The following is a 57,671-nucleotide window of genomic DNA, read 5'->3' on the forward strand; positions in this document are numbered from 1 at the left end:
AATCAAGCTTGTTTCTGGAAGGCTAAGAATAAAAAGTTTTAGGAGCTAATTCCAGCTGTCCACTGTATCTTTTGTGGCGAACCCCGCCACAAAAGGATGCCGTTCCCATCTGGGCTAGGGCATCAGGAATTTTATTTTCAATTTTTCATTAATTTAGACATTATGAAACAAGAAGAACTACAAGCCATAGCCTCTCAATTAAAACATCCATCGGGAGAAAAAGGAATCGAAATGGCCAATATGATGAACGAAACGAACATCAATATGACCAAACATTCGATTCTGAATCTCAATATTTCAAACGAAAACAGAATTCTGGAATTAGGCCACGGAAACGCGGGCCACGTAGAATTTCTGTTTGAACAAGCTGAAAAGCTAAAATACTACGGACTGGAAATGTCGGAACTGATGTTTCAGGAAGCGCGCCAGATCAACCGAAATTTTGTTTCTCAAAAACAAGCTTTCTTTTCACTTTATGACGGAAATACAATTCCGTTTGAAGATGGATTATTTGATAAAATATTTACAGTAAATACAATTTATTTCTGGCAGAAGCCTGAAGAATTGCTTTCAGAAATCTACAGAGTTTTAAAACCAGGCGGTAATTTCTGTCTGACATTTGCACAGGAAGATTTCATGAAACAGCTTCCATTTACTCAATTCGAATTTGAGCTTTATGACACTGAAAAAGCACAAAAACTAATTAAAAAAACAGCTTTTAAAATTGTTTACATTGAAAGTCAGACAGAACAAGTAAAGAGCAAAACAGGCGAACTTGCTGACAGGGTTTTTACTACGATTGTTCTGGAGAAATAATATTTTTAGCCACAGATTATACAAATTAAAAGGATTTTTTCTTTTGCCACTAATTTCACAAATTTCCACTATTAATTTGTTCATTTTAAAATCTGTGTAAATCACTTTATCCCGATAGCTATCGGGAGTGGCTAAAAAAAATAATCTTAACAGTTTTTTGAGTACTTTCATTCCTTATTATTAACCCTTCTGAATTATAATTCTCTACATTATGGAAGTTAAGAAAATCAATTTTTTGCAGAGTTACAGCAGTATTTTATGGCTTCTTGGCGGTATTATAATCGGAAGTATTTTCGGGTTAGTATTTGGAGAAGATGTTTTGATTATAAAACCGCTTGGCGATATATTTCTGAATTTACTCTTCACGGCCATTATTCCACTGATTTTTTTCACAATTGGTTCTTCGGTAGCAAATCTGGAAAGAACAGAAAAGCTTGGAAAACTCTTTGTTATAATGGTGTTGGTTTTTCTCGCTACCATTTTGATTTCGGCCATTGTGATGATTTGCGCTGTTTATCTTTTTCCGATTCATGAAGATATTGCTATTGCAAAAGTTCCGTTTGAAGAAGTAACATCGGGATCAGCAGGAGACCAAATTGCAAAACTGCTTACAGCAAATGATTTCTTCGAATTATTGTCTCGAAAAAGTATGCTGGCCTTAATTATTTTCTCTTTTTTAGTGGGTTTTGCCACATTGCAATCAGGAGAAAAAGGAAAGGCTTTCAAGAGTTTTCTAGATTCAGGAAACGAGGTCATGAAGCAGCTTTTGAACATCATCATGAAATTTGCACCAATTGGTTTAGGAGCTTATTTTGCCTATCAGGTTGGTGTTTTTGGCCCGCAATTGTTGGGAGTTTATGCAAAACCGATGGCAGTTTATTATGCAGCTTGTGTCTTCTATTTCTTTGTGTTTTTCAGTTTATATGCACTTGTTGCTGGCGGAAAAAGAGCTTTTAAAGTTTTTTGGAGCAACAATATAATGCCTTCTTTAACAGCAGTAGGAACTTGTAGCAGTATCGCAACTATTCCTGCCAATTTAGCTGCAGCAGAAAAAATGGGAATTCCAGCACATGTGCGCAATTTAGTAATTCCGCTTGGAGCACCTTTGCATAAAGACGGTTCGAGTATGTCATCTATCTTAAAAATAACTTTTTTGTTTGCCATGTTTGGTAAAGACTTTTCAGATCCGATGACAATTCTTTTGGCACTCGGAATTACAGTTATTGTTTCGATTGTAGAAGGAGGAATCCCAAACGGAGGTTATATTGGAGAAATTTTAGCCATAACAGTTTATGGTTTTCCTATGGAACAGGCTCTTCCAGTTGCCATGATTCTGGGAACTTTGGTTGATCCAATTGCTACTTTATTAAATGCTAACGGAGATGTAATCTGCTCGATGATGGTTTCTAGATTCTCCGAAAAGACAAAGTGGTAGCAGTTCCTTAAAACACTCAAATTTTTATTAATCTTTCTCATCCGCGCAATCTGCGCGACATAACTAATACAACAAACTTATGAATTCAAAATTACAGCATGATCTCAATAATTTTGAGAATATCTTAGAAAAAACAAAACAGCAAGGGATTGATTTTCTGAATAATATTGAAAATATTCCAACATCCAATACCTATTCAATCGATCCTAAAACCGTGCTAAACGAATTAGGGTTAGGATCTATTGAAGCTTTAAAGGAATTTAATGAGAGACTGGCTCCATTGATGGTTTCTTCGTCTGGGCCAAGATATTGGGGATTTGTAACAGGCGGTTCAACACCGGCATCTATTGTTGGAGATTGGCTGGCATCGGTTTATGATCAAAATACACAATCTGTAACATCGCAGGGCGGAAATTCAGCATTAATAGAATTTGAAACTATTAATTTATTATTACAATTATTAGAGCTTCCTGATTCATTTTTAGGCGGATTTGTTACTGGTGCTACAATGTCTAATTTCACAAGTTTAGCAGTTGCAAGGCAATGGTTTGGAAAACAGTCTGGAAAAGATTTTGCTAAAAATGGAATTTCAGAACCAATCAATATTTTAACAGCAACACCGCATTCTTCTTCTGTAAAATGTTTATCACTTTTAGGAATTGGAAGCCAGAATTATACAGTTGTAAAAACAATCGAAGGAAACCGTGAGGCTTTGGATATTGGTGATTTAGAAGAAAAAATCAAAGCTTTAAACGGAAAACCTTTTATTCTGATTTCGAGTGCGGGAACTGTAAATACAGCTGATTTTGATGATTTTGAAGCCATTGCAGCACTAAAAGAAAAATACAATTTCTGGTGGCATATTGATGGTGCTTTTGGTGGATTTGCTGCCGTTTCAGAAAAATACAAGCATTATGTAAAAGGCTGGGATGGCGCAGACAGTATTACCATTGACTGCCATAAATGGCTAAATGTGCCTTATGAAAGTGCTTTTTATTTAATTAAAAAAGACCACATTAATCTTCAGATTGAAACCTTTCAGAATTCAAATGCGCCCTATTTAGGCAATCCGTTGGAGAATTTTAATTATTTGAATGTGCTTCCTGAAAATTCACGTCGTTTGCGTGCGCTGCCAGCTTGGTTTTCGCTTAAAGCGTATGGGAAAGAAGGGTTCAGAGATATTATTGAAGATAGTACAGCACTGGCTTTACATTTTGGAAATGCTTTGATAGAAAATGATTTTGAACTTTTAGCGCCAATTCGTCTTAATAATGTCTGTTTTACTTTAAAAGGAGAACACAATCAGGAAAAAGTAAGCCAGTTTTTATCTGCTTTGAATGATACAGGAAAAGTGTTTATGACACCAACAGTTTATCAAAACAAAAAGGGCATTCGCGCTTCTTTTGTAAATTGGAGAACTACAGAAGATGATGTGAAACTTGTAATTGAGGAAATGAGAGAAGTGCTTTCAGAATTATAATCTTTATAAAAGTAGAAGAGCCTGTTTGAAGGAACAGGCTCTTAACTAACACAAAAAAAAACAAAAAACAAGGTATTTAAAGAACGAAATTTATATGCGGTATGTAAATGCAATTGTTGCTATAGAAGAAGTATGCATGACTTATAGTGGCATTTAAAATTTGATTTGCCAAATATAGTATTATTTATAACAAGTCTAAATAAAAATAATAATTATTTTTTTTGAAAAACCTTTATTTTTCTGATTTGTAGAAAAAAGACAATAAAAAAAGCGGTTTGTTTTTTATAAAACAAACCGCTTTTCTAACTGAAAACCGTGACTGTGACTGAAAACTTACTTAGTAATTTCTCTAAAAACAGCTTCCAGATTTTTATTTTTCTGATTCAATTGTAAAGTTTTTAATCCATTTTCGTTGGCAAAATCAAAAATAGTAGGGCGCATATCTTTGTCTGTAACAAAAGTCAGCTCCCATGTCATGTCATGGGTATTTACGTACGAAGAAATATTTTCTAGTTTAGCCAAAAGCTGTTCTTCAACTTTGTAATCAAACTCTACTTCAATAACTTGCTCTTTGTCGGCAGTTACCAAATGGTCTAATTTATTGTCTGCAACAATTTGTCCTTTATCTATAATTATGACACGATCGCAAATTGCTTCGACTTCCTGCATAATGTGTGTGGATAAAAAAACTGTTTTATTTTTTCCCGCATTTTTGATCACATTACGAATTTCCATTAACTGATTCGGATCCAGACCTGTAGTTGGTTCATCCAAAATTAAAACTTCTGGATCGTGAAGCAAAGCATTTGCCAATCCAACGCGTTGGCGGTATCCTTTAGAAAGCTGTCCAATCTTTTTATGGCTTTCTGGTGTCAGTCCTGTCAGTTGAATAACTTCTTCGATTCTTGATTTTGGCACGTTGTAAACATCAGCATTAAATGCCAAATACTCACGAACATACAAATCCAAATACAGTGGATTATGCTCTGGCAAGTACCCAATAGATCGTTGCACCTCTTTTGCGTTTGTCATGACATCGTGACCATTTACAAGGGCTGAGCCACTATCAGCAAGTAAATAAGTGGTCAAAATTTTCATCAACGTAGATTTTCCAGCTCCATTTGGACCAAGAAATCCTACGATTTCTCCTTTCTCAATTTTAAAAGAAATTTCATTTAAAGCTTTTTGCGCTCCGTAACTTTTTGATATGCTGTTTACTTCTATCGACATGACTTTTTATTTGCTACAAAAGTAAACAGAAATAGTCTCGATTACTAAAATTTTATCTTTTAAAGTAATTATAAAAAAATTGGGTAGCCCAGCATTCACGGCATCGTTATTGTTAAGGGAATGCTAAAATTAAAATAAAACCCAAATTATGAAAAAAATGTTAGTGATGGCTGCTTTAGCTATCTGCAGTTTTGCAAACGCACAAAAAGGAACAGTATTAGTAGGTGGTAACATCTCTTATTCTTCTGAAACAAGAGATTTCGGTAATGCTGAAAGAAAATCAAACGAATTTGCTTTTTCTCCAAAAGTAGGTTACCAATTTCACGAAAACTGGACAGTTGGAGGTGAGTTTACAGTTGCTTCTTCAAAAGATGATCAAGGTGTAAATGAATACAAAACAAACAGTTCTAAATTTGGTGCATTTGTACGTTACACAATGCCATTAAGCCAAACTTTCTCAGTATTCGCAGATTTAGGAGCTGGTTTCCAAAATCAAACTGAAAAAGATTACATTGGATCAAACTACACAAAATATAAAGCAGATGGAATGTACATTGGTGTAACTCCAGCTCTTTTCATTAACATGAAAAATGGTTTTGGTCTTAACTTCAGCATTGGCGGTTTAGGTTACGAAACATTAAATTATGACAACAACGGTCCAGATGTAAGCAGATTTAATTTCAATTTTGGTAAAACAGCAAGCATTGGAATTTCTAAAAACTTCTAATCTTTAGTTTTTATATTCAATTTCAGAAAGCGCTCAATTGGAGCGCTTTTTTTTTTAATTCTTCTTTTGTAAAAAGACATTTAAGAGTAAAACAAACTAAACTCGCCTTCCTATTAAACTCTCGGCAAAATCTCTTAATAATTTTTTCTTATCTTCTTCTATATTGATTTTGTCTAAAATTTTAGAAGCTTTATCAGTGTACTTCTTGATTGATTCTTGTGTTGCTTTTGGCACTCCAGATTTCAGAAACAAATCGGTTATGGTTTTAATTTTATTGGTATTGTCTTCGAGGCGAACAGCGTACAAATCTTTTAATAATTCTTTTTCGCTTTCACTTGTAATTTCAAGAGCTTTAAAGTATAAATAGGTTTTTTTATTCGAAATGATATCGCCTCCTAGTCGTCTTCCAAAAGTGAGAGTGTCGCCAAAAAGATCCAAATAATCGTCTTGCAGCTGAAATGCTAAGCCTATATTAAGTCCAAATTCATAAATTAAATCGCAGTTTTCTTGCGATGTTTGAGCAATTAGGGCACCAATTTTCATTGATGTCGCTATAAGGGCTCCCGTTTTGTACTCAATCATTTTTAGATATTCTGAAACGGTAACATTTTGGCGGGTTTCAAAATCAACATCCCAAATTTGTCCTTCGCATACTTCCAATCCCATTTTACTGACTGCTTTAATTAAATCCATACAAAGGTTTGGTTCATAATTTTGCAGATAGTCATAAGTTAGAATAATCATTGCATCTCCAGCAAGAATAGCAATGTTAGTATTCCATTTTTTGTGCACGGTAGCTTTTCCTCTTCTAATAGGATCTTCGTCTATAATATCGTCATGAATTAATGAGGAATTATGAAAAACTTCAATTGCCAAAGCAGCAGGCAGTGCCAATTTATAATCTGCTCCAAAAATTTCTGTAGTTAGAAGAGTAAGCGTTGGTCGTAATCGTTTTCCTCCCAAAGCCATCATATACGATATAGGATCGTATAGATTTTTAGGTTCTTTATCTATAATTTGGGTTTCTAAATAATTAATAAAAAAATCTGTGTATTGAGCTATTGAATACATAAAATTAAAATTATTAATTGTAAATAGCTAAAATACAGAATTTTACATCTGTTTTTTTTAAGACAGAAGAAAAGTTTTATGAATTAACACAAAGCGTGTCAAAAAAATGAAACAACTTAATGTTTGAAAAGCTTGTTAATTGCCTAAAAAGAAATGCCAACAGAATGAAGCCGAACCGAATCATAACTAATATTCGGCCTCATTTGCTGGCATAAAAACAAAAACTATTTAAAAAGAATTAAGTCACAGGATTTTCTACAGCTGTTCGCATTTCTTGAGCTGCGGCAACCATTTCAATCAGCGCTTTTTTGGTTTCGTCCCAATGGCGGGTTTTTAAACCGCAATCTGGATTTACCCACAACTGGTCAATTGGAATAACTGCTGAAGCTTTTTCTAGTAATCGAACCATTTCTGCGCTTGATGGAACACGAGGAGAATGAATATCATAAACTCCAGGTCCAATTTCGTTTGGATATTTAAAGTCTGCGAAAGCGTCTAAAAGTTCCATTTGCGAACGTGAACATTCAATAGTAATAACGTCTGCATCCATATCGGCGATATTCTGAATAATGTCGTTGAATTCGCTGTAACACATGTGCGTATGAATCTGAGTGTCATCGTTTACTCCACTTGCAGAAATTCTGAAAGCACGAACTGCCCAATCTAAATATTTTGCCCATTCTTCTTTTCTTAACGGAAGACCTTCGCGAATTGCCGGTTCATCAATTTGAATGATTTTGATTCCTGCTTTTTCTAAATCCACAACTTCATCACGAATAGCCAAAGCGATTTGAGTACAAGTTTCAGAACGAGGCTGATCGTTTCGTACAAACGACCATTGCAGAATCGTTACAGGCCCAGTAAGCATTCCTTTTACCCATTTAGGTGTTAAAGATTGTGCATATTGCGACCATTTTACAGTCATTGGATTCGGACGAGAAACATCGCCGTAAATAACAGGCGGTTTCACGCAACGGCTTCCGTAACTCTGAACCCAGCCATTTTTCGTAAAAGTAAATCCTGATAATTGTTCTCCAAAATATTCCACCATATCGTTGCGTTCAAACTCGCCATGAACTAAAACATCGATTCCGGTTTCTTCTTGAAAACGAATGGTTGCTTCGGTTTCTTTTTCGATTAAATCATTGTATTCCTGAGCCGTTAATTCGCCTTTTTTGAATTTCGCTCTCCAGCTTCTCACTTCTGCCGTTTGAGGAAAAGATCCAATTGTGGTTGTTGGAAATAATGGCAATTTTAAAGCTTCAATTTGGCTTTTTCTTCTTGATGCGAAAGTGCTTTTACGTTTGTCGTCTGAAGCTGTAATTCCGGCAACACGCGCTTTAACTTCATTATTATGAATTAATTTCGAAGTTTTACGATTCTCGTTTGCCAAAACATTTTCTTTGTAATCAGCAGAGTTTTCAGTGTTTACTTCATTAGAGGCAAATTGTTTTAAAAGAACAATTTCGCTGATTTTCTGTTTAGCAAAAGCCAGCCATTGTTTAATTTCTGGAGTTAAAGTCTGATCATTTGTCTCTAAATCCAAATCGCACGGACTATGGATTAATGAGCAAGAAGGAGCAATTAAAACTCTATCATTTCCTAACGCGTCAGTTGCCTTTTTGATTAATTCCAGAGATTTTTTGAAATCATTTTTCCAGATATTTCTTCCATCAACAACTCCAAGAGAAAGATTTACGGTTGAAGCCAATTTTCCTGATTCTAAAATGTCATCTAATTGAAGCGGACAGCGAACTAAATCCAAATGTAAAGTGTCAACAGGAAGTGCTAAAGCTGTTTCTAGATTTTCGCCAAAACAGTCAAAATAGTTAGCTAAAACAATTTTTAGTTTAGGAAAACGAGTATTGATTTCGTTATACACTTTCGTGAAAACGCCTCTTTCTTTATCAGTTAAATTTAATGCCAAGAAAGGCTCGTCCAATTGAATGTATTCGGCATTTTCGACTTGCAATTTTTCTAAAATTTCAAAATAAACAGGCAATAAAGCATCAATAAGGTCAATTCTGTTAAAGCCTTCTTCTTTTTCTTTTCCTAATAATAAATAAGAAACGGGCCCGATTAAAACGGGTTTTGTTTTGATTCCTGCAGCATTTGCTTCTTTAAATTCATTGATTATTTTTTCAGAAAACAATTCAAACTTTTGATTCTTCGTGAATTCAGGAACAATGTAATGATAGTTCGTGTCGAACCATTTTGTCATTTCCATTGCCACAACATCTTGTCCGTCTTTTTGAGAACCTCTTGCCATTGCAAAATACAAATCTAGAGATGAATTGCTTTTTGCCAATTCGTGATAACGTGCCGGAATTGCTCCAAGCGTTAGAGTTAAATCTAAAACTTGATCATAAAAAGAAAAATCATTAGAAGGAATTAAATCAACTCCTGCTTCGGCTTGTAATTTCCAGTTTTTAAGACGAATTTCTTTTCCGGCATCTATAAGTTCTTCTGCCGAAATTTTTCCCGCCCAATACAATTCGCTGGCTTTTTTCAGTTCTCTGTTGCTGCCAATTCTTGGGTAACCTAAGTTGTTTGTTTTCATTTTTGATTCAGTATTTTTTACTGAACAAATTTACGTTCTTGGTTTTTATAACTTATATTTGAGGTTTATTTCAGTAAAATGTGTTTTTAAAATAGATTTTTAAAGATTTAATTACTTTGAAATTGTTTAAAATGAACTTCTAGCCGTAAAAAAAACTATGGAAAACTTAGATAAAACCGATTTGTTGATCCTTAAATACCTTCAAGAAGACTGCAATATCAATACAAAAGATCTGGCAAGTAAATTATTCTTGACAGTTACTCCCGTTTATGAAAGAATTAAAAGACTAGAAAGAGATGGTTATATTACCAAATATGTTGCGCTTTTAGATAAGAAGAAAATGAATCGCGGAATGACTGTTTTTTGTAATGTCCGTTTAAAAGAGCACGCTAAAAATGTCGGAAGCAATTTTGTGAAAGATATTGTGGCGCTTCCAGAAATTATAGAATGTTATAACATTGCTGGAGATTATGATTTTATGCTCAAGATTTTGGTGCAAGATATGGCTAGTTATCAAGATTTTGTAATGAATAAACTGTCGACCATAGAAAACATAGGAAATACGAACAGTATTTTTGTAATGGGGGAAATTAAGCATAGTACTGCTTTAGAGTTTTAATTTTTCTTTGCCACAGATCTAATAGATTAAAGTGATTTTTTTAGAGTGGTGTTTAGATTTTTGCCACAAATTTCACTAATTCTCACAAATCATTGTGCTTAAAATTATTCGTAATTATTCGTGAAATTCGTAGCGAATAAAACTTAATCTGCTGTCTGTTTTTATCCTAAAATAAAACGTATTTTTGACGTTTAGATGATTAATCTAAAATCATCAATCTAAAATCTAAAATTCAACAATGAACTGGGAACAACTTTTATCATTAAAACGGCAGGGAGATACAAGCAAAAGATTACGCGTAGAACAAGATGATACTCGTTTAGGATTTGAGGTAGATTACGACCGAATTATATTTTCTTCTGCTTTTAGAAGTTTACAAGATAAAACACAAGTTATTCCGCTTTCTAAAACCGATTTCGTGCATACGCGTTTAACGCATAGTTTGGAAGTTTCTGTTGTAGGACGTTCGCTTGGACGTTTGGTTGGAAAAAAAATTATTGAGAAATATCCTTATCTGAAAGAAATTCACGGTTATCATATGAATGATTTTGGAGCAATTGTTGCTGCAGCGTCATTGGCACACGATATTGGGAATCCGCCTTTTGGACATTCTGGAGAAAAAGCAATTGGCGAATATTTTTCTATCGGAAACGGCCAGAAATATAGAAACCAGCTTACCGATAAGCAATGGCAAGATTTAATTGATTTTGAAGGAAATGCCAACGGATTTTCGGTTCTTACAGCAAGCCGCCCAGGAATTGAGGGCGGACTTCGTATTTCGTACGCGACTTTAGGCGCTTTTATGAAATATCCGAAAGAAAGCCTTCCGAAAAAGCCAACCAATAATATTGCCGATAAAAAATACGGATTCTTTCAGTCTGATAAATTGTTCTTTGAAGAAGTAGCCAAAGACATGGGAATGATTGCCAATAAATCTAGTGAAGATATTGGTTTTGAAAGACATCCATTGGCATATTTGGTCGAAGCAGCAGATGATATCTGTTACACAATTATCGATTTTGAGGACGGAATCAATTTAGGTTTGGTTTCTGAAGATTTTGCCTTAGAGTATTTGATTAATTTGGTAAAAGACAATATTGGAGTTTCTAAATATAAATCTTTAACCACAAAAGAAGATCGCATTAGTTATTTGCGAGCTTTGGCAATTGGTACTTTAATTAATGATGCGGTAAATGTTTTTGTTGAAAATGAAGAAGCAATTTTGGCTGGAAACTTCCCGTATGCATTAACAGATAAAAGCAAGTACAAAGCACAAATGAATGATATTATCAAATTAAGCGTTGATAAAATCTATCAGAGCCGCGAAGTGATTGAGAAAGAAATTGTGGGTTATCAAATCATTCAAACATTGCTGGATAAATTCATAACAGCATTCAATAATAAATATGAAGGAACGGCTTCAAATTATGATAAACTGATTTTAAAAATGCTGCCAGAAAAACATCATTTAGACAAAACTAATTTATACGAACGTTTACTGCACATCTGTCACTACGTTTCGCTTCTTACAGACGGAAATGCGCTTGAATTATACGAAACCATTCAGGGACAGAAAAAGCGTTAATTTTTTTTGTTTGAGCTAAAAAAAAGCTTCTTTTAGAACGATTTCTGAAAGAAGCTTTTTTTTAAATTATATCTGTTTTTTATTGAAAGGCGTAAACTAGTCCAACACCTAACACTTGTCTTAATTGCATTCGAGGGCCGTCATTTTCCTGAGTTGTTGCCCCTGTGATTGGATCAACTACATCTTTTTTGGTTTTAATATCGTCGTCATAAATTAAGTGAACCCCAATATTGGCTTTTACATAAGCATTAACCACAAGGTCAAGACGCGTGTCATAATCGATATCGACATTTCCGAATTTGTTTAAGTAATCAGTATATAAGCTTAATCTGTTTTCGTAAAAAACGTTTTTATAGATTTCGTTTTTCATATAAGCTGTAAAAAGTATACCAAATTCAGCTTTTACTTTCTGGCCTCCTTCAATTAATATCTGCTGTGTAGGATCTAAAGGATCTGGTGCATAGACTGCTTTTTTAACCCCGAAAGAACCTTGGTCTGCAAGATATTGATCAAGAACTAAAGTAGTTTTTAATGTAATAGGAGAGAAGTAAAAAACTCTGTTTTTTTCTTTGTTTGAATTCTCTGCCCCAGCTCCCAGAAAGATATAAGCTGGTGCAAAAGGTTTAGAGATGGCAACATCTCGGTTTGGATAATTATAACCGTCTGTAAATTGTGTGTTGAAGTTTAATTTGGAAGAGTAGTACCAGTTTGAAGCCGTATCTTTTCTAAAACCGTAAGTTGAGTTGAACTGAAAAGCATCGTCTGTTTTTCTTAACTCGATCCCGTCTTGTTTGTTTAAACCATATTTTACAATAAGCTCGTTCACCCATTTATGATTTTTCTTTGCGTAGGTTCTGTTAAATTCACCTTTAAACAATCCTGAAATAGAACTTGTTCCCCCGGCGCTCCAGTTTACAAAAGCAATTTCGGAAATGTCAAAACCAACCTGATTCTTTCTGCTCCAGTTGGAAGGCGGTTTAGGGGCTTGATTTGGGCTTAAAGTGGTTTGTATAATCTGGGCAAAGTTATTAGAAGTACACAAAAGCAATAATAGCAAAAGGGTAGAACGCAATAATTTCATTAGGTAATTTTTTTTTGGTGTCGCAAAATAATTATTTTGAACCGTTAGAAAAAAGATTTATTAAACTTTTAACGTCAATTTTACACAATTCTTGCAATTGATTTACCGTTCCATGCTCGATAAATTCGTCTGGAACACCCAAAATTTCAATAGAATTCTTAAAATTATTTGATGCTGCAAACTCTAAAACTGCACTTCCAAAACCGCCATTTTTAACTCCTTCTTCAATGGTGATAATCCTTTCATAAGTCGAAAAAACAGTATTTAATGTGTTGGTGTCTAGTGGTTTAATAAAGCTAAAGTTGTAGTGGGCTATTTCGTTAGAATTGGTAGATTCTTTTAAAGCCTCTATAACATTATTTCCAATTGTTCCGGCCGATAGCACAGCAACTTTCGTACCATCTTTCAAGCATTTTGCCTGTGTCCAAATTATTTTTTCATAATGTCCGAAATTTTCTACTTCCCAATTTGGCAGGACTCCGCGGCCTCTTGGATATCGAATTGCTATTGGATGATCTATTCCTAATTGAACCGTATATAAAATGTTTTGAAGTTCAATTTCGTTCAGCGGAGCATAGATTACCATATTCGGGATTGAACGCAGATAAGCGATATCAAAAACACCATGATGCGTTGCGCCATCTTCACCAACTAATCCTGCGCGGTCCAAACAAAAAATTACAGGTAAATTTTGCAGCGCCACATCATGAATAACCTGATCGTAAGCGCGCTGTAAAAATGTAGAGTAGATATTGCAATACACAATCATGCCCTGAGTGGCCATTCCTGCAGCAAGCGTTACAGCGTGCTGTTCGGCAATGCCTACATCAAAAGCACGTTCTGGAAATTCGTCCATCATAAATTTTAATGAACTTCCAGATGGCATTGCAGGTGTGATTCCGATTATTTTTTCATTTTTTCTGGCTAAATCTAAAATGGTCAAGCCAAAAACATCCTGAAATTTAGGCGGAAGATTTTCTTCAGATTTTAAATGAATTTCTCCAGTCGAAGCATCAAATTTTCCAGGCGCATGATATTTTACCTGATTTTCTTCGGCTTGCTGCAATCCTTTTCCTTTTGTAGTTACAATGTGAAGGAATTTTGGACCTTTTATCTTTTTAAGACGATTTAATTCTTTGATCAATTTAGGAAGATCATGACCGTCTATTGGCCCTGAATAATCAAAATTCAAAGATTTAATGATATTATTTTGCCGTGGATTTTTCCCGTTTTTAACCGAGGTAAGATATTTTTTCAAAGCACCAACGCTCGGATCAATTCCGATGGCGTTATCGTTTAGAATCACTAAAATATTGGCATCTGTAACTCCGGCATGATTTAAACCTTCAAAAGCCATTCCGCTGGCAATAGAAGCATCGCCGATTACTGCAATATGTTCTTTATCGAAGTCGCCTTTTAATTTAGAAGCAATCGCCATTCCGAGTGCTGCAGAAATGGAAGTAGAAGAATGCCCAACACCAAAAGTATCGTAAACACTTTCGCTTCTTTTCGGAAAACCCGAAACGCCTCCAATTTGTCTATTGGTATGAAAAATTTCTCTCCTTTCGGTCAGTATTTTATGTCCGTATGCCTGATGCCCAACATCCCAAACCAATAAATCATCTGGTGTATTAAAAACATAATGCAAAGCAATTGTTAGTTCTACAACGCCTAAACTTGCTCCCAAATGGCCTTCTTTTACAGAAACGATATCAATAATAAACTGACGAAGTTCTTGAGCAACTTGAGCAAGCTGTTCTTCTTTTAAAAGACGCAAATCGGCAGGATTGTATATGTTGGAAAGTAAATCGCTTTTCATTGTATGGTAAAAAGCAAATTTACGGTTTTAAATTTAATTTTCTTGTGGAGTCTTATTTCAATAAAATAGGAACAGAATATTGCATTCTGACTTTTTTTCCATTTGATTCTCCGGGCTGCCATTTCGGGCATAAACTTAAAACTCTGATGATTTCTTTTTGCAGTGGCTCTTCAACTGCTGGCGAACATTCAAGAAATGAAACACTTCCGTTTTTTTCTACAGCAAATGCGAGAGTGAAATTGAGTTTCCAATAACTGACGTCTTCTGGTTTTTTATATTCTTTCATAAAAAAGTTATGAAATTGTTCTATTCCGCCAGGGAATTCTGCGTTAGTATTTACTGGAGGTTTTGAAGCCAGTGCAGCATCGCCTTTTTTTGCCTTATCAGATTGCGAATCGTTATTTTTGGAAGTTACATCAGATGAGGGTGCAGTCTTTTTAAATTTGATTTGTTCAACTTTTAGCGAAGAAGACTGTGATTGTTCTAATGTCTTTTTAGTTAAATTATGATCTGAAGAATCCGATTTTGTTGTTGAAGAATCTGCTACCACTTCAAGACTTTTAATTTCTTGTTTTTTGGTTTCTTTTTTTTGGCAGCCGAAAAAAAATACAGTTATAACCGCAGACAGCATTGGCAAAATCAATTTGCAGTTTGTCTGAAGAGTTATATTATGTTTTATTTTCATATTCTATTATCACGATTTAAAAGTAATAAAAAATAAGTTCTAAAATCCTATTTTTGCATCTATGGAAAATCCTTTTACTGACGAATATTTCATGAAAAAAGCTTTACAGGAAGCAGAAGCAGCTTTTGAAAAAGGCGAAATTCCTGTTGGAGCTGTTATAGTTGTAGCCGATAAAGTTATCGCGAGAAGTCATAATTTGACAGAATTGCTAAATGACGTTACGGCTCATGCCGAAATGCAGTCTATTACCGCAGCGGCAAACTTTCTGGGCGGAAAATATTTAAAAGACTGTACACTTTATGTAACACTCGAACCTTGCCAAATGTGTGCAGGGGCTTTGTATTGGAGTCAGATTTCTAAAATTGTTTTTGGTGCGCGAGATGAACAACGCGGTTTTATTAATATGGGAACAAAACTGCATCCTAAAACGACTGTTGTTTCTGGCGTAATGGCAAACGAAGCTGCCGATTTAATGAAACGTTTCTTTCTCGAAAGACGTAAATAATACTAAATGGCATGACAGATTTTTCAGTAATAAAAAAGCTATTTCATATTGCAGAGCCAAATGGTTTTACATATGATGAAATTCAAGTCGTAAAAGATATCTTCGGACAGCTTCCTAAAGTTTTTGTTGATTATTATGCTGAATTAGGTAAAATTCAAAACTTAAATCATACACAGGATTTGTTGATTGTTCCAGAGCGTTTTCAATATTATAAAAACGATGATTATTTGATATTTTATTCTGAAAATCAAAAGGCATGCGTTTGGGGAATTCACAAAGAGGATTTGTCAAAATCTAATCCTCCAGTTTACATGAGTTATGATGAAAAAAAATGGAGTCTGGAAACAGAAACTTTGACAGATTTTTTCACTGCAATGGCTTATTTACAAGCAAGTTTCGCATTAGATTTTACTTGTGATACATTTTATGAAATCGAACCAAATGAATTAGATTTCATTACTCAGAATTTTTCAAATAAAGGAGTCTTTTTCAGGCAATGGGTTGAAGGAATAAAATTCTATGGAAATTATTCAGATGATGTAATTGTTGTCATAAACGGCAATCAAATGCATTATTCCTCAAATACCGAAGTACACTTTCTTGAAATGGATAAAGTTTTGTCAAAATTAGGTTCTGAGCTTTGAGAGCAACGATAAAACTTCAACAAAAGTTAAATAATCATTATTAGAGAATTTTCCTCTTAAAGATTCGGAAAATATTTTACTTTTATATTAGTTTATTAACCGATTAACTCTAAATAAAAGTGAAAGCAAAAGGACTATTTCTCGTATTTTTTGTGTTTTTTATTTTTCAATCTTGCGGCAGAAAATCAGCTGCCGATTTCAATTCCGATTTTTCATTATTCAAAGATTACATTACCAGTTTTACTGGCGGTATAGTTTCTGCGGATTCTGATATTCGTGTGGTTTTGGCATTTAATAAAAATGATTGGAAACCCAATCAAGAATTAGACGATGATTTGTTTGATATTTCGCCTAATGTTCACGGAAAAGTTATAGCACTTTCAACAAATACTTTAGCTTTTATTCCAGAGAAAAAATTAGAAGCAGGAACAGAATATCAAGTTACTTTAAACTTAGATAAACTAACCGCCATTCCGAAAGAAAAAGAAAAGGAACTTTCTAAATTTAACTTTACAGTTAAAACGGTTAAACAGGATTTTACCATAAATACGGCTGATATTCAATCATACAGTAAAGAATACCAATATTTGAACTGCACCCTTAAAACAGCAGATAATATTGATCTTGAAACGGCTATAAAATTAGTTCAAGCCAAACAAAAAGGAAATGATCTTAAAATAAAGTTTGATAAAGTTCCTGCTTCAGGCAAGGAATTTCATTTTATAATTGACAGCATTCAACGTTTTTCTGAAGCTTCCAATCTTGAAATTATTTATGATGGAAATGATTTTGATATTGACCAGAAAGGACAAATTGATTTTCCAATTACGAGCATCAATGAATTTAAAGTTATAAAAGTTGAAGTTCCAGACGGAAACAATCAGCAGGTTTTAATTAATTTCTCTGAACCATTAGAAAAAGGTCAGGATTTTGCTGGATTGGTTTCGATTCAAAATACCAACAACCTGAAATTTTCTACACAAGGAAATTTACTTAAAGTATATTTTACGAACCAAAATGCTCCTAAAAAAGATGAACCTGTAGCAGTAGTTTCAGAAGAGCCAGTAGCCGTCACTATAGATTCGGCAGCCGTTGTGGTTGATTCAGCCGCAGTTGCAGTAGATTCAGCTGCCGCGGTTATAGAAGAAGCCGTTGAATATGTTCCAGACGAAGAACCAGAACAAGTTGTGACTGGTGAATTATTGTTGGAAGTTTTTCAAGGAATAGAAAGCCAGTATGGTAAGAAACTAGAAAATAATTATAGTGAAAAAATTTCTTTTGATCAGATAAAACCAAACGTTCGTTTTATTAAAAATGGAACAATTCTGCCAAGTTCAAATAATTTAAAACTGAATTTCGAAGCCGTAAATCTTAGTGCTGTGGATGTAAAAGTCTATAAGATTTACAAAAACAATATTCTGCAATTTCTTCAATACAACGAATTAAACGGTGGACAAAATCTTAAAAAAGTAGCGCAGCCAATTGCCAAAACGACACTGAATTTAAGAGAAAGTACACTCGTAAATCTGGCAAAATGGAATACGTATGCGTTAGATTTATCTAAAATTATCAAGCCAGAACCTGGAGCGATTTATAGAGTTGAATTTGTTTATAAAAAGAAATACTCGCTTTATAAATGCGAAACATCAGATAATAGCGAAGATGAAGCTGAGGAAGAAGAAGTTGATGAAAACGATGTCAATTACAGCGGAAACTCTTACGACGATTATTACTATTATGGTGATTACGACTGGAGAGAGAGTCAGGATCCTTGCACAGGTTCTTACTATTATAATGCAAGAATCGCAACCAATATTTTAGCTTCAGATTTAGGAGTTATTGCTAAAAGAGGAGAAAATAAATCGTATTTATTTGCTGTAAATAATATAGTTACAACAGAACCGGTTTCTAATGCAAGAGTTGATTTGTATAACTTCCAACAGCAAAAAATTGCAACAGAAGCAACAAGCAGCGAAGGTATTGCATCTTTCCAATTGGATAAATTCGCTTATTTTGCGATTGTTACTTTAGGAGATCAGTCGACTTATGTGAAACTTGATGATGGACTTTCGTTATCGGTAAGTAATTTTGATGTTGCGGGTGAGACTTTACAAAAAGGCCTAAAAGGATTTATTTATGGAGAAAGAGGTGTTTGGCGTCCAGGAGATATTTTGTATTTATCATTTATTTTGAATGATGCTGCAAATAAACTTCCGAAATCGCATCCAATCAAATTCAGATTAAACGATCCGAATGGTAAAACAGTTTATCAAACTGTTCAAAAAACAAATGATTTAAATCATTATGCCTTTATAGTGCCAACAAATCAGGATGCGCCAACAGGAAACTGGGAAGCGATGGTGAGCGTTGGTGGAGCTAAATTCTATAAGAGCATTAAGATTGAAACGATTAAACCAAATCGTTTAAAAATCAAAAATACCTTTAGCAGAAAAACACTTTCGGCTTCTTATCCAAACACGGATAATCTTGAAGTAACGTGGCTTCACGGCGCAATTGCCAAGAATTTGAATGTAGAAATGCAGGCTAAATTCTCCCAGCAGGCAACCACTTTTAAAGGTTATGAAAAATATACTTTTGATGATTTGGCACGACAATTCAGTACAGAAGAAATCAATGTTTTCTCTGGAAAATTAAACGAAAACGGAAAAGCATCTGTGAACATTCAGCCAAGATTGCAAGGTCAGGCGCCGGGAATGTTGCGCGCTTCATTCATTACAAAAGTGTATGAAGAAGGAGGAGATTTTAGTACAGATGTGATGTCGACGACTTATTCTCCGTACAAGACGTATGTTGGACTTAAAACGCCAGAACTGAACAAGTACAGCATGCTTGAAACAAGAACAAATAATCGTTTTGATGTGGTAACGGTGGATGAAAACGGAAGACCAAAATCAGTTCGTAATCTCGAAGTAAGAGTTTATAAAGTAGATTGGAGATGGTGGTGGGATTCTTCGAGCGATAATTTATCAAATTATAATTCTTCGAATGCAACGACTTCATACAAAACATTTGTAATCAATACAGATTCAAGCGGAAAAGGAAGTTTCCAGTTTGCTTTAACGGATGAGGAATGGGGACGATATTTAATTCGTGTTGAAGATGGTGAAACCGGACATGCAACTTCGTTAACGGTAAATATCGATTGGCCAATCTGGTCTGGGAAAACACGCAACAGAGACGCTTCTACGGCGAATATGTTAGTTTTTTCTACCGACAAAAAGAATTATGCGGTTGGAGAAAAAGCACAGATTTCTTTCCCTTCAAGTGAAGGAGGTCGCGCTTTAATTTCGATAGAAAATGGATCAAGAGTAGTGCAGACTATTTGGGCTGAGACTAAAAAAGGGGAAACTAAAGTTGAGGTTCCAATTACGGGAGCAATGGCGCCAAACGTATATTTTAATATCACATTATTACAGCCTCACGCTTCTACTAAAAACGATTCGCCAATTCGTATGTACGGAATTGTGCCAATTGAAGTTGTAGATAAAAATACCATTTTGGCACCAACACTTAATATGCCAGATGTATTAAGACCAGAACAGCCATTTACAGTAAAAGTAGGGGAGAAATCAGGTAAAGAAATGACGTATACAATTGCTGTTGTAGATGAAGGTCTTTTGGATTTAACTCGTTTTAAAACACCAAATGCTTGGGATAGTTTCTATGTTCGCGAAGCTTTGGGAGTAAAAACCTGGGACGTTTACGATGATGTAATTGGTGCTTATGGAGGAAAAATAAACCAGATTTTCAGTATTGGTGGTGATCAGGATTTAGGAGGCGGAAAAGCTAAAAAAGCAAACCGTTTTAAACCTGTTGTATTGTATTACGGACCATTTAAATTAGGAAAAGGAGAAACAAAATCACATGATTTAAAACTCCCAAAATATATTGGTTCAGTTCGAACAATGGTTGTGGCGGGAGATGCCAATACAAGTGCTTACGGAAGCGTTGAAAAAGCAACTCAGGTTAAGAGCCCGTTGATGGTTTTGGCTTCATTGCCAAGAAAAATTTCACCATCAGAAAAAGTGACATTGCCTGTGACGGTTTTTGCAACTGAAAATAAGATTAAAAACGTCACAATTCAGGTAAAAACAAGCAACGGATTGAAAGTAGCAGGAAGTGCAGTTCAGAAACTCAATTTTGCACAGCCTGATGAAAAAATGGCGTATTTTAATTTAGTTGTCGGTTCTGCGACTGGAATAGCAAAAGTTCAAGTTGTAGCGACTTCAGGAAGTGAGAAATCGGTTTATGATGTTGAAATCGACATGACAAATCCGAATCCAGTTACAAGTACATTTACCGATGTTGTTTTAACACCAAATAGCACTAAAACAATTTCATGGAAAACTTTCGGAATTGCAGGAAGTAACAAAGCAAGATTGGAAGTTTCGTCAATGCCATCAATGAATCTGAATGGAAGATTACAATTCTTAATTCAATATCCGCATGGCTGTGTAGAGCAGACGACTTCATCTGTTTTTCCACAGTTGTATTTGGGAGATGTGGCTGATATTGATGCTAAACGCAAAGATTTAATTCAAAAAAATATTGCGGCTGGAATTGCAAGATTGGGTAATTTCCAGTTGTCAAATGGCGGAATGCCTTACTGGCAAGGAAATGCAATTGCAGACGATTGGGGGACTTCATACGCTGGACATTTCTTGATTGAAGCAGAGAAAAAAGGATATGTATTGCCGATTAATTTCAAATCAAAATGGTTAGGTTATCAGCAGAAAGAAGCAAAACAATGGCGATTTGAACCGAAATACGGAAATGACTTAGCGCAAGCATATCGTTTATACACGTTGGCTTTAGCAGGAAATGCCGACTTATCGTCAATGAATAGACTTCGAGAGACAAAAGGAATTTCAAACGAAAGTATGCTTCGTTTGGCTGCAGCTTATGTTTTAGCAGGCCAAAAATCAGCCGGACAAAGTTTATTTTTAAGAACTAGTATTGATGGAAGTTCAGATGAATATAGCTATTACTATTATGGTTCAAGCGAAAGAAATAGAGCAATGGCTCTGGAAACTATGCTTCTTTTAGATCAAAAGCAAAAAGCATTTGTTACAGCAACAAAATTAGCTAAAGAAATGTCGGCTAACCAATGGATGAGTACGCAGACAACGGCTTACTGTCTATATGCAATGTCCAAATTTGCCGTGAGCAATGGTCCAAAAGGAATCAATGTTCAGTTTAGTAAAAACGGAAAAGGAGAAACTATAAACACAGGTAAATCGGTTGCAGATCGCAGTTTGTCTGTTGCTTCTGGCACAAATAGTATTACTTTGAAAAACAATAAAGCTAATACGGTTTATGTGCGTGTATTGAATACAGGAATATTGCCAATCGGACAAGAAAATGCGGTTCAAAACGATGTTACAGCTTCTATTGTTTTCAAAAATAGAAAAGGAAGCGTGATCAATGTTTCAAGAATTAATCAAGGAACAGAGTTTATTGCTGAGGTTACGATTAAAAACCAAAGAGGAGAAAGTGTTCAAAACGTAGCGTTATCACAAATTCTGCCTTCTGGATTCGAAATTGTAAATACTCGTTTCACAGATTATGGAGATGCTGTAAATAATATTGCAGATTATATCGACATTCGTGACGATAGAACGAATTTCTATTTCGGAATGAAAGCGAGAGAAACCAAAGTTTTCACAATCCTACTAAACGCATCGTATTTAGGAAATTATTATTTACCTGGATTGCAATGCGAAGCGATGTATGATAATACGTTCTTAGCGAGAACAAAAGGATTCTGGGTTGAGGTGGTGAAGTAAAGTTGTTAGCCACGAATTCACGAATTAATTTGTCATAATTTAAATTCGTGAATTTGTGGCGAATACAAAAATCTTTTTAATCCGCGTAATCTGTGGCAAAAAAAAACTTTGTGAGCTTTGAAAAAAAGTCTCCCACAGATTTTGCAGATTAAGCAGATAAAATAAATCTGCTTGATCTGCCGAATCTGCGAGAGAAAAACTTTGCGAACTTTGCGTAAATCTTTGCGCCTTTGCGGTAAAAAAAAATAAGTATTGAAAAATAAGTTAAAAGCGTTTTTCCAGCGCGTTATAAACTGGATAAAAAAAAACAAAATAAAATCAGCAATTGCATTTCTGCTCTTGCTGATTTACTATTTTTCGATACCGCGAACTTTATTTAAAGAACCCTATTCAACAGTTATTGAAAGCAAAGAAGGAGAACTTTTAGGAGCTAAAATTGCTCGTGACGGACAATGGCGTTTTCCTGCGCAAGACAGCGTACCTGATAAGTTCAAGAAATGCATTGTGTATTTTGAAGATGAATATTTCTACAAACATCCTGGTTTCAATCCTGGTGCGATGATCAATGCTTTTAAACAAAATAGAAAAGCAGGAAAAGTAGTCAGAGGAGGAAGTACGCTGACGCAACAAGTAATCAGACTTTCCCGAAAAGGAAAAAACAGAACCTATTTCGAAAAAATAATAGAAATTATTCTCGCTACAAGATTAGAACTAGGTTATTCTAAAAATGAAATTCTTGAAATGTATGCAGCGCATGCGCCATTTGGAGGGAATGTTGTTGGATTAGAAATGGCTTCATGGCGTTACTTTGGCGTACAATCCAATCAATTATCTTGGGCGGAAAATGCAGTTTTAGCTGTTTTGCCCAATGCGCCTAGCTTGATTTATCCAGGAAAAAATCAAATAAAATTACTAAATAAACGAAACAGACTTTTATTAAAACTACATCAGGAAGGCATAATCGACAAGCAGACGTATGAACTTTCGATAGAAGAACCTTTGCCTCAAAAACCGTATGATCTTCCTCAAATTGCGCCTCATTTATTGCAAAGAGTGGCGAAAAATGAAGAAGGAACAAGAGTAAAAACTACAATTGATTATGCTTTGCAAAATCGTGTTAATCAAATTGCTAGATATTATTACAATCAGTATAAACAGAACGAAGTGCATAATCTGGCTATTTTGGTTATTGATGTTCAGAATAGAAATGTAATAAGCTATGTAGGGAATTCTCCAACAGATAAAGATCATCAAAAAGATGTTGACATTATTGATGCACCGCGAAGTACAGGAAGTATTTTAAAACCGCTTTTGTATGGCGCAATGCTTGATGACGGCGAATTATTGCCTAATACTTTAGTTGCCGATATTCCAACGCAGATTTCAGGATATACACCTCAGAATTTTAATCTAACTTTTGACGGAGCTGTTCCAGCGCATCGTGCATTGTCACGTTCGTTAAATATTCCCGCAGTTTTAATGCTTCAGGAATTTACTGTCAATAAATTTTACGAAGAACTGCAAAAGTTTAAATTGAAAAATATCAATAAAACACCCGATCATTATGGTTTGTCACTTATTTTGGGTGGTGCAGAAAGCAATTTATGGGATTTATGCCGAACGTATGCCAATCTTTCGTCTACTGTTAATTATTACACTAAAAATAAAAGTAAATATCGAACAAACGAATTTACAGAACTCAACTATAAAAACGATTTTAAGCCCGATTTTGGATCAGAAACCGATCAAAAGAACATTCTGGGCGCAGGATCAATTTGGTTGACGTACAACGCAATGGAAGAGGTCAATAGGCCTGAAGGAGACGAAGCTTGGAAGTTTTACGACAGTTCGCTGAAAATTGCATGGAAAACAGGAACAAGTTTTGGAAATCGTGATGCTTGGGCAATAGGAACCAATTCGCGATATGTGGTTGGAATTTGGGTTGGAAATGCAACAGGAGAGGGAAGACCAACTTTGACGGGAGTAACCAGTGCAGCGCCAATTCTATTTGATGTTTTTAATTTACTGCCAAGACAAAGATGGTTTGACACGCCTTATAATGATTTGGCCGAAGTTGAGGTTTGCCGATTAAGCGGATATTTAGCAAAAGATAATTGCCCGAAAATCAAACAGTGGGTTACTAAAAAAGGAAAATCGACTAAAGTTTGTCCGTATCACAGAACAATTCATTTAGATAAAACAGAACAATTTCAAGTAAACAGCAGTTGTGAGAGTATCGATAATATTGTAACTAAAAATTGGTTTGTACTGCCTCCTGTTATGGCGTGGTATTACAAAAGCCAGCATATCGAATATTTGCCTTTACCGCCATTCAAAGAAGGATGCGAAGGAACACAAACCACTACAATGGATTTTATTTATCCAAAGGCGAATAGTAAAATCTATTTAACAAAAGATTTCAATAGTAATGTTCAGCCCGTGATTTTAAAAGTGGCTTATTCTGAAAGAGATAAAGAATTGTTTTGGTATGTTGATGATGTTTATAAAGCCACGACAAAAACATTTCATGAACTGCCTATTACGCCAACAACAGGAATACATTACATCACAGTTGTAGATGCTTCTGGAAATGAAATCAGAAGAAAAATTGAAATTGTAAGGGAATAGGTTTATTGTATGATATTAAGTTTGGTGTACGCACCTTTATTTTTGGTAAATCGAAATGAGATTGAAGCAGTAAATCCCTCGTAAGTTGGAATCTTTTCTTTATTGTATGGAAATGAATATCCTAAACCTAAATCTATCATATTAAAAACTGTTAAACCGCCAACTGCGTAAGCATTTTTAGAAGAACTTCCAGCTTTTACAAACAAAAGATATTCTGTATTGTATGATAAATGTACATCTGGAAGGCCATAATAGTTGCCATTATAGCTATTAGTAATTCCGTATCCAGCACCTAAAAAGAGCTTGTTTTTATCTTTGCAATCTAGGCAAAATTCAAGACCGCCTGTAAAAAGACTTTTATCAGCAATTGAATAATTTACATATAAAATTGGCCATTGAGGAATTGTCGATTCAGATTTTGTGTTTTGAGCATTCGTTCTAAAAGAAAATAGTATAAGTGCTAAGCAGTAAATAATTAATCTCCCTGATAATTTATTGAAATCCATATCAAAGTTTTAAATGTTCATTTATATATTTTAAATATATATAATTAGCGGCTATAAAAAAAGCACAAAAAAACCGCCAGTCTTTCGAAAGGCGGTTTTTTGTTTTTTATTCTGTAATAACATTTCCTTTTTTATCGTAGAAATGATATTCTAAGTACGTGTAAGCGTCACGAGGTATGATTTTCACCCATTTCTTATGTTCAAAAAACCATTTTGAACGTAATGATGGAAAACCTTTGCTGAGGTATGCAGCCACAAACGGATGTGTATTAAGCACAACATTTTTGTGGGTTTTTAAAAGTCTTTCTAAATCAGCGGTGATCTTATCAATGATTAAAATTGGAGCTTCAATTTCACCATTATGTTTGTTAGGATCTTCCTCTCTGGTTTTGATATTCACTTCTGGTCTTACTCGCTGTCTTGTAATTTGAACCAAACCAAATTTACTCGGCGGTAATATTTTATGTTTTGCTTTATCGTCGCTCATTTCTTCTCGCAAGAAGTCGAACAAAACTTTCCTGTTTTCTGGATTAGACATATCGATAAAATCAACTACGATTATTCCGCCCATATCACGCAGACGTAATTGTCTGGCAATTTCTGCAGCGGCAATCATATTTACTTCCATGGCTGTGTCTTCTTGGTTGGTCGCTTTATTAGAACGGTTTCCGCTGTTTACGTCAATAACGTGAAGAGCTTCAGTGTGTTCTATGATAAGATAAGCACCTTTGCTCATAGAAACAGTTCGGCCAAATGAAGTTTTGATTTGTCTCTCTATATTGTATTTCTCAAAAATCGGAGTGTCATTTGATTGATAAAACTTGACAATTGATTGTTTTGAAGGTGCAATTTCTTGCAGATATTCCTTCGTTTGATGGTACAACTCTTCATCATCTATTTGAATACCGCTGAAGGTATCATTAAATACATCTCTTAATATTGAAGAAGCTCTATTCAGCTCTCCTAATACTTTTGATGGATGATGAGCAGTTGGTAATTTTTTACACATTGCAGACCATCTGCCAAGCAGGTTCTGCAAATCTTTTTCTAATTCGGCTACGTTTTTGCCTTCGGCTACTGTACGAACAATAACACCAAATCCTTTAGGTTTGATCGATAGAACAAGTTTTTTTAGACGATCCTTTTCTTTTTTGTCTTCTATTTTTTGAGAAATAGAAACACGATCAGAAAAAGGAACTAGAACGATAAATCTTCCGGCAAGAGAAAGCTCAGCACTTATTCTTGGGCCTTTGGTTGATATAGGTTCTTTAACTACTTGAACTAAGACAGATTGATTGGCACTTAAAATATCAGTAATGATGCCATCTTTGTCAATCTCTTTCTCAAACTGAAAGGTTTTTAGGGAGAAATCTTTTAATTTACCTGCGCTTACAAGTTTTATGAATTTCAGCTGAGAAGCTAGATTTGGACCCAAATCGTGATAATGTAAAAAGGCATCTTTTTCGAAACCTACATTTACAAAAGCAGCGTTAAGTCCCGCAACTGGTTTTCTAATTTTGGCAATAAAAATATCACCAACCTGAAAGTTGCTTTTTTCTTCTTCTTTGTGTAATTCAATTAGTTTTCCATCTTTTAATAAGGCAAAATCTACTGCTTCAGAACTAGATCTAATGATTAATTCTTTATTCACACTGTAAATTTTTATCCAGACTTTTAGTTTCAGGTTTTAGGTTCCAAGTTTCAAGTTTTACAACTCATAACTCATAACTCATAACTCATAACTGAATTGTAAGGATGGATTAAACAATATTTTTAACAGGTATTAACCCGGTGGAGTTAGTTGTCAGTTTTCAGTCTCAGTAAGCAGTTTTAAGCTGCTAACTGTAATATGTGACTGAGACTATCAAACTCCAATTTCAATGAACGTTTAAAAAGAAAAAAGTAGTTTAAAACTACTTTTTCTTTTTGTGGCGGTTAGCTCTCGCTCTTTTCTTACGTTTGTGAGTCGCTACCTTATGTCTCTTTCTTTTTTTACCACTTGGCATATTGTGTCAGATTTATGTTAATTAATATTATTTTGCTTCGTTGTTAGTTTTAACTCCTTCTACAAAAACTTTTGCAGGTTTAAACGCAGGAATGTTGTGTGCTGGAATTTTAATAGTAGTGTTTTTAGAAATGTTTCTTCCAGTCTTTTCAGCTCTAGTTTTAACGATAAAACTACCGAAACCTCTTAAGTATACATTGTCTCCAGTTTCTAAAGAAGTCTTAACTTCTTCCATAAAAGTTTCTACTGTTGCTTGAACGTCTCCTTTTTCAAGACCTAGTTTCTCTGAAATCTTCGCTACGATATCTGCTTTCGTCATTTTCTTTCCTATTTTATTTTATAAATGGTGTACTATTTTTTTGAGTTTGCAAATATAGGAATTAAAAAAATAATTAATCAAGCTAATTCGTTAAATTTTAATTACATAAACATTTACTTTTGCAATCTAAGTATTTTGCAATGGATTTTCATAACATATTGATAAAATGGTATTTACAGAACAGACGTGATTTGCCGTGGCGAAAAACGGTCGATCCGTACCAAATTTGGCTCTCAGAAATTATGCTTCAGCAGACGAGAGTTGTGCAAGGAATGCCTTACTTTTTCTCATTTACCAAGGAATTTCCTACTGTAAAAGATTTGGCAGATGCACCAGAAGAGAAGGTTTTGAAACTTTGGCAAGGCTTAGGATATTATTCTCGTGCTCGAAATCTTCATAAAACGGCTCAATATATAAGTAATGATTTAAAGGGAGTTTTTCCTGATTCTTATAAAGAACTTTTAAAACTGAAAGGAGTAGGCGAGTATACTGCAGCGGCAATAGCTTCTTTTTCTTATAATGAACCTGTTCCTGTTGTTGATGGAAATGTATTTAGGGTATTGGCTCGCTATTTTGATATTGAATCTGATATTGCGCTTCCAGCAACTAAAAAAGAGTTTGCCGCTTTGGCACAAGAATTAATGCCAAAAGATAATCCTGCTATCTTCAATCAAGCCATAATGGAGTTTGGCGCATTGCAATGCGTGCCTAAAAGTCCAGATTGCTCTGTTTGTGTTTTTAATGAAAGCTGCGCTGCATTACAAAAAGGAAAAGTAAATATGCTTCCTGTGAAATCTAAAAAGCTAAAAATAACCAATCGTTATTTTAATTATTTGATTTTGGAAGATGTTTTAGGAAATACATTAATTCAGAAAAGAACCCAAAAAGGAATCTGGCATAATTTATACGAATTTCCGTTGTTGGAAACAGAATCTATTGTTGATTTTAATGAGGTTTCCAAAAAAGCAAAAGAAGAAATTTTTCCAGAATATACTATTATAAGTATAGAAGATTACAGTAAATCGACCATTGTACATAAGCTTTCGCACCAGCATCTGCATATACAATTCTGGAAAATCAAAGTGCAAGAGAAAATCGAAAACGGAATAGATTCCCAAAAATTGAAAACTTTTCCTTTTCCTATTGCGATATATAATTTTATAGAAAAGCAAGAAATAAATTGCTAAAAAAATGTATCTTTGGTAGAAATACCACCAAAAACTATGAACGGAACATTAAATAAAGTGATGCTTATTGGCCATTTAGGCGATGATGTAAAGATGCATTATTTTGATGGAGGAAACTGCATCGGACGTTTTCAGCTGGCTACAAATGAAGTGTATATCAATAAAACGACCAATGAAAAGATTACCTCTACAGAATGGCATAATTTGGTTGTGCGTAATAAAGCCGCAGAGATTTGCGAAAAATATCTTTCGAAAGGAGATAAAATTTATGTTGAAGGAAGGATAAAATCTCGTCAGTGGCAGACAGAAGATGGAACCACAAAATATACTACAGAAATTCAAGTGACAGAGTTTACTTTTCTGACTACCAAAAAAGAAACTGCGTATACCAAACAAAACCAGGATGCAGAATCGGCAAAAAACACTAACTTTGATGCTGCTAATGAAGGGCTTCCAATTAATGATTTGCCTTTCTAAAGTGATGTTTAACTAATTTTATGCAATTTGGACCCAGAGCCCAGTTTACTTTTTTCTACCAATCTTGACGCCAATATAATTATTGGTTTCGTTGGAATATTTGTTTTGTTATTTCTTTCAGCAATCGTTTCTGGTGCTGAAGTTGCGCTTTTTTCTTTGTCACAGCAAGATATCGACAATTCTTTAAATGATAATCCTGCAAAAGGAAAAATTATTTCAAATTTATTAGATAAGCCTAAAAAACTTCTAGCAACTTTATTGGTTGCAAATAACTTCTTCAATATCGGAGTAGTGATCCTATTTGCGTATATAGGACAAAATATTTTTGCCAATGTAGGTTCGCCTGCTTTTAAATTTACGCTAGAAGTAATTCTGGTTACTTTCTTAATTTTATTATTTGGCGAAGTGCTTCCTAAGGTTTATGCAAGCAGAAACAGCGTTCGATTTGCCAAGCGCGTTGCTTATCCGCTGGCATTTTTAGATAAAGTGCTTTCACCGATCAGTTTGCCAATGCGTGCCGTAACGATATATTTTCAAAACAAATTAGGTAAGCAAAAAAGTAATTTTTCTGTCAACCAACTTTCTCAGGCATTGGAACTTACAGATTCTGAAGGAACTTCAACAGAAGAACAAAAGATCCTTGAAGGAATTGTTTCTTTCGGAAATACCGATACAAAGCAGGTTATGAGTCCGAGAATTGATATTTTTGCATTGGAAATATCAGAGACATTCGCAGAAATTTATCCTAAGATAATTGAAACAGGATTTTCAAGAATTCCAGTTTATAGAGATAATATCGATCAGATTGAAGGCGTACTTTTCGTAAAAGACTTGCTGCCTCATATTGATAAAGAAGAATTTGATTGGACTTCTTTGATCAGAGAAGCGTTCTTTGTTCCAGAGAATAAAAAACTGGATAATCTGTTGAAGGATTTTCAAAGTTTAAAAAGCCATTTAGCCATTGTGGTTGACGAATATGGCGGAACTTCTGGATTGGTTTCTTTAGAAGATGTTATCGAGGAAATTGTCGGAGATATTAGTGATGAATTTGATGATGAAAATCTGAACTTCTCGCAAATTGATGAAAATAATTTTCTATTTGAAGGAAAAATAAACCTGAAAGATTTCTACAGAATTGTAGATGTTGACGAAGATGTTTTTGAAGCCCACAAAGGCGAAGCCGAAACATTGGCTGGATTTATTCTGGAGATTTTGGGTAATTTCCCTAAAAAGGATCAAAAAGTGCCTTTTGAAAACTGTATTTTCACCGTAGAAACAGTAGACAAAAAGCGTGTAAAACAAATAAAAGTAACGATAAATAAAAATGCTTAATAAAATACTTTCAATAACAGCAATTTTGCTTGCGCTAACGGTTATAAGCTGTAAAAATGATGTTCTGCCTAAACCAGCGAGTTTCCTGCGATTAGATTATCCAGAAGCAAAATATGTGAATTTTGAAAACACTTGTCCATTCACTTTTCAGATGAATGAAGATGCAATTATCAAAGGAGAGAAAGAGTGCGGATTTGCCATTACCTATCCAAAGATGAAAGCGACGATTTATTTGACATATAAGCCAGTAAATGGAAATATTGATAAATTACTGCGCGACGCTCAAAAACTAACGTATGAGCACGTTATTAAAGCCGATGATATTCTAGAACAGCCGTACTTAAATCCACAGAAAAAGGTTTATGGAATGTTTTATCAAGTAGATGGAAATGCAGCGACAAATTCTCAGTTTTACGTTACCGACAGTACGAAACACTTTTTAATTGGTTCGATGTACTTTTATGCAAAACCAAACTTTGATTCGATTATGCCTGCCGCGAGTTATGTCAAAAACGATATGCAGCGTTTGATGGAAACGTTGAAGTGGAAGTAAAAATAGAAAGGATTCGATTTGAATCCTTTTTTTATTTTTAATATTTTAGGGTCTCATTCCGTAGGAATGTTTGGTTGGTAGGAAAAAAAACAACCAGATATTTTACGTTCCGTAGGAACGTTTGATATGCAGAATTGTCAAAAAAAAGTCAAAACCAGACGTTCCTGCGGAACGTAAAAAACTATGATGATATAATTTTCTACCAAGGAAATGTTCTTACGGAACAATGTAAAGTAAAATAAAAATGGCTGTTTCTATTTTTGAAACAGCCATTTTTATTTCGTTGAAGTTCGAATTTAAGACTTAAAATTCGAAACCTTATATGTTTTACCATCTCCAGTTTCTTGAACCACTTTAGTTAAAGATTCTGGATTTTGGATTGTTTTGTCAAAACTTACCGTTGCTGTTTTCTTGTCAAAATCAACTGTTGCTTTTTCAACTCCATCAAGGTTTGCTAATTCTTCTTCGATGGTTTTAGCGCATCCAACAGCACAAGTCATACCGTCAATTGTAAAGCTTGCAGTTTGAAGATTTTCAGCGGCGATTGGTTTGTGTTCTTTTGGGGTACTTTTTTCTTTATTTACGACTTCAAGACTTTTGTCTTCTGCTTTTTTACAGCCAACGAACACTAAACCAGCGATTGCTGCAGCGAATAAGATTTTTGAAATTTTCATTATATATTAAATTTTAGATTGCAATTACTTGTTTGCAAAATTAATAAAAAAAGAGGGGTCAGTTCGTAAAATAATTACAAATTTGCAGTAAAATGCGATTTATGGAAACAAAACAGTTAAAGTGGATTTACTTAGCGATTCTTTCTCTTATTTGGGGAAGCTCTTTTATTCTGATAAAAAAAGGATTGGTTGGTTTAAGTGCTGTTCAAGTAGGATCGTTCCGAATTATTTTTGCTGCTTTGTTTTTGCTGATTGTAGGTTTTAATAGTCTGAAAAAGATTTCGCGTCGCCAATGGAAATTTGTTGCCATAACTTCGCTTTTCGGAACTTTCATGCCAGCGTATCTTTTTGCTATTGCAGAAACTCAGGTAAATAGTTCCATTGTGGCGATTTTGAATTCACTAACGCCTTTAAATACTCTGGTTTTAGGAATTATAGCATTTGGAATTCAATTTCAAAAACGACAAGTTTTGGGCGTTTTTGTTGGACTTCTAGGCTGTCTGCTTTTGGTTCTGAGCGGAGATTCTTCGAGTGGAACTCAAAATTATTTCTATGTTTTACTGGTGGTTATAGCAACGTTGAGTTACGCGATCAACGTCAATCTAATTAAAAAATATCTGCACGATTTAAATTCGGTAAGCATCACAACAGGAAATTTTGCGGTTTTGCTTTTGCCTGCATTAATCATTTTAAGCACAACCGATATTAGCCAGAAAATACATTTTGCAGAAACACAGCATTCTATACTTTTTGTAGCTATTTTAGGAATTTTGGGAACCGGAATTGCCAACATTCTTTTCTTTAAATTGATTCAAATGTCATCACCAGTTTTTGCAACATCAGTAACGTATTTGATTCCGATTGTAGCATTCTTCTGGGGATTGTTAGATAATGAATTTATAACGCCAATTCAGTCTGTTGGTGCTTTTATTATTTTGATCGGAGTTTATTTGTCGGCGAAAAAATAGTTTTTTTTGAGTTGTGAATTATAAGTGGATTGGCTTCGAATCCGCTCAGTCTAAGAAAACTTAATCAATAAAAAAAAAGCTTTGTCAAAGCTTCAAACTTTGACAAAGCTTTAAAGATTCTTATTTTAAACGCTCAGAGAAAACCTCTGTTCCTTTGAGCCTTTGTAACTTTGAACCTTCTATAGAAAATCTTTCTCAGAAACTCCTTCGTTAATCTTGATATCAGACATTTTGATATCCAATTCAAAACCAACATTCTGAACTAGGTTAAAAGGAACTTTAACGCCTTTTACTTCTTTATAATCGTTGAAATTAGTGATTTGTTCAACTGATTTACCAGCTTGTTCACGAACTTTAGATTCGGCAGTTTTTAATCCTGATTTAACGTCGTAATAATATTTTGTTTTGCCGTCTTTAATGACATAGGCATCGCTTCCATTGATTGGCTCGATTCCTTCCACTTTTAGATCGGTTCTTTTTACAAGTTGTAATTCTTCAAAAGGAGCGGCATTAGCTTTCATTTCTGCTAAATCTTCTCCTTCAAGGTTTTTTCTTTGACCTTGTTGTTCAACGTAAGCGCCTTTTTCATTAACCACCTGTTTCATTAAATTCATTGTTCCCATAGAAAGCGAAACGATCATTTTTCCTCTTGAATCTAATTTAGAGATAAAAGTCAATGGAGTAGGAGCTTGCGGAATCGTTGTGGAACCATTCATATATAATGTTTTTACAGATGTAACTGCTTTTTCTCCGCCAATAGCATTAATATAGTTTTCAAAAACTGTTTTTGCGCTAATATCTTTTGGTGCTTGTTTTTTTGTTGAAGGTTTTTCAACTGGATTTCCATATTTGTCGAAATAAGAAATTGGAATCTGTAATTTTTCTAAACCAGGAATAACATCAGTTCCTTTTCCGACAATAACAATTCGCATATTATCCAGTAAAAAGTATTTGTTGGCAACGCGATAAATATCGTCAGCAGTAACGTTATTGATGGTTTGAATGTATTTTTCGTAGAAATCAGCAGGAAGTTTTTCTGTTTCAATGTTTAAAGCATAACGTGCAACAGCCTGTGGTTTTTCAACCTGCATTACAAATCTTCCTATATAACCTGCTTTTACGTTTCTTAAAACTTCTGGATCAACTCTTTCGGTTCTAATTCTTTTAATTTCTTTTACAAACTGAACAACTGCACTGTCTGTAACAGTATTTCTAACGGCCGAAGACGCTTTGAATTTAGTCACATATTTTCCGCTTCCAATGCTTGAATTTGCGCCGTAAGTCCATGCGTGCTGCTCGCGAAGATTCATGTTTAAATAGCTGTTAAAATCGCCTCCTAAAATTTGATTAGCAATAACTGCTGGGAAAAAATCAGGATCGCTCATTCTTAAATTAATAGTATTCACCAATGAAATTTCAGATTGAACTGCATTTGGAACGTCAACAAAATCTATTTGCAAGTTTGAAACATTTGTTGGATTTGGGTAAGTGTTTTTTGGCGCTGCTTGTTTTTTCCATCCGCTGAATAATTTTTCAACAGCTGTTTTTACCTCTTTAAATTTTACATCGCCAATAACGACCAAATAAGCGTTTTCTGGAACAAAATAAGTTTTGTAATTGTTTTGAACATCTGCAAGCGTAACATTTTTAACCGTTTCCTCAGAAAGGTATTCTCCTGCAGGATGATTTTTCCCAAAAGCCAAAACATCGACAACTCTGTTTGAAATGGCAGGAACGCTTTTTTCGTCAGCTTTTAAACCTTCTAAAAGTTTTGCTTTTTCTTTGTCAAATTCTGCCTGAGTGAAATTTGGCTGTAAAGCTCCTTCCGCCAAAAGTTCTAAAACACGTCCAGAATATTTTGATAATGTACTTGCATAAGCACCTTGAGAAGTGAAATTGATGTTAGCTCCGTAAAAATCAATTTCTTCGTTAAAAGCTTCTTTGGTTGTTTTTTTGGTTCCGTTTCCGATTAAACTGCTAGTCAATTCGTCAACCCCTTTTTTGTTGCCTTCAGTAAATGGAGCATTGTCCAAAGTAAGTGTATAGCTCACTCTAGGCAATTTGTGGTTTTCAACAACCAAAACCTTCATGCCGTTTGATAAAACAAAGGTCTGCGGTTTTTTGATGTTGACTACTGGGGCATTTCCTGGTTTGGGTTGTGGACGATCTTGTGCTTGCATAATTCCAGTTAGGAAAATAAGGATTAAAAAAGGATATATTTTTTTCATGATTCGATATTCTTAGTTTTGAGATTTGGCTGTCGGAATATAATCTAAAATCAAACGCTGATTTGGGTTCAAATACTTCTTGGCAACTTCTCTGATTTCTTCTCTTGTAATCGAGTGATAGATGTCAATTTCGGTATTGATTAAATTAACGTCGCCATAAAGTAAATAATACGAAGCAAGATTTTCAGCAATTCCTTCCACGCTTGAATTGGCGTTTACATAATTGTTATCGAATTTGTTCTGTAATTTTTGATAATCTTTTTCAGAAATAAGATCGGTTTGGATTTTTACAATTTCCTCGTCCATTTCCTTTAAAATATCATTAATTGTATATGGAGCCATCGGCAGGCCATAAAGAATGTATGTTCCGTAATCTTCTTGGCTAAATCCAACCGCGCCAATCTGTAATGCCATTTTCTTGTCGTCAACTATTTTTTTGTAAAGTTTAGAGCTTTTTCCATCACTTAAATAAGAAGAAATTAAGTCTAATACTCTAGCGTCTCTAGTTTTCATTGAAGGCGTTCTGTATGAAGCCACAATCATCGGAATCTGAATGTTCGGATCTTCGTAAGTAGCCTTAATGGTTTGTGTAATTGGCTCTTCAGTAAAAGTTTGCTTTTTAACTTCTTCACCTCTTGGAATTGGTCCGAAATATTTCTGAATCCATTCTTTTGTTTTTGTTTTTTCGAAATCTCCGGCAACCACTAAAACGGCATTGTTTGGAGTGTAGAATTTTTTATTAAAAGCCTGAAATTCTTCCAGAGTTGCGGCATCCAAATCTTTCATTGAACCGATAGTCGTCCATCTATAAGGGTGATTTTTGAACATGTTTTTCTTAACCTCTGCCAGAATATTTCCATATGGCTGATTGTCGTAACGCATTCTTTTTTCTTCTTTTACTACTTCATTTTGTGTATCTACGCCGACCTTATTAATAATAGGATGCATTAGTCTCTCAGATTCCATCCATAAACCAAGCTCTAAGCTGTTAGAGGGAAAAACTTCATAATAATACGTTCTATCGTCAGAAGTGTTAGCATTGTTAACTCCACCATTTGCGGTAACGATTTTCATCCATTCTCCGCGTTTTATATTTTGAGTTCCTTCAAATAATAAATGCTCAAAAAAGTGTGCGAAACCTGTTCGATCAGGACGTTCGTCTTTTGATCCAACATGATACATTACCGACGTAATAACAACAGGAGCAGACGGATCATTGTGTAAAATGACATGCAATCCATTGTCTAAATCGTATTCTTCAAAAGCTACTTTTTGGGCATGAGCCACTCCGCCAAGCATTAATGCAGCACTTAACATCATTATTGATTTTTTCATAAAGATTAATAATTTTAAAATATCAACAATAGTAGGTAGACAAGAGTTGATTTTGGTTACACCAAAAATAGTTTTTTTTAGTTATGTATTACAGATTTGTTTTCAAATAAATGCTATTTTAACAATCTTTTACTTTAAATTAATTTTGTTTTCTATGTGGAACTGCTTGAAAAACAAGGTTTTTTTAGTTGAAAATATTTTTGCTTTTATGGGTTGCATAGTAAATTATTAGTTGTATATTTGCAACCTTAAAATTCAATAAATCAATTTGATATGTATGCAATCGTAGAGATAGCAGGGCAACAATTTAAAGTAAGCAAAGATTTAAAGGTTTATGTTCACCGTTTAGCTAACGAAGAAGGTTCAAAAGTTTCTTTTGACAAAGTTCTTTTGTTAGATGACAATGGAAATGTAACTTTAGGCGCCCCAGCTATAGAAGGTGCTTCAGTAGAAGCTAAAGTGTTACAACACTTAAAAGGAGATAAAGTTATCGTTTTCAAAAAGAAAAGAAGAAAAGGATACAAAAAAAGAAATGGTCACAGACAATATCTTACTCAAATTGTAATTGAAGGTATTACTGCAGCAGGAGGAACAAAAAAAGCAGCAGCTAAAAAAGCAGTTGTAGCAGAAGATGCAGCAGCTACTGAAGAAGTAGAAGCAGCTCCAAAAGCAAAAAAAGCAGCTCCAAAAGCAAAAAAAGAGACTACTAAAGAATAATAACAATATTTAAACTCATACGTCATGGCTCACAAGAAAGGTGTCGGTAGTTCGAAGAATGGTAGAGAATCAGAATCAAAACGTCTAGGCGTTAAGATTTATGGTGGTCAAGCTGCTATTGCTGGAAACATCATCGTTAGACAAAGAGGTTCAAAACACAATCCAGGTGAAAACGTTTACATCAGTAAAGATCACACTTTACATGCTAAAGTTGATGGAGTTGTTAAGTTCCAAAAGAAAAGAGATAACAAATCTTATGTATCTATTATTCCATTCGAGGCATAATAATCATAGATTACTTTTATAGAAAACCCGTTCTGAAAAGATCGGGTTTTTTATTTTCAACACATTGCGTTAAGTAAAAAACTTACATTTGTAAAATTGGGGATAATTGGATATCTTCAAACTCTTTAAATGTTATAAGTTGAAAAAAATACTCTTATTTGCCCTTTTGTTCTGCATAAGCACTTATGGTAAAGTTGTATCAGATAGTGTTGCTATTCATTTGAGTGCTTTAAGCAATAAGCAGAAAAATGTTCTGTATGAATTTGAAGTTCTAAAAAAGAATGGTTTCAATACAGATCAGTTTTGGAATGCGCATAAAAATGAACTTCCTAGTTTATCTAATAATCTAAGGGATGAATTAGCAAAAGAGGTTTTCCTAAATTCAGATATTGTCTATACTCCGCAAAAAGATTCTGCTGTGCAATTGTGGATGCAGACGCAATTGCTAACCAATTGGATGTTTTATCTTTCGGCATTTATTGCTATTTGTGCTGTTATTGCTTTGTTTAAAAAATATTGGAGTCTACTAATTCGATTTTTGGTGAATCATTTGGCTCCTATAGTAAGGATTTTGTTTTCACCGGTTTTGCTGACTCTTGAATTGCTTTTAATTGGAGCAGCTTGTGTAATTTATGGCTGTATTGTTGAAGAATCTGTATTGCGAACCGTAATTATACATCTAGGCTTGTTTTTATTATGGAGCCAGTCTACGGCCTTATTTACAAAAGAATATTGGATTAAAAGATATGTTTACGAAATAGAAAATAACTTTTGGGGTAAAGATTCTTGGGAAACCATAAAAACGATATGTTTTCCGGCTTTTATAGTTACAATTGCACTTTTATATGTGCTGTATAAAGTTCCTGCCGATATTTTTTATAATTACGAAGTAGTTTTGTCTGGAATTGCTGCGGTTTATGCTTTGCCTTTCTGGCGTTCCTTAGAAAAATATATTTATCCTGTTTTATTTCCCTTTTATAAAGAAGATGATAGAGACAGAAGCGTTAATTCTCTTGCGGCTTGCACTGTTGTTGCGGTTATTGTCACGATAGTATTGGCACTGCAAGAAAATCTTATTTTTTATAATATTATCTCGGCTCTAATTGGTTTATTGATTTTGTCATTTTTAATTTTATCATTAAAAATGAATCATAAATACAGTTTTAGAAACTATTATTTTATACAATTAGTCACGCTTCTGTTTTTTAGCGCCGTTTTTATGTACGGTTTTTATCTTCACTTAAACGAAGTGATCTGGTTTACAATTATAGGATCAACTTTGTTTATAATACTAAAGTACATGGAAGCTTTTTCTTTTTTCTCAGATTGGAAAAGAGGAAAAGGCTGGGCTTGGAAACTTCTTGGTTTAGCTTTACTATTGTGGCTGATGGGTAAAGGGATTTTGTTTGTTTCAAAGCAAATATTTGCAGTTTAGTTATCTGTAAAAGAAAAGCCTTTGTCAAAGTTTTAAACTTGACAAAGGCTATAAAGATTTTTCGTGTGATTGGAATTTGGAATTTGGAATTTAAAACATTTATTCCTCAGTATCCTTAGTTTCTTCCAAATCTTCTGTTTTCTTACCGACTTTTACTTTCGGATTGTCTTGAGTTCCGGTAACAGTTAATGGAATTCCGAAAATACCAAAAGGAGGAAGGCCTAAACGCATTTTTAAGTTCAGTTTTCCGTCTAAGCTTGTTGTTCCTTCAATTCTTGGTCTAAAGCCAGCGAACTTAAATTTAAAGCGATCTACAGTTATAATATTGTTTTTAACCGTTGTTTTGATATCAACTTTTGAAAGATCTGGATTTTTCATAGACTCAGAATTGGTTTGTTTGCTTACAGCATTGAACATTTTCAATCCTCTTACTTTGACATCTTTTACAGAAAGAGTTCCGCCTCCAACAAGTGAAGGATAAACAGGATCCATGTTTGCATTTAAGCGTCCTTTAAGTTGGTAATCTAGCGAAACAATTCCTTGTGCTTTCTCTGCGGCGCTTGCCATTTTTCTAAAAACTTCAATCTCGTTATACGCTCTTTTTATATCAAAATCGGTGGCTTTGATGGCGTAATCAAAATTAGCCTTTTTAGTTGTAACTGCTTGATAATTGGCGTTCATGGTAACCTTGCATCCAATTAGGTCAAAGCCTGTATTTTGCATGGTCAATTTGCCTTTATTCATGCTTAAGTTTCCAACAGCGTTTTGAAGGTTTAATTTGTCAAAATTTACTTTTTGTGCATTAGCCGTAAAGTTTAAATTCAGATTTGTAGGAATAATAATTACGCCGGTTTGTGTGTTTTCTGTTTTTGTCTCTGTTTTTGGCTTAGCGGTTTCTGTTACAGAAGTTCCTGGAGCGGTTTCCGACATAAATTCGTCAACATTGATGTATCGCGAAGTAACTTTAAAAGAACCTCTTAAAACGCCTGTATTTGTGGTGGCATAATTAATGACATTCTGTAAATATCCATTCATTTTAAAATCTGATTGCCCGTAAGCGGCTAGGAAATTATTGAAAGACATTTTATCCTGATTGATTTTAAAAATTCCTTCTTTGATAATGAATTTCTTTGGAAGATACTCAGATGCAATTCCGATATTTCTTAGTTCGAGCGTTCCTTTATTGCTCAATTTGCTATAATTTCCTTTTTCGGCATCACTTTGTTTTCCTTTTAAGGTTAAATCTGCTTTTACAAAACCATCCAAATCAAGACCTTTTTGCGAGAAAACTTTATAAATTCTGCTAATATCCAATTCTCCTTTTGCTTTTACATCATAACTCAAGTCGTCAAAATTGCTTAAATCAGCCTGTACAAAAACAGGTTTTCCTTCAAAAGTAAATTGAGTTGGGGTTAAGTTTACTTTCAGATCGGCAAATGTCCCTTTTTGGTTTTCTATTTTCGATTTAATCGTAATATCGGTAATCGGATTTGGATAGTATGGCGTTTTTAAATATCCGTTATCCAAATTAAGAACTCCGTTTGTAACAGGAAAACGCTTATTTTTTTGGTCAAATACTCCATTTGCTTTTACATCGCCAGCTAGAGTTCCTTTTAATTCAATATCTGGAATTCCAAGTGCCTTAAGTAGTTTTTCAAGATCAATTTTAGCTTTAAAATCAGCGTTAATATCTGGAGTATTTACGCCTTTAACCAAAAATTTCGATTTTAAATAATCCTGATTAATGTTTAGCGATAAGTTTTTGGCATCAACAATTACCAAATCTGGATTTAGAGATGGAACAGTTGTTTTAACGTCTAAATTTAAGTTTGAAACCGGAAATGCACTTTTGTTATAATTGACAAAACCATCGCTTACTTTAATATCCAAATCTAAATCTGGAGCAATATTTTCAGAAGTAATGTACTTTCCTTTTAAAGTCAAAAGCAGATTTGTATTTCCTTTTAAGTCTGTTTTAGAAAGCCAAGTAATATATTTTGGAGGTAACGCTGTAAAGACATCATAAAGTTTACTGTTATTGGATTTAATAACGAAATCCATATTGTAGCCATCCTTTAAAATGTCGAATTTTCCTTTAAAATCGACCAAAAGCTGATTGATTTTAAGGTTGTTCTGTTGGAAAAAGAAAGAAAGCGAGTTGATGTTTACTTTTGTAATTAAGTCAGCATCGATCTTTTTGTTCATTAAATATGGTTCGTCTTCGTAGACGATATTTAATTTTTCGATGTTGGCTTTAGAATATAAATCAAAAACAGCTTTGTTTAAATCGCCTTTTCCTAAATAGTTAAATCCGTATGCGTCAAAATGCACTTTAGTTGATTTATCATCGTAAACAATTTTACTTTTTAGAATCTCGATTCGTTCTAGTTTTAGCGCTGTATCACTGCTGTCTTTAGCTTTAGAAGCTTGTTCTTGGGATTTATAAATGTTGTAATTTGCTTCTCCATTTGGATTTACTTTTACGTTTATAAAAGAATCCGATAAGTAAATCTGATCAATTTTTACCGATTTGCTAAAAATCAAACTTGCCACATTTATCCCGAAAGAAACTTCTTTTGCTGTAATGAATTTTTCGTTTGTATATGGAGCGGAACCATTTAGACTTAAATCATCTAGCGTTAAAGTAAGGGAAGGGAAATGGTGGAAAAATGACACCGAAACATCAGAATAATTTAGTTCAGCGCTTAATCTTTCGTTAGCCGTTTTCTTAATTTGTTCTTTAATCTGATCCTCAAAAACAATAGGCGTTAAGAATAATAATCCGATAATAACGACGAAAGTTATTCCGAAATACTTCGCAATTTTAAAAACGATTGATCTGGATTTACTTTTCTCCATAGCAAAATGTGATTTTTAAGTGTAAAAGATAGAGTTGAAAAAGAGCGTAATTTATCCGTGAACGGTTTCTTTTTTACCATAATTGGTAATGATAGAACCTTCATATTCAATCCATTCTTTCCAGCGTTTATCAATGTCAATATTGTCTTGATATTTTCTGGCAAATCCTAAAAAAGTAGTGTAATGTCCGGCTTCAGAAATCATAAGATCTCGGTAGAATTTAGCTAATTTTTCGTCTTTTATGTTTTCAGAAAGCACTTTAAAACGTTCGCAGCTTCTAGCTTCAATCATTGCAGAAAACAATAATCTGTCGCAAAGCGCATCTCTTCGGCTTCCATCTTTTTTCATAAACTTAAAAAGTTCATTTACATAATGGTCTTTTCGCTCGCGTCCTAATGTAAGTCCGCGTTCCTTTATAATGTTATGAACCATTTGAAAATGCTCTAGTTCTTCTCTGGCAATTTCAAGCATTTCGGTTACAAGTTCTTCTATTTCAGAATTGTAAGTGACAATGCTAATGGCGTTTGAAGCTGCTTTTTGTTCGCACCAAGCGTGATCCGTTAAAATTTCTTCGATATTAGACTCAACGATATTTACCCAGCGAGGGTCTGTAGCTAATTTTAATCCCAACATAATTTCCGAGCATTTAGATTTTGCAAAATTAGTGTTTTTTTACGACCGAATCTTGGGAAATTGGGTGCAAATCCGCGGAAAAAAGCATTATTTTGTAATGTGAAACAAAAAAGATGAATCAAATCAAAAAACTTTTAATTATTGGGTTCGTTTGGCCCGAGCCAAAGTCTTCTGCAGCAGGCGGTAGAATGATGCAATTGATTTCTATTTTTAAAGAAAATGGATTCGAAATTACATTTGCAAGCGCGGCTCAGGACAGCGATTTTATGGTTGATTTGTCTGAATTTGGAGTAATAAAAAAAAACATCGAACTTAATTCTTCAAGTTTTGATGATTTTGTAGCCGAATTAAATCCAGATGTTGTTTTGTTTGACCGATTTATGGTCGAAGAACAGTTTGGTTGGCGAGTTGTTGAAAACTGTCCAAATGCAATCCGAATTTTAGATACGGAAGATCTGCATTGTCTGCGAACAGCAAGACAAAAAGCTTTTAAAGAAAACCGAATTTTCGAATTGGAAGATTTATTGTCTGAAGAAGTGGCAAAACGTGAAATTGCCAGTATTTTACGTTGCGATTTGTCTTTAATTATTTCTGAATTCGAAATGAATATTCTAAAAGAGGTTTTTAAGATTAATGAAGACTTACTATTTTATCTTCCTTTTTTGGTTGATGAAATGAAAGAGGAAGACTTGCTAAAATTGCCTTCTTTTGAAAACCGAAATGATTTTATTTTTATTGGAAATTTTCTTCATGAGCCAAATTGGAATACTGTTCAATATTTAAAAGAAGCCATTTGGCCTTCTATAAAAAAAGATTTTCCAGAAGCAGTTTTGAAGGTTTATGGAGCTTATCCTTCTCAAAAAGTATTGCAGTTGCATCAACCTAAAAATGGTTTTTACATTATGGGAAGGGCAGAAGATGCCAGAGAAATAGTAAAAAATGCCAGAGTGGTTTTAGCGCCAATTCGTTTTGGAGCAGGATTAAAAGGAAAATTGCTAGAAGCTATGCAATGCGGAACGCCAAGCGGAACAACTTCAGTTGGTTCTGAAGCCATGCACGACGGTTTGCCTTGGAATGGTTTTGTTGAAGATGATGCAGTAGAGTTTGCTAAAAAAGCTATTGCACTGTATCAAAATGAAAACCTGTGGAAACAATCTCAAAAAAACGGAATCGAAATAATCAATAAATGTTATCAGAAAAGCAATTATTCAAATGAATTAATCTCACTGGTAAATTCACTTTTGATAGATTCAAAAAGCCATCGTCTTCATAATTTTATGGGAAATTTGCTGCAGCATCATGCGTTCAAAAGCACAATGTACATGTCAAAGTGGATTGAAGCGAAGAATAAATAGTCTAAGTTTTCAGGTCTGTGATTACTGATAAACTGCGACTCCAAACTTTAAGTGTCCATTTTGCCAAATCCTACTGTTTCACGATAAATTTGAGGCGAAACATCAGCATTCGTTTTAAAGAAACGGCTAAAATAATGTTCGTCGTCATAACCTAATTCGTATGCAATTTCTTTTACGGTTTTGTTGGTTAGGTACAATTCTCTTTTAGCTTCAATAATAATTCTTTCCGAAATCAAATCGGTTAAAGTTTTATTGAAATAATTCTTAGATATTTTAGCTAATGCTTTTGGAGAAATATTCAATAATTCAGCATAATTTCCAGCCGAATGTTTGGTTTTAAAATTCAATTCAATCGCATCTTTCAAGCTTTGAAGAATGACAGGTTCTTTAGAATCAGGAATCGATTTCATTTCTTCTAATTGTTCTGTTTTTAATCTCGAAGCCGTGATTAAAAATATTTTCAAATAAGAAATCAATAATTCATATTGTGCCAATTCTGCATTCTGAATTTCAGCTTTCATTTGTTCAATTACCATTTTAAAAGTTTGTTCCGCTTGTTCTGTAACGTGAACATAAGGTGGCTGATAAATATTATTGAATAAAACGCCATTGCACGAAACCTCTTTTTGATGCATATGAATGCAATAAAAATCAGGATGAAAATGAATCGCGATTCCTTCAATTGGCTCATTTACACAAAGCATAAAAGGCTGATACGGAGAAAAGGCGAGAAGTGAGTTTTCTTCAAATTGATGTTCAGCAAAATCGGCTTTTACTTTGCCTTTTCCTTTAGTAACCCAAATTAAAGAGTAATAGTTATTACGCTGTAAATGATCAAAGTGGCTGTTATCATCAAAAGGAAGAATCTTGAAGGCTAAATTGCCATTCTGCGGATTGATTAAAGTAAAAACATTTTGAGAACTCATGATTTCTTTTGTTTTTGAAAGTATAAAGATAGCCATGAAATAAATTCACAGCTATCATTATAAATTGTTTTTTGTTATAGTGATTGTGCAAATTTTGATTAAACTGTTGGAAAATCAATTTCAGTATTTGCTACATTATTAAAGTAGTTTGTCAATACATTCAAAGCAACATGACCAATAGTTTCTGCAATTTCAGCATCAGAAACTCCAGCATTTTTAGCTTTATTTACATCTTCATCGTTTACTAAACCACCTTTGCTGATCAATGTTTTAGCCAATTGTAAAATCGCTTCTGTTTTTGCGTCGTCAGAATTTCCGGATCTTGCTGCTTTTAAAACTGCTGGATCTGCTTTTACTAATTTTTCTCCAATAAAAGTGTGTGCTGCTAAACAGTAGTCGCAAGAGTTGCTTTCTGAAACTGCTAAAGCGATTAATTCACCAGTTTTTGCGCTTAATTTTCCGTGGCTCAAAGCGCCGCTTAAGTTTAAATATCCTTCCAAAACTGCTGGAGAATTTCCCATTGTTCTCATCATGTTTGGTACAACGCCTAATTTTGCCTGAACTGCGTTGAATAAATCTTTAGTTTTTCCTGTTGCTTCTTCTGGGTTTAAAGCTGTTAATCGTGCCATTTTATTTAATTTTTTAAAGTTGTTATTTGTTGTTGTCTTTTGATATTACAAAGTTGCGACGATTGCAGGTTTTAAAACATGGAGAATGTACGCTATGTAATGGATAATTTTCCCTGATGTTTTTTAGGAGCTATTTCCCGCTATCCGTTCCAATCTTTTGTGCCGAACACCGGCACAAAAGGATTTCCACTTCTATCGGGGCTAGGGCACTCGTTTTATAAGATTGTTTTTCGTATAGTTTGTCATTTCGAGGAACGAGAAATCGCACTAGAAATTCTGTAAACAATTCACGCAATCTTGACGAAGGAGAAATCTTCGCAAGTAACTCCGCAACGAAAATCAAATCTCTGTCGAGCTTCTTGTGAAGATTTCTCCTTCGTCGAAATGACAAATAAGGCGTAAAAAAAAGAGGCTGTTCCTAAAGAACAGCCTCTTTTTTAGAGTTATAATTTTGAAAAAAAACTATTTCAAAACACTTGCAGCATCCTGAATAGTTGTGGCATGATAACCAGATTTTGCTTTATCAAAAACTTTTTTAGCCCAAACTTTTCCTTCTGGAGTTTTGACCATTTCTTTGTAAAGCATCATGATAGATCCAGTTCTGCTGCTTCCTATTAAAAATTGTTCAATTGCAGGATCAGCGGCTTTGTATTGATGACGAATTGCCTGAACAAACCATTGACGTTTAATGATAAAATTACCTCCTTTAGTAAAGTTGAATTCTTTGTCAATTGCTTCCATTTCTTTTGCTGTAATATCAGCTGGAAGATGATCTATAAAATGCTGTTTTTCGGCAGTTGTGGTGATTTTTTTGCTTAAACCTGCAACGCCCGTTTCTCTCCAGCTTTTTTGGATTGCATCAATTGCGTCAAATTCTGCTGAACTTACAGGAACTATGTTTGATGGAATTCCTGGTTTGTAAATCCAATTGTCTAATTGGATTTTATCTGCTAAAGTTTTGTCGCCTTTGATAAGATTTTCGTTTAAATACTTTACAAAATCTTCTGTTGTGATAGATTGGAAAGCATGAGAATCAAAATAATTTTTGATAAACGGATCAAATTTATCGCGACCAACGGCATTTTCAATAACTCTTAAAAAAGAATATCCTTTTACATAAGGAATCATGCTAATTCCGTCGTCAGGATTTCTTCCTGTCAAACTAACTTTTAATCTTGTATCTGGATTTGTGTCTCCGTATTCAGCAACATTATCAACCAATTCTTTGTTGGTGATAACGTTTTGCATATCAAATTCCTTTTTACCGAAAATTGCTTCTCCAATTCTGTGTTCAACATAAGTAGTGAAACCTTCGTTTAGCCAAATATCATCCCAAGTAGCGTTTGTAACTAAGTTTCCGCTCCAGCTGTGTCCTAATTCGTGCGCTAACAAACTCGTAAGCGAACGATCTCCAGCCAATACTCCCGGAGTCAAGAAAGTCAAGTTCGGATTCTCCATTCCGCCATAAGGGAAACTTGGTGGTAAAACCAATACATCGTAGCGTCCCCATCTGTAAGGTCCGTATAGTTTTTCAGCAGCATTCACCATTTTTCCAAGTTCAGCAAATTCATAAGCTGCGCTTTTTAAAACAGATGGTTCTGCATAAACTCCAGTTCTGTTATCAATCGCTTGAAATTCAATATCTCCAACTGCAATTGCCATTAAATAAGAAGGAATTGCTTTGTCTTGTTTGAAAGTATAAACTCCAGTATCATTTTTCTTCTGCGGATTTACTGCGCTCATAACCGCCAATAAATCTTTAGGAACTGTAACTTTTGCGTTATAAGTGAAACGAATTCCTGGAGAATCCTGACATGGAATCCAAGTACGAGACCAAACACTTTCGCCTTGAGAGAAAACAAAAGGTTTCTTTTTGTCTGCGGTTTGTTCTGGTTTAAGCCATTGCAAAGCCACAGCATCTTTAGTGGTGTTGTAGTAAATGTTTACTTTCGTAGTATTTGGCTCAATTGTAATATGAAGCGGTTTTCCGTGAAATTCTGTGGCTGTACCAAGCTCGAATTTGGTTTCTTTTTCTTCGTCGCCTAAAGTTACTTTAGTAATATTTAAAGTGTTTTCGTCGAAAATAATTTCGTTTCCTTTACTGATGTTGTCAATTGTCCAAGATGCTTTTCCTGAAATAGTTTGTGTGTCAAAATCAACTTTGATATCAAGATCAAGATGTTTTGCAACAGCAAGTTCTGGTTTAGAATAACTGTGTTCGTCTGTAACAGCAGCAGTTTTTTCTGTTTGCTCTTTTTTCTGGCAAGCAATTGCTGTCAGAAATAAAGCGACAAGAATTAGTTTCTTCATTTTGTTAGGTTTTGAATTTGAGGATGAAAATTAAACAAAAAATCCCGTTTTGAATAAACAAAACGGGATTTAATTATAAAATTAACAATGATTACGCCAACATTGTAACTGGGCTTTCGATGTATTGTTTTAATGTTTGTAAGAACTGAGCTCCAGTTGCACCGTCAATTGTTCTGTGGTCACAAGCTAATGATAACATCATTGTGTTTCCAACTACGATTTGACCGTTTTTAACTACTGGTTTTTCAACAATTGCACCTACAGAAAGGATTGCAGAGTTTGGCTGGTTGATGATTGAATTGAATTCAGTGATACCAAACATACCAAGGTTAGATACTGTAAAAGTACTTCCTTCCATTTCTTGTGGTCCTAATTTTTTGTTTTTAGCTCTTCCGGCAAGATCTCTTACTGAACCGCCAATTTGAGATAAACTCATAGCATCAGTAAATTTCAATACAGGAACTACTAATCCGTCTTCAACAGCTACAGCAACACCAATGTTTACGTGGTGGTTGATGATGATAGCATCCTCTTTCCAAGTAGAGTTGATTTTTGGATGTTTTTTTAATGCTAATGCACAAGCTTTGATTACCATATCGTTGAAAGATACTTTTGTATCAGGAACGCTGTTGATAGCAGCTCTAGTTTGCATAGCTTCGTCCATACTTACTTCGATCACTAAGTTGTAGTGAGGCGCAGTGAATAAAGACTCAGAAAGACGTTTTGCAATGATTTTACGCATTTGAGAATTTTTGATCTCTTCTGTGTAAACTTCACCAGCAGGAACAAAAACTTTTGGAGCAGCAGGAGCAGATGCTTCTTGTTTAGCAGCAGGTGCTGAAGCAGTTGTTTGAGCCTGAGCAGATGGAGTAAAGTTTTCGATATCGCTTTTTACGATTCTTCCGTTTTCTCCAGATCCTTTAACTTGGCTTAATTGAATTCCTTTGTCAGAAGCGATTTTTTTAGCCAATGGAGAGGCTAAAATTCTTCCTCCATTTGAAGTTTCAGCAGCAGCTTCTGGTGCTTTTTCAGCAGCAGGAGCAGCTTTTTCTTCTGCAGCAGGAGCACTTGCAGTTGCAGCCCCGCCAGCAGTAAAGTTATCAGCAACTCCAGAAATGTCAGTTCCTGCAGGTCCGATGATAGCTAATAAGCTGTCAACAGGAGCAGTACTTCCTTCTTGAATTCCAATATATAATAATGTTCCAGCATTGAAAGACTCAAACTCCATAGTCGCTTTGTCTGTTTCAATTTCTGCTAAAATATCTCCTTCGGCTACAGTATCGCCAACTTTTTTCAACCAAGTTGCTACTGTGCCTTCTGTCATTGTATCACTTAAACGTGGCATAGTTACTACTACAACACCTTTTGGTAATTCAGCTGCTTTTGCAGGAGCAGCAGTTTCAGTTTTTGCTTCAGCAGCAGGAGCATCCGCTTTTGGAGCTTCAGCAGCAGGAGCATCACCACCAGCTAAAAGAGCAGAAATATCTTCTCCTTCTTTACCAATGATAGCTAATAATGAATCAACTGGAGCAGTTTCTCCAGCTTGAATTCCGATATGTAAAAGAGTTCCTTCGTTAAAAGATTCGAACTCCATTGTTGCTTTGTCTGTTTCAATTTCAGCTAAGATATCACCTTCGCTTACTTTGTCGCCTACTTTTTTAAGCCAAGTTGCTACCGTTCCTTCAGTCATAGTATCGCTCAAACGAGGCATTGTTACTTTAATCGCCATGATATTATAATTTATGAGGTGTAAATGGATAGTCTTCTTGTGCGTATACTACATCGTATAATTGTTGTAAGTCTGGGTATGGAGATTCTTCAGCGAATTTCGCACACTCTTCAACTAAGTCTTTAACTCTTTGGTCAATTACTTCAATTTCTTCAGCTGTAGCATATTTTTGATCCAAGATTACATCAAGAACTTGTGTAATTGGGTCGATTTTTTTGTACTCTTCAACCTCTTCTTTAGAACGGTATAATTGTGCATCAGACATAGAGTGTCCTCTGTAACGGTACGTTTTCATTTCAAGGAAAGTTGGTCCATCTCCGCGACGAGCTCTTTCGATAGCTTCGTGCATTGCTTCAGCAACTTTTACAGGGTTCATTCCGTCAACAGGTCCACAAGGCATTTCATAACCTAAACCTAATTTCCAGATGTCAGTGTGGTTTGCAGTTCTTTCTACAGAAGTTCCCATTGCATAACCGTTGTTTTCAACAATAAATACAACTGGAAGTTTCCATAACATAGCCATATTAAAAGCTTCGTGAAGAGAACCTTGTCTAGCAGCTCCGTCACCAAAATAAGTTAGGGTAACACCGCCAGTATTAAAATATTTGTCTGCGAAAGCAATACCTGCCCCAACTGGGATTTGAGCACCTACAATTCCGTGCCCGCCATAAAAACCATGTTCTTTAGAGAAAATGTGCATAGAACCTCCCATACCTTTAGACGTTCCTGTTGCTTTTCCTAAAAGTTCTGCCATTACGTTTCTAGGATCAACCCCCATACCGATTGGCTGAACGTGGTTTCTGTAAGCAGTAATCATTTTGTCTTTGGTCAAATCCATAGCGTGCAGTGCGCCAGCTAATACAGCTTCTTGACCATTATATAGGTGTAGAAAACCTCTAACTTTTTGTTGGATGTATAATGCTGCAAGTTTGTCTTCAAACTTTCTCCAAAGCAGCATGTCCTCATGCCACTTTAAATATACCTCTTTTGTAACTTCTTTCATCTGAATTCTTTCTTTTGCTAAAGTTGTTTGTGTTATCGATTATTGTGCCTGTAACGCAAAATAGTTTCCTCCCACAAATTTGCGCCCGAAAGGTCGGGATGCAAAAATAAGACATTACATTTAAGAACTAAAATTAAATGACTACTTTTTGGCTTTTTTTTACAAGAACTTTTTATCAAACATCAATGGGAGCAAATTTTTTAAGGATGACGATTTGTAAACTTCACCAATTTCTCCCATAAAATAAATTTCTATCGGAGTGTCTTGTTTTATCTCATATTCTGCTATTGATTGTCGGCAAGATCCGCAAGGTGGAATAGGGGCAGCAGTCTGATTAGTGTCTGAAGCTGCTGTAATTGCCATTTTCAGGATTTTTGCTTCTGGATAAGTGCTTCCGGCATAAAAAATAGCAGTTCGTTCAGCGCAAAGTCCCGATGGGTAAGCAGCATTTTCTTGATTTGAACCTAAGATTACTTTTCCGTTGTCTAAAAGTAAAGCAGCGCCAACTTTAAACTGTGAATAAGGGGCATAAGCTTTTTTTCTGATTTCTACAGCTTGATTCATTAAATCCTGAATTTCGGCTGGAAGTTCATTTAAATTATCAAATATTGTAAATGAAGAGGTTATGTTGATTTCTTTCATCTGTTTATAAGGGAAAAAAAATCCAAATTCCTAAAATGCCGGAATTTGGATTAAGTTATTTCTATTGTAATCTTTTCTCTTTAGTAATTATCGTATTTGTCTCCAAAGTTAAACGTTAAAGAGAAACGAAGTGTATTTTCTAAAGGGTTTTTTATTTTTGAAGCTGAGAATAAGTACGAAACATCAATTTTCATGATGTTGTACTTAAATCCTGCTCCTAAAGAGAAAAATTGCTTAGCACCTTTCTCTGGGCTTTCGTGGTAATATCCTAAACGGAAAGCAAAAGCATCTTGATACATGTATTCTCCAGCAATGCTATAAGTTACCTCTTTCATTTCTTCTTTAAATCCGCCTGGAGCATCTCCAAAAGATTTAAACATTCCTTCAAACCAGCCAATATCATTATAATTTCTATAACCAATATCTGTTGCTTCTTGTTGAGAAATATCTTCTGGATCATCATAATCTCCGTCGCCATTTACATCAACTGGCGTTCCGATTCCTGGAGGCGTTGGAACTAAAAGTTTAGTAAGTTCGGCGCTTAAAGTAAGTTTGTTATAATCGTCAAAAATAAAGTCAAATCCTCCTCCTAATCTTAAATTGGCAGGCAAGAAGTTTGAGCTTATATCGTCATTATCGTAACTGATTTTTGGCCCCATATTCTGAAGATTGACACCGGCTCTCCATCTTCCGTTGAAATCTCGGTAGGCAACTTCTTCAGATTGGTAAAAAGCGGCTACGTCAACTGCAAATGAGCTAGCAGATGTAGCGTCAACTTCTTCTGAAGCAACTTTTAGATTTGAATTAATAAAACGTGCAGCAACTGCCATAGAGAATCGATCGCTTAATTTAAGTGAATACGATCCGTCTAAAGCAAATTCGTTTGGATTTACTTCTCTTACGGCTTCATTTGGATCTCCAGTGTATCTTAGTTCGATTCCTCCAAAACCAAAATAGCGAAAACTTCCTGCAAATGCGCTTCGTTCGTTGATTTTGTTGTAATACGTAACCTGACCCAATGAAATATCATTGGCAAGATCTGTTAAATAAGGGGTGTAGCTAATAGAAAGACCTTGCGCATCTTCAGAAAATGCATACTTTGCAGGGTTCCATTGTTGTGAGAAAACGTCAGCAGAAGTGGCTACTCCTTGATCTGCTAAACCAGCTGCTCTAGCATCAGCAGCAACTAATAAAAAAGGTACTCCAGTAACGATAGGCCTTGATTCTTGGGCCTTTGAGGTGTAAATGCTAAAAATACAAATTAGTAAAAGTGATAGTTTTTTCATTTATGGGACTTGTGTTTTGGTGATGCAAATATATATAATATTATAGGATAACAAGCTTTTCGTATTTTTCTGCCTTTTTATTTGTTAAATTTGATTTTACAGTCAGTTTGTAAATATACACTCCTTTTCCGATTCTATCGCCAAAATCATCTCTTCCATCCCATGTTATTTCTCTTGATAAAAAACCTTCTGTAGTAACGGTTTGATTTTTTGTCCAGACTACTTTTCCTGTAATTGTCATTACCTGAACCTGTACATCCAATGGTTCATAAGGTTTATTGTGAGAAAACCAAAATTGTGTATAAGTTGAAAATGGATTTGGGTAATTAAGAACGTGTGATAATGTCAAGGAATCGTCTCCTACAACTGTAAACTGAATTTCACTCGTAACTGGATTATTGTAAACATCCCAAGCGGTAAAACTTATCGTATGCAGTCCAGGAGCTAAATTTCGGAATGGAAAACGTAAATTTCCGTTGGTATAATCGTCCAATTTTGTTTGATAGTAATCATTCAAAATATAAGGATTGCTAATGTCTCCATCCAAAATAGCAACAATATCGTGTCCGATTCCGCTCGCTGTATTGATTCCGTTTTCATCTTCTAAAAAAGCCAAAAGAAATGGCGATTCATTTGTTATTCCGCCCGATACAAAAGTTTCATCGTTCATATATAACTTCACTTTTGGACTTATATTGTCCTGTGGTGCATTTTCGTTTATTCCTCCAATTTTAATGATGTTATTATAACCGGTTTGGTTTTCTAATGATTCATTTTTTTTAGAATAAAAGCTGATTCTTCCATTGTCTACAGGTATTCTGATGTCTCTGGGAACTACAAAACTAAATTCGAATTGTCCGTTGGTCACAGAGGCATTTCCTCTAAAAATGGTTTCTCCAAGTGTCTTAAATTGCATTGGAGGGCTAAAACCATCATTATTTAAAGTAGTATTTGTGATTAATTTGTCAAATATAGCTGTCGCTAATTCTCCGTTATAATTGCTTAATAGCGTGTTGTTTTCGTCTGTGATTTCTCCTGAAATTTTAATTTTTGATAATGATTTAAAATCAGGAATTGCTTGCGAAATCACAATGTCGTTTACTTTCGTTAAATTAATTCGTGGTTTTGGAATTGCAAGCATTAAAGCTGGATCTCCTATATAAAAAACAACATTGCTTGAAGAGCTCGGATTTTCATTTTTGGATATTCTTAAAGATTCTGCGATAGTATTGTATTGGTTTGAACCATAAGAAAGTAAGTTTTTGCTAATTGTTTTATTGAATTCTTCGGCATTTGTCTGTCCGATTTCTCTAACAGTGGTCAGCATTGAAATTGCGCCTCCTTTTGGATTCCAATACACATATTCTCCGGCTGTGGGTCTTGTTGGGTCGTCAAAACGTGAAAACTCACATGTGATGGTAATGAATAGTGGATATTTGTACTGATTGGTAAGGTTTTGTCCGTCTGATTTCTCCCAAATTCTTTCACTGGCCAATCCGTCTTCGCCACCATGTCCTAAATAATTAAATATAAGAGCACCTTTTTCAAAAGCATTAAAAAAATCGGTTCTTGCTTTCGGATATCGCGATCCACCTGCGGAAGCTTCTTGAGTATAAGCGTCCAAAAATATTTTATCAATATTGAAAAAAGGTTTTTCGGTCGCGATTTGATCTGCAAGGGCATTTTGGTTTGCTTGTAAAGTTTGATCGCCTGATCTGTCAGAGTCATCGCTAATTAAAACAACATTATTTCTCCAGTTTCCATAAGATTTTGTGTCATGGTATTCTATGATTTTGTTGACCATTTCCTGAGCTTGTGCATTGTCTGAAACCAGCATTCTTCCTAAAGCAATATCAATCCCGGCAAGAGAAGGAATGATAACTCCTTCGTTGGCGTCCATTAATCCGTAGAAATCATCAGAAGGAAATGAAGCTTCTCCCACAGTATTGCTTATTAGAGACTGATATATAGGTACAATGTTAGTGTTGTTCGAAATTCTGTCTTTATAATCATATGAAGCATCTCCAAATAAATTTAAATAGCGTATTCTTTTGTCTGATGAAGAAGCATTGTCGTAAATATATTTAACACAGTTTCTAATGGCTGCAATATCTTGTTTGCCAGAAGAAAATTCTTGATAGATGTTTTCCAAAGAAATAACTTTTACGTTTAAACCAGAGTTTGTTCTATGAAAATTGGCTAATCTTTCTGCTTGAGAAGCTAAAGACTTTGGCGTCACTATTATATAATCAATGTCCTGAAAAGCGTTTTGGCTGTTTCTAAAAAGTGTTCCTTTTAAATTCTGATTGGCAATTTTTGACTGATTTTCTTTTAACGGAGCATAATAATCAGAAGGATCTATCGCAATATATTTTCTAACCTCTCCTAAATTAGCTTTAAAACTAAAAGAAGATTGATTGGCGGTTTCGACTTTAGAAACATTATATAGGTCTGTAACGTCCCAGATTTGCGCTATTCCTGATGCGTTTCCAATAGTATAATTAACAATTCCAGCTGTGGAGCCTGCAGCATTGTATTGAAAGTGAAATTGTTTGCCTATACCTAAAAGTTTTCGTTTTGCAGTTAGATTGATGTAGTCCAGATAACCTTTTGATCCTGGAACGCCATTATTATTATAGGTAAGTTTTATTTTGATATTATCTGTTCCGGTAAATTGAGTATTTGCAGGAAGTTTGCCTGTTGTGTATTTGGTATCAGAATTGGCTATTAAAGGAGAAAAACTTATAGTTCCTGCGTTTTGTCCGTTTGCTGTTATGGCAAAAGAAGTAGAGGTTAAAGATGCCGCTGCAGCACTAACTTCTATTTTTACAGGAACAGAAGTGTCAAGATTTGGAAAACTAAAGGAGAATTCTTGTTCTTGATTTATATCAAATGATTCTCCGAGCCATTGACGGCCAAGATGAACAATGTTGGTTTGGTCAATTTCGTGGTATTGATAGTCATCAAACGTGTTTAGTTCTAAAGTACTATTTCCTGTTGGCAGATTTAGGTTTTGAATTCTTTTTCCGTCGCCTCCAGAAGCTGTAATATAATAATAGGATTTGGTGTCGTATAGATTTAAGTTAGTCTGGCTCTCAGAATTCCAATTTTCGACTCCTTCTGCATAAAAAAGAATGTAATCTTCATTGTTAAATATGCCATCATTTTCGCCAATAATTTGTATCGCATTCTCAGTTAAATCATTTGGATAATAAGTGCTATTGGCAAGAGGGAGCATTCTTCCGCCATTGCCGTAGATTTTTATTCTTCTCGGATCAACTTTAGAAGGATCAAATCCTAAACTTTGCAAAAATGATTTGTTGATTCTATAAACGCCCGATTTCTGAATGTAAAATCGATACCAGTCTCCAGAAGTCAAAACAGAATTTGTTATTGCTGCCGATTTTTGAAATGAAGAAGTTGAGGCAGTTCGCGCGTTTGAATTGCTAATAAAGTAAGAAAAGGATTTTATGCGTTTGTAGCTGTTTCCTTCCTTAATTATAGGTGACAAAGAAAGAAAAGAATATTTTATGTCTCTTGCATTTGTGACTATTACAGATTCATTTGGTTTTTCAGGTATATTTTCAGGTGCTAAATCGCCTAAATCAGCTCTCGAAATTGATTCAAAAATGACGTTGCTGATCTGTACCAAACTGCTGCTTGAAACGCCAGCCTGATTTAAGTTTTGAAGCAACGTTATGCTTTTTTTTGTAATGTCGAAGCGAAAGCTGCTTCCTGAGAAGTGTGGAATTATAAATTTGTTTTCACCATAATTTACTTCTTTTTTATTTTGCCAATCGATTGTAATCGTCTCATTTAGCTGTGAAAATGAGAGAGTTGGGATTAAAAAAATGTAAATTAGAAATGCTTGCTTCATCAGTTAAAAAGGTGAAATTTAATTAAAAAATAATTAGTAAGTAAAAATATAGTATTTCATGTTATAGTAATAATAAAAAGTATATTTTTGCGTTCGTAACTAAAGGTTATTTTCTGGTAAAAAACAGCTAAATAAAATTATTAGAACAGATGTTGCCAATTAAATGTTAATTATTATATTGCAGCACCTAAATTTATCACCTAAGAATGAGTATGAAAGTAAACAAAATTGTAGTCTTGCAGTTAATGATGTCAATGGTATTGATGTTGGGCACGGCTAGTTGTAGCAAAAAATCGAGTTCCACTCACGCTTCTAGAGCTACTGGCTGGGATGTAGATAGTCAGAATGGAACTGCTGCCAGAAATGCAGGTAAAAAACAACAGGCTGGCCCTGGTTTAGTTTTTGTTGAAGGAGGTACGTTTACTATGGGTAAAGTACAGGATGATGTTATGCATGATTGGAATAACACGCCAACTCAACAACACGTTCAATCATTCTATATGGATGAAACTGAAGTTACGAACGGTATGTACTTAGAATACCTAGAGTGGTTAAAGAAAGTTTTCCCACCAACAGAAGAAAATTACAAAAACATTTACGAAGGAGCATCTCCTGATACATTGGTGTGGAGAAATCGTTTAGGATACAACGAAACGATGACTAACAACTATTTAAGACACCCATCTTATGCTAACTATCCTGTAGTTGGTGTTAACTGGATTCAAGCAGTTGAGTTTAGTAAATGGAGAACAGACCGTGTAAACGAGGCTGTTTTAGAGAAAAACGGATATCTTAAAAAAGGAGCTAAAACAAATGATGTTAATGCTGAAAATGCATTTAATACTGAAGGATACTTGATGTCTCCAAGTACATCACGTGGTGCAAGTGAAGAAATCGTTTTAAAGAAAAATCCAACGGGGAGAAGACCTAAAGCTGGTAAAGACGGTGTTGTGCCAGAAGAGAAAAATGTTTACGCACAACGTTCATCTGGAATTATTTTACCAGAGTACAGACTTCCTACTGAAGCTGAATGGGAATATGCAGCTGCTGCTGATGTTGGACAAAGAGAATACAATATCTACAAAGGACAAAAGAAATATCCTTGGTCTGGAGATTACACACGTTCTAACAAACGTAAAAACAAAGGTGATCAATTGGCTAACTTTAAACAAGGAAATGGTGATTACGGTGGAATTGCAGGTTGGTCAGATGACGGAGCAGATATCACAAATGCTGTGAAAAGTTATGCGCCAAACGATTTCGGTCTATATGATATGGCAGGAAACGTTGCAGAATGGGTAGCTGACGTCTACAGACCAATTATTGATAATGAAGCAAATGATTTCAACTATTACAGAGGTAACCAATATGCTAAAAATAAAATTGGTAAAGATGGTAAAATTGAAATTGTTACAACGGCTACAATTAAATATGATACTTTAAGTAACGGTAAAGTGATTGCAAGAAACCTTCCAGGCGAAATTGCTCAAGTGCCAGTTGACGAACAAGAAACGTATTTAAGACAAAATTTCAGTACAAGCGACAACATCAACTATAGAGATGGTGATAAGCAATCTTCTAGATTTTTTGATTTCGGTGATTCAGAGTCTGGACCTAAAGCAGATCAGGCAATGTACAACTCTCCTAAACACAATGTTACTACAGACAGTTTAGGAAAAATGATCAGAAAATATGATAACTCTAGTAAA

At 34.7% G+C, this 57,671-nt stretch carries 42 protein-coding genes (1 of these 42 only partly in view); 20 read left to right on the top strand and 22 right to left on the bottom strand.

The features are described from left to right. Positions 1-162 precede the first annotated feature (162 nt). From NU08_RS05350 to NU08_RS05360, 3 genes are all read left to right on the top strand, one after another. Positions 163-816 carry a class I SAM-dependent methyltransferase gene (locus NU08_RS05350; RefSeq protein WP_129746184.1) on the top strand — a complete coding sequence of 218 codons (654 nt, stop codon included), beginning with the start codon at positions 163-165 and terminating at the stop codon, positions 814-816. A gap of 211 nt (positions 817-1,027) precedes the next feature. After that, positions 1,028-2,251 (top strand): dicarboxylate/amino acid:cation symporter, encoded by a 1,224-nt coding sequence (locus tag NU08_RS05355; protein ID WP_129746185.1) that lies wholly within the window; start codon positions 1,028-1,030, stop codon positions 2,249-2,251. A 79-nt stretch (positions 2,252-2,330) separates the two neighbouring features. Then, positions 2,331-3,731 carry a pyridoxal phosphate-dependent decarboxylase family protein gene (locus NU08_RS05360; RefSeq protein ID WP_129746186.1) on the top strand — a complete coding sequence of 467 codons (1,401 nt, stop codon included), beginning with the start codon at positions 2,331-2,333 and terminating at the stop codon, positions 3,729-3,731. A 333-nt stretch (positions 3,732-4,064) separates the two neighbouring features. On the opposite strand, the gene gldA is transcribed toward NU08_RS05360, so the two are convergent. Next, positions 4,065-4,961: a gliding motility-associated ABC transporter ATP-binding subunit GldA gene (gene gldA, locus NU08_RS05365; RefSeq protein WP_129746187.1), complete on the bottom strand. Its 897-nt coding sequence runs from the start codon at positions 4,959-4,961 to the stop codon at positions 4,065-4,067. Positions 4,962-5,109: 148 nt separating this feature from the next. Here gldA and NU08_RS05370 point away from each other — a divergent pair, with 148 nt between their 5' ends. Next, entirely contained in the window at positions 5,110-5,688 is a 579-nt protein-coding gene (locus NU08_RS05370; protein ID WP_129746188.1) for an outer membrane beta-barrel protein, read from the top strand. Positions 5,689-5,784: 96 nt separating this feature from the next. Here the strand turns inward: NU08_RS05370 and NU08_RS05375 are convergent, their stop codons facing one another. Beyond that, positions 5,785-6,759 (bottom strand): polyprenyl synthetase family protein, encoded by a 975-nt coding sequence (locus NU08_RS05375; RefSeq protein ID WP_129746189.1) that lies wholly within the window; start codon positions 6,757-6,759, stop codon positions 5,785-5,787. Between the two features lie 238 nt (positions 6,760-6,997). Continuing rightward, entirely contained in the window at positions 6,998-9,319 is a 2,322-nt protein-coding gene (gene metE, locus NU08_RS05380; protein ID WP_129746190.1) for a 5-methyltetrahydropteroyltriglutamate--homocysteine S-methyltransferase, read from the bottom strand. Between the two features lie 157 nt (positions 9,320-9,476). Here metE and NU08_RS05385 point away from each other — a divergent pair, with 157 nt between their 5' ends. Both NU08_RS05385 and NU08_RS05390 read left to right on the top strand, forming a co-directional pair. Beyond that, positions 9,477-9,938 (top strand): Lrp/AsnC family transcriptional regulator, encoded by a 462-nt coding sequence (locus NU08_RS05385; RefSeq protein ID WP_012023598.1) that lies wholly within the window; start codon positions 9,477-9,479, stop codon positions 9,936-9,938. Positions 9,939-10,176: 238 nt separating this feature from the next. Continuing rightward, the gene (locus NU08_RS05390; protein WP_129746191.1) at positions 10,177-11,523 is read left to right on the top strand and encodes a deoxyguanosinetriphosphate triphosphohydrolase; all 1,347 of its coding nucleotides are present in this window, start codon (positions 10,177-10,179) and stop codon (positions 11,521-11,523) included. A 79-nt stretch (positions 11,524-11,602) separates the two neighbouring features. On the opposite strand, the gene NU08_RS05395 is transcribed toward NU08_RS05390, so the two are convergent. Genes NU08_RS05395 through NU08_RS05405 form a run of 3 tightly spaced genes read right to left on the bottom strand, consistent with a single transcriptional unit; the run spans position 11,603 to position 15,108 of the window. Next, a complete protein-coding gene (locus tag NU08_RS05395) occupies positions 11,603-12,604 on the bottom strand; it encodes a DUF3078 domain-containing protein (RefSeq protein ID WP_129746192.1) in 1,002 nt (333 codons plus the stop codon). 31 nt (positions 12,605-12,635) lie between these two features. Beyond that, a complete protein-coding gene (locus tag NU08_RS05400; protein WP_129746193.1) occupies positions 12,636-14,423 on the bottom strand; it encodes a 1-deoxy-D-xylulose-5-phosphate synthase in 1,788 nt (595 codons plus the stop codon). A gap of 52 nt (positions 14,424-14,475) precedes the next feature. Then, on the bottom strand, positions 14,476-15,108 hold the full coding sequence (locus NU08_RS05405; protein WP_129746194.1) for a hypothetical protein: 633 nt from the start codon (positions 15,106-15,108) through the stop codon (positions 14,476-14,478). A 61-nt stretch (positions 15,109-15,169) separates the two neighbouring features. Here NU08_RS05405 and NU08_RS05410 point away from each other — a divergent pair, with 61 nt between their 5' ends. From NU08_RS05410 to pbpC, 4 genes are all read left to right on the top strand, one after another. Beyond that, positions 15,170-15,613 (top strand): nucleoside deaminase, encoded by a 444-nt coding sequence (locus NU08_RS05410; protein ID WP_008466631.1) that lies wholly within the window; start codon positions 15,170-15,172, stop codon positions 15,611-15,613. A gap of 11 nt (positions 15,614-15,624) precedes the next feature. Beyond that, positions 15,625-16,257: a hypothetical protein gene (locus tag NU08_RS05415; protein ID WP_129746195.1), complete on the top strand. Its 633-nt coding sequence runs from the start codon at positions 15,625-15,627 to the stop codon at positions 16,255-16,257. 119 nt (positions 16,258-16,376) lie between these two features. Further along, positions 16,377-22,064 carry an alpha-2-macroglobulin family protein gene (locus NU08_RS05420; RefSeq protein WP_129746196.1) on the top strand — a complete coding sequence of 1,896 codons (5,688 nt, stop codon included), beginning with the start codon at positions 16,377-16,379 and terminating at the stop codon, positions 22,062-22,064. A 252-nt stretch (positions 22,065-22,316) separates the two neighbouring features. Beyond that, positions 22,317-24,692 (top strand): penicillin-binding protein 1C, encoded by a 2,376-nt coding sequence (pbpC, locus tag NU08_RS05425; protein ID WP_129746197.1) that lies wholly within the window; start codon positions 22,317-22,319, stop codon positions 24,690-24,692. Between the two features lie 2 nt (positions 24,693-24,694). Here the strand turns inward: pbpC and NU08_RS05430 are convergent, their stop codons facing one another. The 3 genes from NU08_RS05430 to NU08_RS05440 all read right to left on the bottom strand — a co-directional run bounded on the left by NU08_RS05430 (position 24,695) and on the right by NU08_RS05440 (position 27,522). After that, positions 24,695-25,198, bottom strand: a complete 504-nt coding sequence (locus NU08_RS05430) for a hypothetical protein (RefSeq protein WP_242502483.1) — start codon at positions 25,196-25,198, stop codon at positions 24,695-24,697. Between the two features lie 106 nt (positions 25,199-25,304). Continuing rightward, positions 25,305-26,849, bottom strand: a complete 1,545-nt coding sequence (locus NU08_RS05435; RefSeq protein ID WP_129746198.1) for a ribonuclease E/G — start codon at positions 26,847-26,849, stop codon at positions 25,305-25,307. A gap of 382 nt (positions 26,850-27,231) precedes the next feature. Continuing rightward, complete coding sequence (locus NU08_RS05440; RefSeq protein ID WP_007805026.1) at positions 27,232-27,522, bottom strand: HU family DNA-binding protein; 291 nt, start codon at positions 27,520-27,522, stop codon at positions 27,232-27,234. Positions 27,523-27,662: 140 nt separating this feature from the next. On the opposite strand from NU08_RS05440, the gene mutY reads away from it, so the two are divergent. The 4 genes from mutY to gldD are packed head-to-tail and all read left to right on the top strand — an operon-like array spanning position 27,663 to position 31,071. Next, the gene (gene mutY / locus NU08_RS05445; protein ID WP_129746199.1) at positions 27,663-28,709 is read left to right on the top strand and encodes an A/G-specific adenine glycosylase; all 1,047 of its coding nucleotides are present in this window, start codon (positions 27,663-27,665) and stop codon (positions 28,707-28,709) included. A 36-nt stretch (positions 28,710-28,745) separates the two neighbouring features. Then, positions 28,746-29,186, top strand: a complete 441-nt coding sequence (locus NU08_RS05450; RefSeq protein WP_129746221.1) for a single-stranded DNA-binding protein — start codon at positions 28,746-28,748, stop codon at positions 29,184-29,186. Positions 29,187-29,213: 27 nt separating this feature from the next. Next, positions 29,214-30,518 carry a gliding motility-associated protein GldE gene (locus NU08_RS05455; RefSeq protein ID WP_129746200.1) on the top strand — a complete coding sequence of 435 codons (1,305 nt, stop codon included), beginning with the start codon at positions 29,214-29,216 and terminating at the stop codon, positions 30,516-30,518. Beyond that, positions 30,511-31,071: a gliding motility lipoprotein GldD gene (gene gldD, locus NU08_RS05460; RefSeq protein WP_066032864.1), complete on the top strand. Its 561-nt coding sequence runs from the start codon at positions 30,511-30,513 to the stop codon at positions 31,069-31,071. Before NU08_RS05455 ends, gldD begins: the two co-directional genes overlap by 8 nt. A gap of 296 nt (positions 31,072-31,367) precedes the next feature. On the opposite strand, the gene NU08_RS05465 is transcribed toward gldD, so the two are convergent. Further along, a complete protein-coding gene (locus NU08_RS05465; RefSeq protein ID WP_129746201.1) occupies positions 31,368-31,745 on the bottom strand; it encodes a heavy-metal-associated domain-containing protein in 378 nt (125 codons plus the stop codon). A gap of 101 nt (positions 31,746-31,846) precedes the next feature. Here NU08_RS05465 and NU08_RS05470 point away from each other — a divergent pair, with 101 nt between their 5' ends. Then, positions 31,847-32,713: a DMT family transporter gene (locus NU08_RS05470; protein ID WP_129746202.1), complete on the top strand. Its 867-nt coding sequence runs from the start codon at positions 31,847-31,849 to the stop codon at positions 32,711-32,713. A 179-nt stretch (positions 32,714-32,892) separates the two neighbouring features. On the opposite strand, the gene NU08_RS05475 is transcribed toward NU08_RS05470, so the two are convergent. Both NU08_RS05475 and NU08_RS05480 read right to left on the bottom strand, forming a co-directional pair. Then, entirely contained in the window at positions 32,893-34,941 is a 2,049-nt protein-coding gene (locus NU08_RS05475) for a M16 family metallopeptidase (protein ID WP_207214057.1), read from the bottom strand. Between the two features lie 12 nt (positions 34,942-34,953). Then, positions 34,954-36,276: a M16 family metallopeptidase gene (locus NU08_RS05480; RefSeq protein ID WP_129746203.1), complete on the bottom strand. Its 1,323-nt coding sequence runs from the start codon at positions 36,274-36,276 to the stop codon at positions 34,954-34,956. Positions 36,277-36,549: 273 nt separating this feature from the next. Here NU08_RS05480 and rplU point away from each other — a divergent pair, with 273 nt between their 5' ends. The 3 genes from rplU (at position 36,550) to NU08_RS05495 (ending at position 38,713) form a co-directional block, all read left to right on the top strand. Beyond that, the gene (rplU, locus tag NU08_RS05485) at positions 36,550-36,993 is read left to right on the top strand and encodes a 50S ribosomal protein L21 (protein ID WP_008466656.1); all 444 of its coding nucleotides are present in this window, start codon (positions 36,550-36,552) and stop codon (positions 36,991-36,993) included. Between the two features lie 24 nt (positions 36,994-37,017). Continuing rightward, positions 37,018-37,278: a 50S ribosomal protein L27 gene (rpmA, locus tag NU08_RS05490; protein ID WP_008466657.1), complete on the top strand. Its 261-nt coding sequence runs from the start codon at positions 37,018-37,020 to the stop codon at positions 37,276-37,278. Positions 37,279-37,417: 139 nt separating this feature from the next. After that, positions 37,418-38,713 carry a hypothetical protein gene (locus NU08_RS05495; protein ID WP_242502484.1) on the top strand — a complete coding sequence of 432 codons (1,296 nt, stop codon included), beginning with the start codon at positions 37,418-37,420 and terminating at the stop codon, positions 38,711-38,713. A 99-nt stretch (positions 38,714-38,812) separates the two neighbouring features. Here NU08_RS05495 and NU08_RS05500 read toward each other — a convergent pair whose 3' ends face one another. After that, positions 38,813-41,572, bottom strand: a complete 2,760-nt coding sequence (locus NU08_RS05500; RefSeq protein ID WP_129746204.1) for an AsmA-like C-terminal region-containing protein — start codon at positions 41,570-41,572, stop codon at positions 38,813-38,815. Between the two features lie 51 nt (positions 41,573-41,623). Then, a complete protein-coding gene (locus NU08_RS05505) occupies positions 41,624-42,205 on the bottom strand; it encodes a tRNA-(ms[2]io[6]A)-hydroxylase (RefSeq protein ID WP_129746205.1) in 582 nt (193 codons plus the stop codon). A gap of 113 nt (positions 42,206-42,318) precedes the next feature. Here NU08_RS05505 and NU08_RS05510 point away from each other — a divergent pair, with 113 nt between their 5' ends. After that, positions 42,319-43,560, top strand: a complete 1,242-nt coding sequence (locus NU08_RS05510) for a glycosyltransferase family 4 protein (RefSeq protein WP_129746206.1) — start codon at positions 42,319-42,321, stop codon at positions 43,558-43,560. 47 nt (positions 43,561-43,607) lie between these two features. Here NU08_RS05510 and NU08_RS05515 read toward each other — a convergent pair whose 3' ends face one another. The 8 genes from NU08_RS05515 to porU all read right to left on the bottom strand — a co-directional run bounded on the left by NU08_RS05515 (position 43,608) and on the right by porU (position 55,962). Next, a complete protein-coding gene (locus NU08_RS05515) occupies positions 43,608-44,486 on the bottom strand; it encodes a helix-turn-helix domain-containing protein (protein ID WP_129746207.1) in 879 nt (292 codons plus the stop codon). 98 nt (positions 44,487-44,584) lie between these two features. Next, positions 44,585-45,115, bottom strand: coding sequence for a carboxymuconolactone decarboxylase family protein (locus tag NU08_RS05520; protein ID WP_129746208.1), 531 nt, complete (start codon positions 45,113-45,115; stop codon positions 44,585-44,587). Between the two features lie 462 nt (positions 45,116-45,577). Continuing rightward, entirely contained in the window at positions 45,578-47,425 is a 1,848-nt protein-coding gene (locus NU08_RS05525; protein ID WP_129746209.1) for a hydrolase/aminopeptidase, read from the bottom strand. A 91-nt stretch (positions 47,426-47,516) separates the two neighbouring features. After that, the gene (locus tag NU08_RS05530) at positions 47,517-49,154 is read right to left on the bottom strand and encodes a pyruvate dehydrogenase complex dihydrolipoamide acetyltransferase (RefSeq protein ID WP_129746210.1); all 1,638 of its coding nucleotides are present in this window, start codon (positions 49,152-49,154) and stop codon (positions 47,517-47,519) included. Positions 49,155-49,158: 4 nt separating this feature from the next. Next, entirely contained in the window at positions 49,159-50,157 is a 999-nt protein-coding gene (gene pdhA / locus NU08_RS05535; protein WP_129746211.1) for a pyruvate dehydrogenase (acetyl-transferring) E1 component subunit alpha, read from the bottom strand. A gap of 159 nt (positions 50,158-50,316) precedes the next feature. Next, positions 50,317-50,799, bottom strand: coding sequence for a cytidine deaminase (gene cdd, locus NU08_RS05540; RefSeq protein WP_129746212.1), 483 nt, complete (start codon positions 50,797-50,799; stop codon positions 50,317-50,319). An 80-nt stretch (positions 50,800-50,879) separates the two neighbouring features. Next, the gene (gene porV / locus NU08_RS05545) at positions 50,880-52,085 is read right to left on the bottom strand and encodes a type IX secretion system outer membrane channel protein PorV (protein WP_129746213.1); all 1,206 of its coding nucleotides are present in this window, start codon (positions 52,083-52,085) and stop codon (positions 50,880-50,882) included. A gap of 40 nt (positions 52,086-52,125) precedes the next feature. Next, a complete protein-coding gene (porU, locus tag NU08_RS05550) occupies positions 52,126-55,962 on the bottom strand; it encodes a type IX secretion system sortase PorU (protein ID WP_129746214.1) in 3,837 nt (1,278 codons plus the stop codon). 212 nt (positions 55,963-56,174) lie between these two features. Between porU and gldJ the strand changes: the two genes are divergently transcribed. Next, positions 56,175-57,671, top strand: the 5' portion of a protein-coding gene (gene gldJ, locus NU08_RS05555) for a gliding motility lipoprotein GldJ (RefSeq protein WP_129746224.1). It continues 189 nt past the right edge of the window; the window shows 1,497 of its 1,686 coding nt (coding positions 1-1,497); its start codon is at positions 56,175-56,177; its stop codon lies beyond the right edge, outside the window.

The sequence above is a fragment of the Flavobacterium anhuiense genome (assembly GCF_004151235.1).
Lineage (GTDB): Bacteria > Bacteroidota > Bacteroidia > Flavobacteriales > Flavobacteriaceae > Flavobacterium > Flavobacterium anhuiense_A.

Bases quoted from the DNA above. Each gene is read 5' to 3' on its own strand.
- NU08_RS05350 (WP_129746184.1), top strand. From the start codon at position 163: ATGAAACAAGAAGAACTACAAGCCATAGCCTCTCAATTAAAACATCCA.
- NU08_RS05355 (WP_129746185.1), top strand. From the start codon at position 1,028: ATGGAAGTTAAGAAAATCAATTTTTTGCAGAGTTACAGCAGTATTTTA.
- NU08_RS05360 (WP_129746186.1), top strand. From the start codon at position 2,331: ATGAATTCAAAATTACAGCATGATCTCAATAATTTTGAGAATATCTTA.
- gldA (WP_129746187.1), bottom strand. From the start codon at position 4,961: ATGTCGATAGAAGTAAACAGCATATCAAAAAGTTACGGAGCGCAAAAA.
- NU08_RS05370 (WP_129746188.1), top strand. From the start codon at position 5,110: ATGAAAAAAATGTTAGTGATGGCTGCTTTAGCTATCTGCAGTTTTGCA.
- NU08_RS05375 (WP_129746189.1), bottom strand. From the start codon at position 6,759: ATGTATTCAATAGCTCAATACACAGATTTTTTTATTAATTATTTAGAA.
- metE (WP_129746190.1), bottom strand. From the start codon at position 9,319: ATGAAAACAAACAACTTAGGTTACCCAAGAATTGGCAGCAACAGAGAA.
- NU08_RS05385 (WP_012023598.1), top strand. From the start codon at position 9,477: ATGGAAAACTTAGATAAAACCGATTTGTTGATCCTTAAATACCTTCAA.
- NU08_RS05390 (WP_129746191.1), top strand. From the start codon at position 10,177: ATGAACTGGGAACAACTTTTATCATTAAAACGGCAGGGAGATACAAGC.
- NU08_RS05395 (WP_129746192.1), bottom strand. From the start codon at position 12,604: ATGAAATTATTGCGTTCTACCCTTTTGCTATTATTGCTTTTGTGTACT.
- NU08_RS05400 (WP_129746193.1), bottom strand. From the start codon at position 14,423: ATGAAAAGCGATTTACTTTCCAACATATACAATCCTGCCGATTTGCGT.
- NU08_RS05405 (WP_129746194.1), bottom strand. From the start codon at position 15,108: ATGAAAATAAAACATAATATAACTCTTCAGACAAACTGCAAATTGATT.
- NU08_RS05410 (WP_008466631.1), top strand. From the start codon at position 15,170: ATGGAAAATCCTTTTACTGACGAATATTTCATGAAAAAAGCTTTACAG.
- NU08_RS05415 (WP_129746195.1), top strand. From the start codon at position 15,625: ATGACAGATTTTTCAGTAATAAAAAAGCTATTTCATATTGCAGAGCCA.
- NU08_RS05430 (WP_242502483.1), bottom strand. From the start codon at position 25,198: ATGGATTTCAATAAATTATCAGGGAGATTAATTATTTACTGCTTAGCA.
- NU08_RS05440 (WP_007805026.1), bottom strand. From the start codon at position 27,522: ATGACGAAAGCAGATATCGTAGCGAAGATTTCAGAGAAACTAGGTCTT.
- mutY (WP_129746199.1), top strand. From the start codon at position 27,663: ATGGATTTTCATAACATATTGATAAAATGGTATTTACAGAACAGACGT.
- NU08_RS05450 (WP_129746221.1), top strand. From the start codon at position 28,746: ATGAACGGAACATTAAATAAAGTGATGCTTATTGGCCATTTAGGCGAT.
- gldD (WP_066032864.1), top strand. From the start codon at position 30,511: ATGCTTAATAAAATACTTTCAATAACAGCAATTTTGCTTGCGCTAACG.
- NU08_RS05465 (WP_129746201.1), bottom strand. From the start codon at position 31,745: ATGAAAATTTCAAAAATCTTATTCGCTGCAGCAATCGCTGGTTTAGTG.
- NU08_RS05470 (WP_129746202.1), top strand. From the start codon at position 31,847: ATGGAAACAAAACAGTTAAAGTGGATTTACTTAGCGATTCTTTCTCTT.
- NU08_RS05475 (WP_207214057.1), bottom strand. From the start codon at position 34,941: ATGAAAAAAATATATCCTTTTTTAATCCTTATTTTCCTAACTGGAATT.
- NU08_RS05480 (WP_129746203.1), bottom strand. From the start codon at position 36,276: ATGAAAAAATCAATAATGATGTTAAGTGCTGCATTAATGCTTGGCGGA.
- rplU (WP_008466656.1), top strand. From the start codon at position 36,550: ATGTATGCAATCGTAGAGATAGCAGGGCAACAATTTAAAGTAAGCAAA.
- rpmA (WP_008466657.1), top strand. From the start codon at position 37,018: ATGGCTCACAAGAAAGGTGTCGGTAGTTCGAAGAATGGTAGAGAATCA.
- NU08_RS05500 (WP_129746204.1), bottom strand. From the start codon at position 41,572: ATGGAGAAAAGTAAATCCAGATCAATCGTTTTTAAAATTGCGAAGTAT.
- NU08_RS05505 (WP_129746205.1), bottom strand. From the start codon at position 42,205: ATGTTGGGATTAAAATTAGCTACAGACCCTCGCTGGGTAAATATCGTT.
- NU08_RS05510 (WP_129746206.1), top strand. From the start codon at position 42,319: ATGAATCAAATCAAAAAACTTTTAATTATTGGGTTCGTTTGGCCCGAG.
- NU08_RS05515 (WP_129746207.1), bottom strand. From the start codon at position 44,486: ATGAGTTCTCAAAATGTTTTTACTTTAATCAATCCGCAGAATGGCAAT.
- NU08_RS05520 (WP_129746208.1), bottom strand. From the start codon at position 45,115: ATGGCACGATTAACAGCTTTAAACCCAGAAGAAGCAACAGGAAAAACT.
- NU08_RS05525 (WP_129746209.1), bottom strand. From the start codon at position 47,425: ATGAAGAAACTAATTCTTGTCGCTTTATTTCTGACAGCAATTGCTTGC.
- NU08_RS05530 (WP_129746210.1), bottom strand. From the start codon at position 49,154: ATGGCGATTAAAGTAACAATGCCTCGTTTGAGCGATACTATGACTGAA.
- pdhA (WP_129746211.1), bottom strand. From the start codon at position 50,157: ATGAAAGAAGTTACAAAAGAGGTATATTTAAAGTGGCATGAGGACATG.
- cdd (WP_129746212.1), bottom strand. From the start codon at position 50,799: ATGAAAGAAATCAACATAACCTCTTCATTTACAATATTTGATAATTTA.
- porV (WP_129746213.1), bottom strand. From the start codon at position 52,085: ATGAAAAAACTATCACTTTTACTAATTTGTATTTTTAGCATTTACACC.
- porU (WP_129746214.1), bottom strand. From the start codon at position 55,962: ATGAAGCAAGCATTTCTAATTTACATTTTTTTAATCCCAACTCTCTCA.